This is a genomic window from Aeromonas sp. 600527 (assembly GCF_049175415.1).
Classification (GTDB): Bacteria; Pseudomonadota; Gammaproteobacteria; order Enterobacterales; family Aeromonadaceae; genus Aeromonas; species Aeromonas veronii_A.
Window position 1 is genome coordinate 1 of the sequence record NZ_JAAKVA010000024.1, and the last position, 42,371, is coordinate 42,371.

The following is a 42,371-nucleotide window of genomic DNA, read 5'->3' on the forward strand; positions in this document are numbered from 1 at the left end:
GGGAACACCAGCCCGAACGCCGGCGGCAATGCCCCCGCCACCACGTTCACTGTCAGGACGTTACCCACCAGGGTGCCACCAACTGCAGTGGTATTCGCAGGCAAATTGTTGAAGGTATACACCAGGCTGGTCCAGGTCTCTGACCCGTCGCCATCGCTGATACTCACCGTGTTGGTCAGCAGCACCTGTACCGTGCCATCCGTCTCGGTCGCACCCGCATTCAGCGCCTCGACGTTGAAGTCGATGTCACCTTGTGGTGCCACTGTCAGTGTCAAGGTAGAAGTAACAACATCGGAGCTATCGGTGACCAGATAACTCACCGTAGGAGCGGCGCCAGAATAGTCAGGGGCGGGGGTAAAGGTAAAAGTGCCATCACTATTGATGACTAGCGTACCAATCCCAGTCAGGATCGATGTCACACCAGCGGGAACATCAATATTACTGCCCCAGCTATAGCTAATGATGGATTGAGTCAGGGGGCCATCTGGGTTGGTACTGTTAACCAAAAGATCACCACTGACGGTAGTATCTTCATCCATCGAAAATACTTCGCTCTCATCCAGCAATATATTCGTTACTGGCTCTGGTTCCAACAGTGGTTCAGGCACTTGCTCTGTATTAATAAAGGGAGCAGCCTGATAATTAGTATCAAAACCGGCCTCGGCAATTGTCGCATCACCAGTTCTATCAATGGTGACAAAACCACCGTTGCCGCTTGCTCCCGCTACCCCACCAATACCGCCACCACCTGCTGCTGGTGCCCCACCGGCAGCAGAAGCCTCAAAGTTTTGAGTCGGGTCAACACCCTGCAGAATAGATTCTTGCAATGCGGCAATATCTGAAGGAGCACCTTCCTGGCTTGCCGCAACTTGCGGTTGAGCAGATTCAGCAGACTCGGAACCTGCTGGAACATCCGATGCAGGAGTATCGTCGTAAGGTGAAAGAGCTAGCTTTGCATCATCCGCTATGGCTAATTTGGCCCCGGGTTGGAGAATTTCCCCTCTTTGCAGAGGGCGGCTGCTTCCATCAGCCAGCACAATCTCCACATTACCTTCAATCGCAGAGACAACCACGGACTTGTCGATGATTTGGGTACGCATATCCATTGCTCCAATGGTGACAGATCTTGATGTCTACACCGTAGAGGGAGATACCGTGCTTTTCCGTTGCAATAATGTATAGATTTGACTGCTCTCAAACAGATATAGAGAATAAAATCGAAAGATTAGTTTTTCTTTTTTAAAATCATAACGATATGATGAGAACCAAATAGACCCCATGTTGATTTAATAATAAAAAAATCAAAAACATAATTTATTGATATAAAAACAGCCCCGTTTGGGGCTGAATTTGCAATGCACATATCAATCAAGATAGGGGGAAGGCAGGATGCACAAATCCCTGATAACCATCGATATGCAACTTGGAAAGCAGTTCCACTTGATGTTGATCTTCGACGCGGGTTGCAATGGTGGTCACACCAGCATTGTGTGCGGCGCGACACACTGCAGCCAGGAATGAGGTGTCAGCCCCCGGCTCCATGACCTGACTGGTATAACCGTGATCGACCTTGACATAAGCCGGCGACAACTCCTCCAGATAGCCCAGAGACTGGAAGTGACGACCATAGTGGTCAACCCCCCACTGGAAGCCATGAGCTTGCAAGGTGCCCACCAACGCAGCCACGTTGTCTTTATGTTTCATGATGGCAGCTTCAGGTATTTCAAATAACAACCGCTCTTTCAGCTCTGCATGCTCGGTCAGATAGCACGTCAGCCAAGTTAAAAATTCATCCGAGCAGAGCGAGCCAGCAGTGATGTTGATCGCCAGTACCAGATCAGACTGTTTTTGCAGTAATGGAACGCAAGCATCAAGCACCGCTTGGTCAAACTCGCCACCCAGTTTGAACTGTTCAATCGCAGGCAAGAACTGACCGGCAAAATAGTCTGTGCCATCCCGAGAGATAGACGCAAACAGTTCGGCATGTAATCTGGCACCATTATCAAACCGGCAAGCTGGTTGAGCTTTAAAGCGCCAAAGTTGTCGTGAAATGGCATCTTGTACCAGATCTCGCCAGGCCAAACGCCCCATCAAACCTTGCTCGGTGCCTCCTTCCATCACCACAGCACCACGGCGTTCATTACGCGCCTTGCCAAGCGCATTATCGGCTTTGGTCAACAAGGCGGAGAGATCATCATTGCCATCACGACCGGCAATACCAATGACGGAGAGCGCATCCCCTTCGCCCATTGGATTCACCACCAGATCGGCAATGCGGCTATTAATCACTTCAGCCAGCTCTTTTAGCTGAGTCAGATCGTCAGTTGGACAGAGCAGCGCATATTCCGTCGCGGAGATCCGTGCCAAGGCTGCGCCATCCCACCCTTTTAATTGCTCTTTCAAAGCCTGAGCTATCGACTTGACCATGTTGTCGCGGGCAGCAAAGCCTTCATCGCGATAGATATCATCCAGCATGTCGACCGCAACCAGCATGACGCCACCTTGGCCAGCCTCCGCTATCCATGCGTTTACCTGGCCTACAAAATAGGCTCTGTTGCCCAGTCCCGACACGGCATCGACATAAACCCGCTCACGCAATTTCTCGGCCTCATCGGCTTGCTCTTTAAACTGCAGCGCCAACTTGCTTGAGAGGGTGTTGATCGCCTGAACGACCTGCTTCAATTCATGGGTTTTAGGCTCCGGGATCGTATGGCCGAAATGGTGCAGCTCGATCTCGACGGCTTGATCACAGATCTGTTTCAGTGGCTTGAGTAAGTAGTTGAGTGCTCTCATCAACAAAATGGTGGTGATCAAAAATCCGACCAGAAACCAGCTCGCCAGCTCACTCATACCCCGCCACAACTCGTAATAAGCCTGGCCGGGGTGACCCACTACTTTTAATTTTCCAAGCTGCAACCAGCCAGATGTCAGAATTGACTCGTTGGATACCTCAGGAAACAGACCCAAATTCACAAACCACTGCGGCACCCCCTGAATATTGTTGGTATTTTCCTGCTCGATGACATCCTTTGATGCCAGCAGATCAAGGCGAACCAGTCGATAATAGCCGCCATCAAAGATGGCCTGGATCACCGACTCGGCACCGACCTTGTCACCGTTTTCCAGATAGGGGGTGAGCGCAAGCCCCAGCGAGGTTGCCGTATTGATGACCGTTGTTTCCTGTTGCTGCGCCAGATAGGTGCGGGTTGAATTGAATTGCACCCAGTATGTGGCCGCAAATAACAATCCAAACAGCAGCAGCATGGTGGCTAATAACTGTCGATAGAGCGTCATAGGTTAATCATCCAAATTCACCACTGGCCGAGCCAATCGCCCCGAGGTCATGCGATTGCGTAAATCATTCCATAATCCCAAGCGGGATGATTGACCAGCCAGTTCCCCTTGGCCTCGTGCCTTCATCAACCACAAGTGACTACCGTTAAAACTGTAAATAGGCACCAAATCACGCCGCTGTGTGGCAGGGCGAATCGAGCCGATCAAATTATCCAAAATAACCGGAACGGAAGAGGGTGTCTCATAATATGCCACCACCATGTGAAACTGGTTGTAATCAAGAGCCTTGACATACACCATCCGCATTTTATCATCCGGGATCCCAAGCTCGAGCAGCGTAGAGTATTTGGCGATACTGAAATCTTCACAGTCTCCCCCGGCTGCCCCCAAAAATTCCAGCGGGGTTGCCCAATAATCCTTTTTGCGCCACAACTTGATATCATCAATAAAGCGCATCCGATTGAAAAAATTATTTACCCGCTCAAGTTTTTTTTCTTCGCTCAGGGCCCTGCCCTTCGTCTCCATGACCAGCATACGCCAACTGGCCACACGCTTGCCGGCTCTGACTCCATAGGTCTGCTCCGCCCGCTTGATCAAGTTGAGATCTTCCTGTGGCAAAGGCTGACTGGCACAGAGCAGAAGTGAGAAGGGCAACAGCAGGATCCATAAGGAGCGGCTCAGAACACGTAGGGCTAGGTGTCTCCATTCATTGAGGAGATAACACCATCTGCCACCATTATTGCACTGGAGTGTCACATTATATTCCTGCTGCATTATTGCTGCTGCACTCCTCAAAACCCGAGCAACCACCTGCTTTAGCCAAATATGGTGACTGCCAGCAGCAGTCACCATATTAGCGTTCATCATCCCGGCTGGATCATGAACAAATGGTTATTGCCTGGCCTGCCATTCAGCGGGTTGTTTGACGCTAAATGCATTGAGCAGGCTACCTGTCGCATTGAGAATGCGATAGTCCGCCAGCAGTGCATCATACTCGGCGGTGATATAGCTGCGACGCGCCTCGAACAGTTCGTTCTCGGTGTTCAATACGTCCAGCAATGTCCGTTGACCCAACCCAAACTGCTTCTTGTATGCCTGTACGGTGTCATAGCTGGCATCAACATGCTCTTTCAGGAAGGTCTTTTGCTTGGCCAGCGACTCTTTCGCGTTCCAGGCCAGACGAGTGCCCTCCTCCACCTGACGGAACGCATTCAAATGAATGTCTTTCGCCTGAGAGTAGAGCGCCGATGTTGCATTGCTCTCTGCCACGTCAGAACCGCCACGGAACAAGTTGTAACGCATGCGCACCATTGCGGTCAGATCATCGTTGCGCCCTTTGACTGCATCGATATCCTCATTCCAGTTCTGATCGACCTCGAATGTTACATTCGGGTAGAAACCGGATTTGGCGCCTTCATGTTGATACTTGGCCGCTTCGATATCCTGCAGGGAAGAGAGCAGGGTCGGGTGGACTTCGGTCGCTGTTTTCAGCGCACTATCGAGGCTGGTCGGTATAAGCTCGGTATTGGGAACCGGCTGTACCAGATCTTTGGGCACCTCGTTCACGACACGAATAAATTCACTCTCTGCGTCGCGATAGTTGTTTTCAGCAGCGGCCTGATTTGAATAGGCCCGGGCAACACGACCTTCAATCTGGGTCTGATCCGCAGTAGAGCCAAGCCCTGAATCAGTCCGCTTGCTGATGTCGCTGCGGATCTGTTCGTGGGTTTCCAGGTTCTGTTTGGAGAGTTCCAGGATCTCCTGCTGGCGCAGCATATTGAGGTAGACCTCAGCTACTCGCAGCGCGGTATTTTCAGCTTCGGAGATCATCGCCAGACGCTGGGCATTGGCTTCAGCTTCGGTTCTGGAGACGTTGTTGCTGACATCAAAGCCATCAAACAACATTTGCCGCAAACTGAGTCCAGCCTCCTTGCGAGTCATGGAATCATCGATATTGCTGTTGGCGCTGGCAGCACGGGTAGAAGGGCTGTCAGTTTTTTCATAGCCTACGCCACCACGCAGATCGATCGTAGGATAATAGCCACCCTTGGCTCCATCATGCTGATAGAGTCGTGCCTGATACAGATCAAAGGCTTCCTTGATCTTGGGGTGCGTAGCAAGTGTCTGTGCCACCGACTCTTCCAGAGTCTGAGCCTGACCCAAACTCGGGATCAGGGTGCAGCCACTGACCAGCATGGCAACAATCGTTTTTTTCATGTTATCTCCAGTCATGTTTTGTTTTTAGATTGTTGGCTTATCGTTCTCTCAGTGCCGACTGCTTTGCCCGTAAGATCGGCTTAAGCAAATAGTCTAGGACACTTTTTTTACCAGTAATGATATCAGCACTGGCTAACATACCGGGGATGATGGGAAGTGCGTTAAGCTCATCGCCCAAGTAACTCTTCTCTGTCCGAACCCGAACCAGATAAAAGGAGTTCCCCTCCTCATCCTGGATCGAATCAGCACTTATCTGTTCAACCTTGCCATGCAATCCTCCATAGATTGTAAAGTCGTAGGCAGTAATTTTGACGATGGCATCCAGCCCCGGTCGCAGGAAGGCGATATCTTTCGGTGACACCTTGGCTTCTACCAGCAAGGTATCCTCCAGCGGCACAATCTCCATTAGATCCATGCCGGGCTGAACCACACCGCCCAACGTGTTGATCTTGAGCTTCTTGATGGTTCCTTTGAGCGGAGCAATTACGCTGGTTCGGTCAACCCTGTCTCGCAAGCCAACCTGCCCTTCTGACAACTGGCCAAGTCGCCCTTGCTTCTCATTCAGTTCAGTCTGGGAGTCTGCCCTGAACTTCAGCGCAATATCATTACGCTTGGAGATGGTCTCACGCAGCACCGAATTGAGTTTTGGGATCAGCAGACGGTTACTCTCCAGTTCCCCCTGCATTTCGTTAACCTGCCGTTCCAGCTTGATTAGCTCCACTTGCGGCACTATGCCCTCTTTCGCCAGTGGACGGCTAATATTCAGCTCTTGTCTGGCCAGATCCACACTGCGATTCACAGTGCGGATCTTGGCATTCAGTTCAATCAGCTCCTGCTCTTTCTGTTCGATTTGCTGACCAAGAATATAGAGCTGGTTCTTCAGGTTATTGAGGCGATCCCGCTGTACAGAGCGCTCACGGTGCGCATATTCGGCAAAGACGGTTTCATAACCATCGGGGAACTGGATTGGCGCTTCGCCTACCACGACCTGCTCACGCCACCCCAGTGCCGGGTCGTTTTTCACCTCGACGCTGGCCATCTCGGCCCGCAGACGAGCCACATCCCCCTTGAGAGTTACCACCTCCTGCTCCCGTTCTCTAAAATCGGAGCGGAAACGGGTGTCATCAATACGCAGCAGCGGCTGCCCCTTTTCGACGATATCCCCCTCTTTGACGAAGATCTCTTTGACGATCCCCCCTTCCAGGTTCTGGATCACCTGCAGCTGGCGTGACGGAATAACTTTGCCCTGACCCACGGTGACTTCATCCAGCTCAGCCCAGGCCGCCCAGACGATGGCACTCATGAAAAAGAGGAAACAACACCACAACAGGATGCGGGCACCGGTCGGCGTGGTGAGCAGCACAGCTGCCGCACCGTCATCGACAAACTCCAGATGCTCGGGCGCCGGCAATACATCGCCGGAAGGCGCCTTTTTGCTGCGCTTGAACCAGTCCATGAGCCCCTTAACCATGGGACACCTCCTGCACGCGCACTTTGCCTTCCTTCAACTGCTGTAACACCACCTCTTTGGGGCCATCAGCCACTATCTGTCCCTGCTCGATGACGATCACTCGCGATGCCACATCCAGCATCGAGGTTTTGTGAGTGATGAGGATCAATGTGGTTTCCGGGCCCAGTCTGGCAAGCTCCTGTTTGACCTGCATCTCGGACTGGTTGTCCATGTTGGAGGTCGGCTCATCCATCACCAGAATGGGGGGATCATTAAGCAGGGCGCGTGCCAGAAGGATCGACTGACGCTGGCCACCGGAAAGCTGACGGCCACCCTCGCCTATCTGCCGATCCAGCCCGTTGGGATCGCGGTTGGTAAAGTTGGTAACACCCGCCCGCTTGGCGGCGCGCAAGACTCTCACATCATCCACCAGCGGATTACCCAGCATGATATTGTCTCGCACGGAGCCAAAGAAGAGAATGACATCTTGCGGTACACAGCCGATATTGCGGCGGATCACTGACGGAGGCAGCTGGTCGATTTCAAAACCATCGAGGCGAACAGAACCATCGGTCGGTCGATACAGCCCCATCAACAGCTTCTCAAGGGTCGTTTTACCCGCCCCAATCCGACCGATAATCGCCACCTTTTCGCCCGGCTGAATGCGCAAATTGATATTGTGCAGAGTGCTAGTTTCCATTCCCGGATATTTGAACGAAACATTCTCGAATTCAATTCGACCGGCAAGCACCGGATGATGGATATATTGCTTGCCCTCCTCCTGCTCCCCCGGGGTTTGCATGATTTTTTCCAGAATATCCAGTGCAGACTTGGCCTGGTTATAACGGGTCGACAACACCGAGAGTTGTACCATGGGCGCAATGGCACGGCTGGAGAGCATCACGGCGGCAATCATGCCACCCATAGTGACCAAGCCTTCGGAGATCTGGTAAACACCGACGATCACCAGACCGACCGTCACCACCTGCTGGATATAACTAGCCAGTGAAGACATGGAGTTGGTAATACGGCGGGTCTGTACGCCCCAGGTGGAAATATGGGAAACGGCCTGTTCCCAGCGATGCTGGAACATGCTCTCGGCACCGAAAATTTTGACGGTTTCCAGCCCGGAAATACTTTCAATCAGGTTGGCGTTCTTCTGGGATGCAAGACGTGATCCCTCTTCGATGGACTGCTTGAGGGGCTCCTGAATATAAAAACTGTAAGCGATCAGGATCAGCATGGCGACGATAGGGACCACCACCATCACGCCGGCAAACATCCAGATAATAAAGAGGAAGAAGATGGCAAAGGGCAGATCGATAAGAGTAGAAACCGTCGCGGAGGTGAAAAACTCCCGCACCGATTCAAACTCCTGCAGATGTTTGGCGAACGCGCCGGTGGAAGCGGGGCGAGACTCCATCCGCATGCCCATCACCTTGGCGAAAATCTTGGCCGACAGCAGCACATCGGACTTTTTTCCGGCGATATCGATAAAGTAACTGCGTAGCTGCCGCATCACAAAATCGAAGGTAAAGACCACCATGGCCCCGACCGCCAGCACCCAGAGTGAATCAAATGCCAGATTGGGCACAATCTTGTCATAGACGTTCATGGTAAAAAGGGGGCTGGCAATGGCAAACAGGTTGATCAGAATGGAGGCAATAAGCACATCGCGATAGATGCCGCGGGATTCGAACAAGGTGCTCCAGAACCAGTGTCCATCACGGGTTTCCAACACCTTGGGAGAGCGCTCGTCAAACTTGAACTGCTTCTTCACGTAGAAGAGGCGCCCCAGATACTCATCACCCAACTGGGCTGCGGTTAGCCATTGGGCTGCATCACCTGCCTGCGGGAAAATCACTTTCCCTTGGCTGCGATCTTCGTTCCACTCCAGCAAAATGCAGGCGCCACCATTGCGCATCTGCAATACACAAGGCAGCAGCAAGGGAGAAATATCGGCCAGTGGCTGTATCACTTCACGGGCGGATAACCCGCCCCGCTCGGCAGCACGGCAAAAGAGTGCGGTAGTCAGGCGCCCGGAGACCAGTGGCAACCCGGTCGTCAGGGCATCTTGGCTGTTGGGCACACCATAAAAGCGGGTCAAGAAGACCAGACACTCCAATAACTCATCAATACGACTTGTTTCTGCTTGCATAGCATCCTGTCACTGCATAAATGAGGTAGATAAGAGCGTTCATCGCTCATATTTCCCTGCTATAGCCACGCTAAAACCGAGTGGCCTTCCCGCTGATGAGACTGATCAGGGGATAAACCTGTCCAGATAGATCGCGACACTCATCCCCAATTTCCCGGCACAGCAGCAATGGCGGCATGATTCGTTATTGGTAAAAATAATCGGCTCATCAACACCATGCTAACACTGCAATCAGGATGAATGCCGGAGTTAATTGATAATGACATTTATTATGGCGCACCACTATATCAACCGGCACGTACCAAAACTATAGTTTAGGGTATGAAGTTTTTTATATAACCCTATGTTTTACGTGAAAATAATAATCTGGCGCTCAATTATAGGTCAGGAAGTATGAAGGGTCTGCCCAACGCGTGACCTTGCGGGCCGCTCAATGAGAGTGCTTTGGCAATGTCCGCCATGGCCGTCCAGCGGTTTTCACACCAGGCTGGCGCCAAAAGAGTCGGACGACGAGCGGAGGCCGAAATCCGGTGATACACCACTTCGGGCGGCGTGTGCTGGATCATGGCAACGGCCGCCTCCACATACTGTTCCAGCGTCAATACCTCAAGGCGCCCCGCCTGCCACGCTTTGCCAAGAGTACTGCCCTCTACTACATGAAGCGGATGCAGCTTGATCCCCTCAACACCGGTCTCAACGATACGATGCAGGGTATCGAGGCTGTCCATTGGCACCTCGCCCGGCAGGCCGACGATCAGATGAGCACATACCTTGATGCCGCGCTGATGGGCACGTCTTACCGCATCCTCATAGGCGGCATAACCGTGGCCGCGGTTGATCCGTTGCAGGGTCTTGTCATTGGCACTTTGCAGCCCGAGCTCCAGCCACACCTCGTAACCCCGGGCCTGATAGCCCGCCAACAGATCCAGCACCGCATCCGGTACGCAATCGGGGCGAGTGCCCACGCAGAGCCCCACCATATCGCTCACCGACAGCGCCTCTTCATACATCCGCTGCAGATATTCGACCTCGGCATAGGTACTGGTATAGGCCTGAAAGTAGGCAAGATAGCGCTTGGCACGGGTGACTTCGTCCCGGCGAGCCAGCAGTTGTTGCACCACGGAGAGTTGCTGAGCCGACTCGTCAGCAAAAGAGGATACATTGCAGAAGGTACAGCCACCGCGGCCCAGGGTGCCGTCACGGTTCGGGCAGGTGAAGGCCCCATGGATGGAGAGTTTGTGGATCTTCTGACCATGACGCTGCTTGAGATCCTGACCGAATGTATTGACGAGTTCGTGTAACTGCATGACACCTCCGCTAAAGGAGCGCCATTGTACGAGCTTGCGCAAAACAGGGGCTGAGCTGGATCAAGCTAGCGGAGAGGGTAAAACATATAAATACCCGACCAATTTTGAATAAATATAGAGAAAAAGCGCAAAAAAAGGATTTTTACAGTTCTTTGACGATTCAAACAGTAAACATCCATATGAAAATGAGACCTGATAACCCACTGTTGAACAATGAGAAATTCAAAGAGACCCGACAGCACACAATTGCAAGCATGGGATATTGAAAATGTGATCCCTTCCGCTGTCGGCCACATCGGGTTGGTAAAATTACTACATTCGCCCATCGTCGCCGAGCACACCATTGAGCCTGTCAATGGCGATATATTTAACCAACAAAATCAAACAACACAGAATAAATGCTTCATAACTGCGAGCGAATCCCCCTAACCCGACATTTTGTTATGCGAATGTAACCATGAAGACAAACCTGACCTGCGATTGACCTCGCCAGAAAATCCCATTAGTTTGGAGATTCGCCACGTCAGGCAGACGGAACCACAAGAGCCAATCGCAATTTATGCAGTCAGGTGATGACTGTGCGATACAAGGCCGAGCAAGGGAGAAATGCAATGTCACTATATGATCCAAAGCTGGAGAGGGATAACTGTGGCTTCGGCCTGTTGGCCCACATGGAAGGGGAAGCCAGCCACAAGCTTGTCCGTCTCGCGATGTCAGCATTGGCTCGCATGCAGCACCGCGGCGGGATCTCCGCCGATGGCAAGACCGGCGATGGTTGCGGTCTGCTGCTGCAAAAACCGGACAGCTTCTTCAGAGCTGTCGCCGAGGAGAAGGGATGGCACCTTGGCCGCAACTATGCGGTCGGCATGCTGTTTCTCAACCCTGACCCCGTATTGGCCCAGCAGACCCGCGACATCATCGACGAAGAGCTGGAAAAAGAGACCCTGAGTCTGGTCGGCTGGCGCAAGGTGCCTGTCGATACCAACGTACTCGGTACCATCGCCAAAGCCTCCCTGCCCAGCATTGAACAGGTCTTTGTCAACGCCCCGCCCGGCTGGGTCGACAAGGATCTCGAGCGCCGGCTCTATATCGTGCGCCGCCGCATCGAAAAGCGCGTCAACGACGACTACTTCTATGTGGTCAGCCTCTCCAATCTGGTCACCGTCTATAAAGGACTGTGCATGCCGGTGGACTTGCCGCGCTTCTATCTGGATCTCGCCGACATCCGTATGCAGGCGGCCATCTGCGTCTTCCACCAGCGTTTCTCCACCAACACCAGCCCGCGCTGGCCGCTGGCGCAGCCGTTTCGCTATCTGGCCCACAACGGCGAGATCAACACCATCGCCGGCAACCGCCAGTGGGCCAAGGCGCGCAGCTACAAGTTTGCCACGCCGCTGATCCCCGATTTGCAGGAAGCGGCCCCCTTCGTCAACACCACCGGCTCTGACTCCTCCAGCCTCGACAACATGCTGGATCTCTTCCTCGCCGGTGGCATGGACCTGTTCCGCGCCATGCGCCTGTTGATCCCGCCTGCATGGCAAAAGCACCCGAACATGGATGACGACCTGCGCGCCTTCTACGACTTCAACTCCATGCACATGGAGCCGTGGGACGGCCCGGCCGGTATCGTCATGACCGACGGTCGCTACGCCACCTGCGCACTTGATCGCAACGGCCTGCGTCCGGCCCGCTACGTCATCACCAAGGACAAGTTCATCACCCTCGCCTCCGAGGTCGGCACCTGGGACTACACCCCGGACGAAGTGCTGGAGAAGGGCCGGGTCGGCCCGGGCGAGCTGTTCGTGGTCGATACCAGCAACGGCAAGGTGTGGACCAGCTTCGAGATCGATGACGACCTCAAGAACCGTCACACCTACAAGCAGTGGATGGATAAACATTGCCGCCGACTGGTCCCCTTCGAGCAGATGGACGACAGCCAGACCGGTAGCCGCGAGTTCTCCGATGAGCAGCTGAAAACCTATCAGAAGCTGTTTGGCTACTCCTTCGAGGAGCTGGATCAGATCATCCGGGTACTGGGTGAGAACGGTCAGGAAGCGGTCGGCTCCATGGGGGATGACACCCCGATGGCGGTGCTCTCCTCCGGTCCGCGCACCCTTTATGACTACTTCCGCCAGATGTTTGCACAGGTGACCAACCCTCCCATCGATCCACTGCGTGAGAACCACGTGATGTCGCTGGCCACCTGTATCGGTCGCGAGCAGAACGTCTTCAACGAGACCTTCGGCCACGCCCACCGGGTGCTGTTCCAGTCACCGATCCTGCTCTACTCCGACTTCCACCAGCTACTGGCACTGGAAGGTGAGTACTACCGTCATCAGGTGATCAGCCTCAACTTCAAGCCCGAAGAGGGGCTGGAAGCGGCCATCTTGCGCATCTGCGAGGAGGCCAAAACCGCTGCCAGGAGTGGCACCGTGCTGCTGGTGCTGTCGGATCGCGATATCAACGCCGACACCCTGCCGATCCCGGCCGCAATGGCGGTGGGCGCGGTACAGCGCACCCTGGTGGACAACAACCTGCGCTGCGACGCCAACATTCTGGTGGAGACCGCAAGCTGCCGCGATCCGCACCACTTCTCGGTGCTGCTGGGCTTTGGCGCGACCGCCATCTACCCCTATCTGGCCTACGAAACCCTGGCCAAACAGGTTGAAGAGGGCGTGCTCACCATGTCCCTGCGCCAGGCCATGGTCAACTACCGCAACGGCATCAACAAGGGGCTCTACAAGGTGATGTCCAAGATGGGCATCAGCACGGTCGCCAGCTACCGCTGCTCCCAGCTGTTTGAAGCAGTGGGTCTGGCCAAGTCGGTGGTCGATACCTGCTTCCGCGGCGTATCGAGCCGTATTCAGGGTGCCGATTTTGCCGACATCCAGCAGGATCAGCACAATCTGGCCCGTCAGGCATGGCTGGTGCGCAAGCCCCTCCCCCATGGCGGCCTGCTCAAGTTCGTCCACGGCGGCGAGTACCACACCTACAACCCGGATGTGGTGCAGACCCTGCAAACCGCGGTGCGCTCCGGCAACTATGCCGATTACAAGGAGTACGCCCGTCTGGTGAACGAGCGCCCGGTTGCCACCCTGCGCGATCTGCTTGCCCTGAAGAAAGTCGACAATCCGGTCGCGCTGGATCAGGTTGAGCCAGCCGACAAGCTGTTCCCCCGCTTCGACTCCGCCGCCATGTCCATCGGTGCCCTCGGCCCTGAGGCCCATGAGGCTCTGGCTGTCGCCATGAACCGCCTCGGCGGTCAGAGCAACTCCGGCGAAGGGGGCGAAGATCCCAAGCGTTTCGGTACCGAGAAGAACTCCCGCATCAAGCAGGTGGCTTCCGGCCGCTTCGGTGTCACCCCCCACTACCTGATGAACGCCGATGTAGTGCAGATCAAGGTGGCTCAAGGCGCCAAGCCCGGCGAAGGGGGCCAGCTGCCCGGTGACAAGGTCACCGCCCAGATCGCCCAGCTGCGTTATTCCGTGCCCGGCGTGACCCTGATCTCGCCGCCGCCGCACCACGACATCTACTCCATCGAGGATCTGGCCCAGCTCATCTTCGACATCAAGCAGATCAACCCGAGCTGTCTGGTGTCGGTGAAACTGGTCTCAGAGCCCGGTGTCGGCACCATCGCCTGCGGCGTGGCCAAGGCCTATGCCGACTTCATCACCATCTCCGGTTATGACGGCGGCACTGGCGCGAGCCCCCTCACCTCGGTCAAATATGCCGGCTCCCCGTGGGAACTGGGTCTGGCTGAAACCCAACAGGCGCTGGTCGCCAACGGTCTGCGCCACAAGGTGCGACTGCAGGTGGATGGCGGCCTCAAGACCGGCCTCGACATCATCAAGGCGGCCATCCTCGGCGCCGAGAGCTTCGGTTTTGGCACCGGCCCCATGGTGGCGCTCGGTTGCAAATACCTGCGGATCTGCCACCTGAACAACTGTGCCACCGGCGTTGCCACTCAGGATGAGAAGCTGCGTCGCGAGCACTTCACCGGCCTGCCGGAGATGGTGATGAACTACTTCAAGTTCATCGCCGAGGAGACCCGCGAACTGATGGCCCAGCTCGGCGTCACCCAGCTGACCGACCTGATTGGCCGCACCGATCTGCTGGAAGCCCTGCCCGGCCTCACCGCTCGTCAGGCCAAGCTGGATCTCTCCGGCATTCTGGCCCGTCCGGTTGCTCCGGCAGGCTCCAGCCTGTTCAGCCAGCAGCACAACCCCACCTTCGACAAGGGGCCGCTCAACCTCAAGATGGTGGAAGATCTGCTGGAAGCGGTGGAAACCTCAAGCGGTGGCGAGTTCCGCTACGACATTCGCAACACCGACCGCTCGGTGGGTGCGCGCCTCTCGGGCGAGATCGTCAAACGTCACGGCAATCAGGGGATGGCGGCGGATCCGGTCAAGGTGCACTTCAACGGCACCGCAGGCCAGAGCTTCGGCGTCTGGAACGCGGGTGGCCTTGAGATGATCCTCACCGGTGACGCCAACGACTACGTGGGCAAGGGGATGACCGGCGGCAAGCTGGTGATCAAGCCCCATGTCGGTGTGGCGTTCAAATCCCATGAAGCGGCCATCATCGGCAACACCTGCCTCTACGGCGCCACCGGCGGCAAACTCTACGCCGCAGGCACTGCCGGCGAGCGTTTCGCGGTGCGCAACTCCGGCGCCCTGGCGGTAGTCGAGGGGATTGGCGACAACGGTTGTGAATACATGACCGGCGGTATCGTCACCGTACTCGGTCAGACCGGCGTCAACTTCGCGGCGGGCATGACCGGCGGCTTTGCCTACGTGCTCGACGAGTGCGGCAACTTCGCCAAGCGCACCAATCCCGAGCTGGTGGAACTGCTGGACGTGGCGGATCTCGCCATCCATCAGGAGCACCTGCGCGGCATCATCACGGCGCACCTCAATGAGACCGGCAGCTCGCGCGCCGAGGAGATCCTGGCCAACTTCGACTCCTATGTGCCCAAGTTCAGGCTGATAAAACCCAAGTCCAGCGACGTGAAATCGCTGCTGGGTCACACCAGCCGTTCCAGTGCAGAACTCAGAATCCAGGCGCAATAAGGAGGGAACCCTATGAGCCAAAACGTATTTCAGTTTATCGATGTCCAGCGGGTCGACCCGCCCAAGAAGCCGCTCAAGATCCGCAAAATCCAGTTTGTGGAGATCTACGAGTCCTTCAATCAGCCGCAGGTACAGATGCAGGCGGATCGCTGCCTCGAGTGCGGCAACCCCTACTGCGAGTGGAAGTGTCCGGTCCACAACTACATCCCCAACTGGCTGAAGCTGGCCAAAGAGGGGCGCATTCTGGAGGCGGTGGAGCTCTCCCACCAGACCAACAGCCTGCCGGAAGTGTGTGGCCGGGTCTGCCCGCAGGATCGCCTCTGTGAGGGCTCCTGCACCCTCAACGATCGCTTCGGCGCGGTGACCATCGGCAACATCGAAAAGTACATCACCGACAAGGCGTTCGAGATGGGCTGGAAGCCCGATCTCTCGAACGTGGTCAAGACCGGCAAGCGGGTCGCCGTCATCGGCGCCGGCCCAGCGGGTCTCGCCTGTGCCGATGTGCTGGCACGCAATGGCGTCACCCCGGTGGTGTTTGACAAGTATCCGGAGATCGGTGGCCTGCTCACTTTCGGTATCCCCTCCTTCAAGCTGGAAAAAGAGGTGATGCAGCGTCGCCGCGAGATCTTCCAGGGAATGGGCGTGGAGTTTCGACTCGAGACCGAAGTGGGCAAGGACATCACCTTCGCCGACCTGCTCGGCGAGTTCGATGCGGTCTTCCTCGGGGTCGGCACCTACAAGTACATGAAGGGCGGCTTTGCCAACGAAGAGGCGCCGGGCGTCTATGACGCCCTGCCCTACCTCATCGCCAACGCCAACCGCTTGCTGGGGTTCGAGAAGGCGCAAGCCGACTACATCGACTTCGCCGGCAAGCAGGTGGTGGTGCTGGGCGGCGGCGATACCGCCATGGACTGTGTGCGGACCGCCATCCGTCAGGGGGCTGACAAGGTGATCTGCGCCTATCGCCGCGACGAGGAGAACATGCCGGGCTCCAAGCGGGAGGTGAAAAACGCCCGCGAAGAGGGGGTTGAATTCATGTTCAACCTGCAGCCGGTGGCGGTCGAGCTGGATGCCAACGGTCGCACCGTCGGCATCAAGGTGGTGAGCACCGAGCTGGGTGAACCCGATGCCAATGGTCGCCGCAATCCGGTGGTCATCGAGGGTTCAGAGCAGGTGCTGGCTGCCGATGCGGTAGTGATGGCGTTTGGCTTCCAACCCAACCCCCAGCCCTGGATGGCGGAGTTCGGCATCGAGCTCGACAACCGGGATCGCATCAAGGCCAGCGAGCAGGCGGAGTATGCCTTCCAGACCAGTAATCCCAAGGTGTTCGCCGGTGGCGATGCGGTACGCGGCTCCGATCTGGTGGTGACCGCCATCTACGAAGGACGCAAGGCGGCCGAAGGGATCATGGACTATCTGGCGGTCTGATCCGACCGGCTACAGCCGTGATGTTCCCTAACAATCAGCCCCGCCAATGCGGGGCTGATTTTCTATGCGCGCTCACCAGCCGCTCATACGCTCCCGGCAACGGTGAAGATAACTGCATGCGCTGGCTTGCGATGGCGGCGACACTGCTCAGCCGCCACGCGAAAAACTCCAACCATTTGAGGCAGAATTTGTGACGCCTATCTGTTACACTTCGCGCCCGCCATTTTCCGGCTCACTCTCTGACTTGATGTCAGGCGCAGCCGTCGGTGGTTACAACCTCCGTCTCGCTCATGCCGAGCTAACCAAGCCAAACACAGCCCAGCTGGAACACAGGAACCCATTATGAGATTTGAATCGTTCGATTTTGCCCCCGAGATTTTGCGTGCTGTCTCAGATTGCGGTTATCAGGAGATGACCCCTGTGCAGCAACAGGCGATCCCGGCCATTCGCCGTGGCCGCGATGTGCTGGCCAGCGCCCAGACAGGTACCGGCAAGACCGCCGCCTTCGCCCTGCCCATCTTGCAGCGTCTGGTAGACAATCCGGCTCCGGTCCAGCCTTCCAACGCCCGGGTGCTGATCCTGACCCCGACCCGCGAGCTGGCGGCTCAGGTGGCGAGCAACATCAATGACTTCGCCAAGTATCTCGATATCACCACCATCACCATCGTCGGCGGTGGCAAGCAGGACGTGCAGGCCAAGAAGCTCAAAGCGGGTGCTCACATCATTGTGGCCACCCCGGGCCGTCTGCTGGAGCACCTCACCGCCTGCAACCTCAGCCTCTCTGGCGTCGAGTGTCTGGTGATGGATGAAGCGGATCGCATCCTCGACATGGGCTTCAGTGCCGATGTGCAGAAGATCCTGCAAGCGGTCAACAAGACCCGTCAAAACCTGCTCTTCTCCGCCACCTTCTCCGAGGCGGTGAAGAAGCTGGCCAACCTGATGCTGGACAGACCGCAGATCGTCAGCGTCAACAAGCAGAACTCCACCGCCGACACCGTCAGCCACACCGTCTATCCGGTCGAGCAGAAGCGCAAGCGCGAGCTGCTCTCAGAGCTGATTGGCAAGCAGAACTGGCAGCAGGTGCTGGTGTTCGCCAGTACCCGCGAGAGCTGTGATGTGCTGGTCGAGGAGCTGAACCTCGACGGCATCAAGTCCGCCGTTGTCCATGGCGAGAAGGCCCAGGGCAACCGTCGCCGCGCCCTGCGCGAATTCATGGAAGGCAAGGTACGGGTACTGGTCGCCACCGAAGTGGCCGCCCGTGGTCTGGACATCCCGGACCTGGAATACGTGGTCAACTATGATCTGCCGTTCCTGGCGGAAGATTACGTGCACCGCATCGGTCGTACCGGTCGTGCCGGCAAGCGCGGCATGGCCATCTCCTTCGTCAGCCGTGAAGAGGAGCGCACCCTGCTGGAGATCGAGGCCCTGATCGGCCAGAAGATCCGTCGCATCATGGTGCCGGGCTATGAGGTGAGCAGCCGTGACGAGCTGATCAAACAGCTGCAGGAGCGTCGCCGCTTCGGCAAGCGTCCGCAGCGTGAAGATAACGCCGTGGCCCAGGTGATGGCCGAAGCCAAGCTGCAGGGTCAGCGCCTCAAGCGTCTGGCTGCAGCCAAGAAGCCCCGTCAGCCGAAATAAGGCGGGCAGTTGCTCTATTGAACCGCAAAGGCGCCACTGGCGCCTTTGCCATCTCTGTCATCGGTGTTGACCCCTGGTGGTCAACTCAAGGATTGCTTATGACCTCTCCGACCTACAATCAGGCCCTGCTCGAGATGGCCACTCAAAGCCTGGCCGAACTGGCCCGCACCGCCGAGCAAAAGGCGGGCAAGCGCACTCCGGCGCAAGAGAGCCACTTTCTCTGCACCTGGATGGCCGACTCCCTCAAGGAGAAGCGCTTCTCCCGTCTGGTGATGGAAGATTTGAAAGCTTGGGTGCAGCTTGGCCGCACTCTGGGTGCGGGCGCCGATCTCAAGGGATTGCTGGAGCGCATCGCCTTCCAATACCAGTGCGCCATGACCAATCCGCAGCAACTGGGGGCCAAGCTGGCTGCCCTGCTGGAGGAGCTCTCAGCGGCAGGCTGGCTGGTGCTAACCGAGAGCGAGGTGAACGCCAAGCTGCGCCTGCAATCGGGCGGTCAGGCGAGTCTGGTGGTAAGCCATAACGAATATGCAGGCCATATCGAGGACGGTGAGCTTGTCAAACCCCTCACCCTCTATGTGCGCGGTGACGAGAAGGTGCTGGCCGAGGCGGCCTTCAAGCACGGCCTGCTGCTGAGCCAGGGCAACAAGAAGACCACCCTGGTCAAGCACCACAAGGCCTACCGGCTGATGCCGGACAACGCCCAACCGGCGCTGGCACTGCTGAGCGAGGCTCGCCAAGGCGCCTGATCCCGCCTGTCTTCAGCAATAAAAACGGCAGACCCTTGAGCAGGATCTGCCGTTTTTTATTGTTCGATGTTTGATGATGAGGTTGGGTAGTCGTTTAGCGGATCTTGATACCAATCTGGCCCGCGTCACACCACTCGAACATCACCTCTTCGCTCTTGCCGCAGCAACTGCCACCACAGACCCGGCTTTCACGCTTGATGACCCGCCCCTTGCGCATCCAGACGCCGAGCATGGCCTCCACCGCATCTTCCGAGGTGTGGAAGTGGCGAGCCAGATCACGCCGGCTCACCTTCTGCTGCGCGGCGAGGTAATCCCCCAGCTCGCGCAGGATCATAAGGTCACCACCTTGCGGGCAACGATGTCACCGTGACGGCGACCGGCCCACCAGAGCAGTACCAGAGAGAGGCCATAGCTGACGATCCAGAACAGGCTCTGCTCCGGGTGAGCGGCGAAGGTCGCCACCTGATAGAAGAGGGTGGCGCACATAAAGGCCATATAGTTGCACCATACCGCCGTCATCAGCGCCCACTGGCGACCGGTTTCCCGCACCAGCGCGCCCATGGCTGCGGCGCAGGGCATGTAGAGCAGCACGAACAAGAGGTAGGCAAAGGCACCGGCCGCCCCGTCGAAGTGGGTCTGCATATTACCGTAGGTGGAAACATCGACCTCCTGCGCTTCGGCGGCAGCTTTCTGGTCGTCGAGGTTGCCAACATCAAGCCCCATGGGGTCGCTCGGGTTGATCTCCGCCAGATTGGCCGCCACGGCATCGATCGCCTCGTGGAAACTGGCCACCAGCGAGAACTCGCTCTCCTCCTCTGCATCGCCACCACCGGCGTAGAGGCTGTTGAGGGTACCGACCACCGCCTCTTTGGCGAAGATACCGGTGACGATACCGACCGTGGCCTGCCAGTTGTCATCGCGTACACCGATGGGGTGCAGCACCGGGGTCACCGCTTGGCTTATCTTGCTCAGGACCGAGCTCTCCTGCTCCTGATGGCCAAAGCTGCCATCGGTACCCAGGGAATTGAGCACGCTCAGCACGGCAACCACCAGTACGATGGTTTTACCGGCACCAAAGACGAAGGATTTGAGCTTCTGCCAGGTCTTGATGGCAACGTTGACCGGACGCGGCCACTCGTAGTCCGGCATCTCCATCAGCATGGAGTCGCTCTTGCCCGGCAGCAGGGTGCTGCGCAGCAACAGGCCGGTGAGCACCGCCACCAGAATGCCGATGAGGTAGAGACCGAACACCAGGTTCTGACCTGACTCTGGGAAGAATGCCACCGCAAACAGGGCGTAAACCGGCAGACGGGCACCGCACGACATGAAGGGGGCCATGGCGGAGGTCATCAGCCGCTCCCGCTCGGAGTTGAGGGTACGGGTCGCCATCACTGAGGGGACGGTACAGCCAAATCCCATCAGCATCGGCACGAACGCCTTGCCTGGCAGGCCGAGGCGGCGCATCAGGGCATCCACCACGAAGGCGGCGCGGGCCAGATAGCCTGAACTCTCCAGCACCGCGAGGAACAGATAGAGGCAGCCAATCACCGGAATAAAGGTGGCCACGGTCTGCAAACCAACGCCAAAGCCGTCTGCCAGAATGGCGCCCAGCCACTCGGGGGCATTGACCAGCCCCAGCAGGTGGTGCACCCCATCGACAAACAGGGCGCCCCCCATGATGTCAAAGAAGTCGATAAAGGCGCTGCCAACGTTGATGGCAAACAGGAACATCAGGTACATGACAAACAGGAAGAAGGGGATGCCAATCCAGCGATTGAGCAGCACCCGATCCAGCCACTCGCTCTGGGCCTCGGTGAGCTTGCCCTTCTGCTGACGAGCCTGTTGTACCCACTGGTGGATATGGCCGTAGCGAATATCCGCCAGTTGCAGGTCAATATCCTGTCCCTGATGGGCACGAGCCACTACATTGGCGGCCGCCGCCTGCTGACCGGGCAGCAGGGTCTCCTGCATCACCGCATCCTCTTCCAGCAGGCGCAGGGCGCGGCCACGGGTAGTGAGGTGATGCGGGGCGAGCAGGGTCTCCAGCTCCGCCAGATCGGTTTCAAGCGCGTGGCCGTAATCGAGCTGCAAGGCGGCTTGCGGCTGACCGATAAACTGGCGGATCTGCTGCTTGAAGGCGGCAACCTGCTTGCTGTTGTGGGCAGAGAGGGCCACCACCGGGCAACCGAGAGATTTGCTGAGCTTGCTCTCGTCGATGACGATGCGACGCTTTTGCAGGATATCCAGCTTGTTGAGCACCACCACCATGGGCAGGCCCAGTTCGCGCAGTTGCAGCGTGAGGTAGAGGGAGCGCTCCAGATTGGCGGCGTCGATGACGTTGAGCAGCAGGTCGGGTTGTTGGCCCTGGGCAAAGCGGCTGGCGATCTGCTCGTCCAGACTACCATCCTGACCCGCCAGGCTATAGATGCCGGGCAGATCCATCAGCTTGAAGTGATGCTCACCCGCGCTGAACTCACCCATCTTCTTGTCGACGGTGACGCCACTCCAGTTGCCTACCTGCTGGCGGGCGCCGGTCAGGGCGTTGAACAGGGAGGTCTTACCGCTATTGGGGTTACCTACCGTTACCAGGGAATAATTCATACCAGCTCTACCTCTATTTTCTTCTGAACCCGCCGCGTGCGAGTGGCAAGCTGCTTTGCAGGTTCGACTTCTTGTCTCTGAACCGCTCCCGGTGACGTTTCTTGACCGGAGCGGCAGCCGAACAGGGGGTTATACCGGCTCGACTTCTATTTGCTGGGCCAGACTCTTTTGCATGGAGAGACAGATCCCCTGGCACTGGATCTGGAGCGGGTCCCCCAGGGGGGCGGAGCGCAGATAAATGACTTCAGTCTGGGGCAACAGGCCCATCACCATCAGTTTGCGGCGCAGCGGCCGGGCGAGCTGATTCATATTCTTGATGCGAGCACTCTGTCCCGGTGACAACTGCGTGAGTACCATGACTGACTCCTGAAGTTAAACAATAATAATTCGCTTTTACTTGGGGCATTATAAGCTGTGTCTTCAACTTTTATTTGAGTAAAATCAAACTCCGCTTAGCTAACCCATAAAGTATTGCCATGAGTCACGACAACAACAGCCGCCTCGTTTACAGCACAGATGGCGGCATGATCAAGGAGCAGAGCGCTCCCCAATCCGCCTCCCCCTTCCCCACCGACGGCACCGTGCGCATTCGCCGCGAGACCAAGGGGCGCAAGGGCGCCGGGGTGATCACCATTCATGGCATACCCGCCGATCAGCAAAAATCCCTGGCTACCCTGCTCAAGAAAAAGTGCGGCACCGGAGGCGGTATCAAAGAGGGCGTTATCGAGATCCAGGGGGATAAACGGGACCTGATCAAAACCGAGCTGGAAAAAGCCGGTTTCAGCGTCAAGCTGGTGGGTGGCTGATCCCCTTGTCACTCATGCGGTTTTTCCCTAGAATGCCCGCTCCCATCGAGGGGGAGTAGTCTCGCACACCGGTGCCATCCATTGCATGAATACCGGTTTGCGACCCTGATCAACATACTTGGTGCCAAATCACCATGGTCAGGGTGATCCATGCCAGCCATGGATTTGACAAGACCTTTGACGGGCCAGTGCCAATACCGGGGACGGATGGCGCAGGCTTGTCTTTGGTTTATAACAATTCCGTCCCCCGGTCATTTTTATGGAAGCCTTGTTAACCTCAACCCTCAGCGTCGCTATTGCAGAAATCGGCGATAAAACCCAGCTGTTGGCGTTGCTGCTCATCTGCCGTTTTCGCAAGCCCTGGCCCATCATCGCCGGCATGCTGGCGGCTACTTTGCTCAACCATGCGGGCGCCGCCTGGATTGGTGAGTTCATCAGCCGCTGGCTCGATCCCAAGATAATGACCTGGCTGGTCGCCATCGCCTTTATTGCCATGGCTATCTGGATTTTGGTGCCGGACAAGATGGATGACGAGGAGAGCTCGCTGGATAAATACGGCCCCTTTATGGCCACCTTCGTGCTCTTCTTCATCGCCGAGATTGGCGACAAGACCCAGATTGCCACCGTGCTGCTGGCCGCCAAGTATGACTCGCTGGTGCAGGTCATTACCGGGACGACCCTCGGCATGATGCTGGCCAACGTGCCTGTGGTGCTGATCGGCAAGCTGGGGGCGGACAAGCTGCCACTCAAGGGGATCCGCATAGCCTGCGCCATCCTCTTCGTCGGCCTCGGAGTGAGCACCCTGATCTTCGCCTGATGGCCCGAATCCGATGACCAAGCCCTCCCCTATGGAGGGCTTTTTTGTTTGTTACGTAACCCGCTGTCGCAACCCCCAGCCGCAGAGCCAAGGAGCAGTGCACGGTTGCGGGGGCCTCATGTCATAATGGGGCAAACCTCGTGGAGCCACCCATGCACAACGTATCAAGAGAGACGCTACTCGAATGGGTCAAACAGGGACGACTGGCACCAGCGCAACTGGCCGCCGCCCGAGCCCTCGCCGATCTTCCCCCCAATCCGGCACGCTGGCAGTGGCTGTTTGACCGGCTGCTGCTCTGGCTCGGCGCCCTCTGCATCGGGGCTGGACTGGTCTTCTTCGTCGCCTTCAACTGGCATGAGTTGGGTCGGGTCTCCCGCCTCGCCCTGCTGGAGGCGCCGCTGCTCGCCATGCTGCTTCTGCTGTGGCGCAAGCCCCTTGGGGATACCCCCCGTCAGGCGCTACTGCTCGCTATCGCCCTCAATATCGGCGCTCTGCTGGCGCTGGTGGGTCAAACCTACCAAACCGGTGCTGATCCCTGGCAGCTGTTCGCCACCTGGGCGCTGATGTTGGTACCGCTGGCGGCATTTGGCCAAAGCCCTCTGCTCTGGACCTTAAGCTGGCTGCTCGGCCAGCTGGCGCTGGTGCTCTACTGGCGGCTCGGCCTGTTTACGTTTTTCTTTACCTTCGATGAAGAGGGATTGGGCTGGTGCCTTACCCTGCTCAATGCCGCCCTCTGGGGTCTGCTTCTGCTGGCGCCAACCCGCTGGCGCCTGATGCCAAGCTGGCTGGCGGGTCTGGCCGCGGGTCTGGGAGCCACTCTGCTCACACTGCTGGCGCTGTTTGATGCCGCTTCCCCGCTGGTGTGGCCGCTCTGGCTTGGCTGGCTCGCCGCGGCCTATGCCCTCTGGCATCACAGATTTATCGCCGGACTCGCCATGGGGTGCCTCAGCCTGATTGCCATCATCCTCGCCGCCCTTGGCAAATGGATGGAGCCCGATATCAACGGCTTCTTGCTGCTTAGCCTGATCGCCATCGGCCTTTCCGTCACTGCTGCCCGCTGGTTGCAACAACAACGGAGGTTACATGAGTAATCTGACCCTTTGGCACGCGCTACAACAGGCCAATATGGTGGACGGGGAGATGCCCCGCGACACCCAACCTCACTGGTCGAGCCGTTTTATGCTGGGGCTGGTGGGGTGGATTGCCGCCCTGTTCTTGCTCTTTTTTCTCTTTGTGACCTTCGAGCAGCTGACCCGCGAGGCCAACAGCGCCCTGCTGCTGGGGTCCGTATTGCTGGTGGTGGCCTACGCCCTCAATCGCAGCCAACGCGGCGATCTCTGGGATCAGTTCGTGCTGGCCCTCACCCTGGCGGCCGATGCCTGGCTGCTCTATGGCCTGATCGATCAGATTGACTATCATCACACCCTGCTCTGGTTCGGGCTTGCCCTGCTCTCGCTCGCCATTGCCGTGCTGTTCGATCACTGGCTGGTGCGGCTGTTTCACAGCGTGGCGGCGGCCCTGCTGCTTACCCTTGGTCTCGCCTGCCTCGGGCTGCAACTGCTGGCGCTGCCGCTGGTGATGACCGCCATCACTTTCTGCTGGCTGCGGGCAGATAGGGATCCAGAGCGCCACCAGCTCTATCACTCCATCACGCTGGGGCTCGCCCTCTCCCTGCTGGTGCTGGGCCGCCTGCACCACCCGCTGTGGGATGGAGGCAGCAGCGTGCTGGACGAACTGGGGCTATCGCGCCTGCCGCTCTGGCTCAATCCCCTGCTCTGCGCCGCCCTGCTGCTGGCGGTGATGGTGAAGCTGAGGCTCCCTCTGCTGTTTGGCCTGCCACTAGTGCTGATCAGCGCCATCATCCCCGGCATGGGAGCGGGCGCACTGGTGCTGATCCTCGGGTTTTATGCCGGCAGTCTGGGGCTGATGACACTCTCGGCCCTGCTGCTGCTCGGCTATGGCTCGCTCTATTACTACGATCTTGGGCTCACCCTGATGACCAAATCCTGGCTGCTGCTGGGCTCCGGCATCCTGCTGCTGGGGGCCCGCCAGCTGCTCACCACCTTCGCGGCAAGGAGCGACTCATGAAACCCGTCACCCGACAGCTCGCCCTGTTGCTGAGCGGCCTCGCCATCCTGGCGGGCATCAATGCCACCGTCTGGCGCTATGAGCACGCCATGAGCAGCGGCGAAGTGGTGCTGCTGCGGCTCGCCCCGGTCGATCCTCGCTCACTGATGCAGGGGGATTACATGCGGCTCAACTATGAAATTGCCCGCGAGCTGACCAGCCGCGACGCCAGAGCTACTCAAAACAAGGGCAGCGATACCCTGGTGATCCGCCTCGATGCCCATCAGGTGGCCAGTCTGGTGGCCGATGGCAAACCGGATCGGCTCGCCAGCGATGAGCGGCTATTGCAGGTGCACCAGAGCGAGCGGCAGTGGCAGATCGGCCCCGATGCCTACTTCTTTGAAGAGGGGTCGGGAGAGCAGTACGAAGCGGCCCGCTACGGCGAGTTCCGGCTGCAAGCGGATGGCAAGACCCTGCTGGTGGGGCTGCGGGATGAGGCCTACCAGCCCATCGGGCAGATCCGCGCCCGCTGGTAACGGCCGTGAGTGGCTATTTACTCTGTTGATGGTCACACTCAAGAGAAGGTTGATCGCTAAGGATGTTCCCAATGAGGATATGGCTGATCTGTCATCTATTGCTGCTCTGCTTAGCCTCGACGGCACGAGCTGATCTGGGCAAGCTCGAGTATCTCACCGAAGAGTACCCCCCCTACAACTTCAGCGATCAGCAAGGCCAGCCCACCGGCCTTGCGGTCGATTTGCTGCAGATGATCTGGCAACACAGCGGCGTGACACCCCAGCCGGTGCGCATCCTGCCCTGGGCTCGAGGTTATTACTTGCTAACCCAGAAGCCCAATGTGGTGCTCTTCTCCACCGCCCGTACCCAGTCGCGGGAAAATCTCTTTAAGTGGGTGTGCCCCATCGGCTACTCGGAGTACATACTGCTGGGCCGCAAAGCACAGAACATCACCCTGACCACCTTTGATCAGATGAGTCAGTACAAGATCAGCGCGGTGCGTTCGGATGCCGCCGAACAGCTGCTGCTCAACAACGGCATGGATGACAACAACATCATCCCGGCCAACCGCCTCTCCCAGGGGTTGAAGATGCTGCTCTCCGGCCGCGCCGACCTGCTAGCCACCAGCAAGCTGGCGGGATATGACGCCATCCGCGAATTGAAGCTCAACAGCGGCGACTTCAACGTGGCTATGGTGCTGAGTGCCGAACAGCTCTGCTATGCCTTCAGCCGTCAGGTGCCCGACAGCGAGATCTCCCTCTTTCAGCAGGCCCTGACCCGCGCCCTCGCCTCGGAGGAGTTTCGGAAATTGCAGACCAAATATCTGCCGATACACTGATCTTTCATCCGATGGCGAGGATTGAGCATTTTTACCGTACGATCGCTACCTGTCAGGGGGCTGGCTATTGTGCACTCGAGTCGTCACACTGTTTGGCATCGTCGATATATAGTGAAGGGTCTCACCCATGAGAACATGGCATCTCTCCCACATCTTGCTGCTCCTGTGGACCAGTTTTGCATGGGCAGGCCTGGATTCTCTCGAATACAAGACAGAAATATCCCCGCCTTTTAACTTCAGTGACGCACAAGGTCAGCCCACCGGCCTTGCCGTCGAACTGCTGCGGATGACCTGGCAATACAGCAATACGCCTCCCCAACCAATACGAATCCTGCCGTGGGCCAGAGGCTATCAAGAGTTGAACAGCAAGCACAATGTCGTGCTGTTTGCCACCGCCCGGACACCGGAGCGGGAGGTGCTTTTCAAGTGGGCTTGTCCCATCGACAACTCGGACTTTGTACTGCTTGGCCGCGCCGCTGACAAATTGAACCTTTCCTCCATCGAGCAAATAAAAAATTTCAAGATTGCGGTGGTACGCTCGACCGTGTCGAATCAGCTGTTGCGGGAAAGGGGTCTGGATGAGAGCAACCTTGTCGAGGCCAACCGTCTCAGCCAGGCAGCCAAAATGCTCGCATCGGGCCGCACCCATCTCTTTGCCACCAACAAGCTGGTCGGCTACCAAACCCTCAAGAACCTCAATCTGGATCTTAAGGACTTCAATGTGGCCTTCATCCTCGATAGCAAGCCACTCTGCTACGCCTTTAGCCGTCAGGTGCCAGACCGGGATATCGACAGATTTCAACAAGCTCTGGATAGAGCACGGGCATCACCTCAATTTTTGCAACTGCAAGCCAAATACCTGGCGCTGCAGCCAACACATGGGCCGGGATAGCCACGACCGCCCGCGTTTTTTGCCAAACATGCTCTGTTGCCTTGGCGAAATCGGCCAGCTTGGTCACACTTGAGCATGATATTCCCTTGATCAGGACGGCAAAAATGAAACCATGGATTGGATTAGCCGGGGCGCTGCTGGCCACTCTCGCACAGGCGAGTCCTGAACTCGGCAAACTGCACTACATCACCGAAGAGTACAAACCCTACAACTACGTCGATGCCAGCGGCTCCCCCACCGGCCTCGCGGTCGAGCTGCTGCAACTGGTATGGAAAAAGACCAATACGCCGCCGCAGCCCATCACCATCATGCCATGGGCGCGCGGTTACTACCTGCTGACCCAAAAACCCAATGCAGTACTCTTCTCCACCGCTCGCACCCAGGCGCGGGATCCCCTGTTCAAATGGGCCTGTCCCATCGGTTACGCCGAAATCGTGCTCGTAGGGTTGGCCGAGCGCAATATCACCATCTCCAAACTCGATGATGCCAAAGCGTTCAATATCGGAGCTGTGCGGGCTGATGTGGGAGAACAGTTGCTACTCAACAACGGCTTTGATGAGACCAAGCTGATGGCCGCCAATCGGCTGGCACAAGCGCTGAAGATGCTCACCTCAGGTCGGATCGATCTGGTCTCCACGAACAAAACCACCATGGAACAGCTGATCGCGGAGCAAAAGCTTGATCCTGCACGATTCAAAGAACAATGGGTACTGAGCTCAGAGCAGTTCTGCTTCGCTTTCAGCCATCCGGTGAGCGACGAGCTGGTCAAAGAGTTCCAGACCGGTTTGACCCAGGTACTGGCGAGCAGTGAGTACCCGCTGCTGCACAGCAAATATTTCCCGGCGCCCGCCCCTGCGGCAGCCAAAAGTGAAGCAGCCAACACGACATCGGCTAACAGCGCCCCCACCAGCACAGCCAACTAGCAGCCCTCACCTTTTAACACCGCCAATACAGAGGGGCCCGATATGGGCCCCTCTGGCTTTGTGGCTCACTGTACTCAAGCGCGCACGACTTGTACGTTCTTGTCGAGCACTCTCCTTTGGCTATTCACCTTGGGTTGCCCACATTGAGTTACTCGTACAGACCTTTGCGTTCAACCACGCACCAGCGCCGCGGCGGCCACCTTGTGACGAGCGATGAGACCCTCGACATCCAGTCCCTCGATGGCGCCATCCACAACCCGCCACTTGCCACCCACCATCACCCGATCGGCACGCTCGGCGCCGCACAAAATGATTGCTGCAATGGGATCGTGACAGCCACTAAAGCGCAGATCGTCGAGCTTGAACAGCGCCAGATCCGCCTGCTTGCCGGGCAGCAGCTCGCCGAGATCGTCGCGCCCGAGCAGCCGTGCCGAGCCTACGGTCGCCCACTCCAGCACTTTGCGTGGGGTGATGCGCTCGGCGCCGTAACGCAGTCGCTGCAGATAGAGCGCCTGACGAGCTTCTTGCATCAGGTTCGAGGCATCGTTGGAGGCCGAGCCATCCACTCCGAGCCCCACCGGCGCACCGGCCGCTTCGAGATCCAGGGTCGGGCAGATACCGGAGGCGAGCCGCATATTGGAGACGGGACAATGACACACCCCGGTGCCTGCCGCCCCCAGCCGCGCAATCTCGTCCGGATTGAAGTGGATGCCGTGGGCCAGCCAGGTGCGATCGCCAAGCCAACCCACCTTTTCGAGATAATCGACGGTGCGCAGGCCAAAGCGTTCAAGGCAAAACGCCTCCTCATCCAGCGTCTCCGCCAGATGGGTGTGCAGCCGCACATCGAACTCGGCCGCGAGCCTGGCGCTCTCCACCATGATCTCTTCGGTGACCGAGAAGGGGGAGCATGGAGCCAGCGCAATCTGGATCTGCGCCCCGGCGCCGCGCTCGTGGTACTGGCGCACCAGCCGCAGGCTGTCATCGAGGATCTGCTGCTGCCCCTGCACCGTGTGGCGTGGTGGCAACCCCCCCTCATCTTCGCCAAGGCTCATGGAGCCGCGAGTCAGCGTGGCGCGCATGCCCAGCTCACGCACCGCCGCCACCTGAATATCGATGGACTCCTCCATCCCGCGCGGGAAGAGGTAGTGGTGATCCGCGGCCGTGGTGCAGCCCGAGAGCAGCAGCTCCGCCATCGCCACCTTGCTCGCCAGCTCCAGCCCATCCGGCGTCAATCTTGCCCACACCGGATAGAGGGTCTTGAGCCAGGGGAAAAGCGGCTGATTGACCACCGGCCCCCAGGCACGGGTCAGGGTCTGGTAGAAGTGGTGGTGGGTATTGATAAGGCCCGGCAGCACTACATGGTCACGGGCATCGAACAGCTGCTCGCAAGGCCGGGCAGGCTGCTGGCCTGCCGCCAGCACCTCGCTAATCAGACCGTTTTCAATCACCAGTCCGCCGCGGCCATCGACCGTTTCGCGGGTAAAGGTGGCAAGGGGGTTTTTGATCCAGATACGGGTAGCGGACATGGCCGACTCCTCCATCAGTGACACATAGGGGTGAGCCAGCTCAGTTATACCCTGTCTGCTGATCCAGAGGCGGCGCAGTACCGCAGTGGCTCCAGTCTATCCAGCGGCAGCAAAAAATCTGTGATCACCTTATAAAATCAAGGGGATAGCTACTCTGCTTACGGCATAGATGCATCAATTGCAATCAGCGACCAGGCATGAGCCGCAGACATAAAAAAGGGGAGCCTGGCTCCCCTTACAAGATGGGCTGCATTAGAACTTGTAAAGCCAGGAGATAGCGGTGAAGTAACCGTTATAGTTCTGGTTAACATGACCCATGCTGTACTCCTCACCGGTGTAGAGGTAGTCCACATCGTGGTAGAACTCGTAGCGCATATCCCAGCGCAGTGACTGCTTCTCGTCGAGCTGATAGAGGGCATAGCCTTCTAGACGGTGTTGCTTGCTGGTCAGGTCGGGGTAGTCATAACCCTTGCTGGCATCTGTCTGGCCACGGCCATAGGAGAAGCTGTAATCCACCCCCAGTTCCAGCGCCAAATCAAACGCCTTCTTCTGGCTTAGACCCACTCCCAGAGTAGTGATTTGGTCACGAACCCGGGTCGAATAGGGATCCCAGTCCGGGGCACCGGTGTAAGCATGGTTCTGGCTTGAGGTGATCCACTGTACATTGCTGAAGAGATGGCCACTGAGATTCTCATCAAACTGCTGGTTAAGGGTCAGATCGATACCATAGTCCTCCCCTTCACTGAGTCCGATGTCAGGCTCCGGATAGTTTGCCCGTGCCCACCACCCTTCCAGCGAGGAGCTTAACTGCTCGCTGAAGGCATACTGCAGATCGCCACGCAGCTCGAACCTGTCACGATTGGCCAGATAGAACTGACGCAAGGTCGGGCTGACATTGGTATTGTTATTCTTCCACTCAGAGCCATCCCGGGTGCTCCAGGAGAGTTTCCCCCCCAGTTGCAGATCACCCACCGGGCGATAGCGACTCTTGAGGAACAATGTCTGCTCATCCGTCTTGCGACGATCCGCGTACTCCCGTTCATCGGCACGATACTGGTAACCCCCGGTTACCTTGACCGATCGACTCAGGCGGTAATCCGCTTCCAGATTGGCTTTACTGTGAGAACGATCCCCCGGCTGCCGTTGTTTGCCAATAACAACCTGCTTGTCCGAGTTGTCCTGCCGATCCCGGTATTCGCCCCCGGCCCGCAGAGTCAAATCCCGGCCAAAACGCCCCACCCATTTGGCATTGGTCTGGATGGTATCGATCTCACCGTGGAAATCGCTCTGGGTGATCGGCACCTGCCGGAAGGCGGCTAGATTGCCATCCGACGTTGTTCGGCTGCTGAGAATGCGACCGCTCAGACTCTGCCTGTCCCAGTTGTACTGGCCGGACAAACTGACCTGATGGAAGCTGTTGTCGGGTTCGTAAGCCCGCTCATTGGCATAGGGGTCGCTGGCCGAACCGAAATAGAATGCGGTCTCCTCGTTGCGATAGAGTGAGCCGTTGTAGGCCAGATCAACCAGCCAGCCTTCACCCAGGTAGCTGATGCCACTCTTGACCAGGGTGGTACTGCTGCCATCGACCAGCTTGGGTACAAAGCCCGGCATGCTGCCTATCCCCGGGATGCTGGACTGATAAGTGGCCAGCGTTGCCTCTTTTTTCTCATAAGAGAAATCGGCATAAGGGCGCCATGGGCTCTTGGGGGTATAGGCAAGCCCCATGGTCAGCTTCTTGCGGACCACCTCCTTGTCAAATTCGGCCAGAGCGCCAGCCGTCATCGGTGTATCGTCAGGGCGATAGACGCTCTTGCCATGGCTGTTCCAGTAGAAGGGGGTTTCGGAGTAGCCAATTTTGGCGCGCGCGCCATCATAGTACCCTTGCTCCAGTGCCATGCTGAAACGGCGCATTCCGAGATCCCTGGCCTCGAGTGCCCCATAACGGGATCCCTCCCCCCGATACTGCAGGTCAGCGTTGAAGATCCCCAGCATGCCGGTATCGTTGACGGCGGGCACCCAGTTGCGATAACGGGTCGCGCCATCATCGTTGATGTAGCCTGTGCCCAGCCCCACCTCACCAAACCAGCCACTCTCGCTTTCACAGGATGCACAGCGCCAGCGTGCGGTTTTGGCCTCCCTGGCCGATTGCAGAGAGTAATCCTCGACAGCCAGCGACTCCTCGGCGGCATGGGCCGAGAAGATGGTCAACAAGGAGAGCCAAAGTGTTGATTGTTTCATGACATCTCTCCTCAACGTCGCAGGGACTGCCCATTCGGATGGTTGGTCCCGTGGATCTGGTTATGACAATTCAGGCAACTGCCGCCACGTACCTTGAGATCCCCCTCTGGGATGGACACGTTGGCATGGGGGGCGCTGTGACACTCCTGACACAGCTGGGGAACGCGCTTGTTGAGCAGCGCCTGATTGATGGAGCCGTGGGGGCTGTGGCACAGGGAGCAATCCTCGGTCACCGGCTCGTGCTCCCACAGGAAGGGGCCCCGCTTCTCGGCATGGCACTCGTAGCAGCTCTCGTTGACGGTCGGCTGTTTCAGACTGGCCTCATTTTGTGACTGGTGCGGGTTGTGGCAACTGGAGCAGGGCATTTCGCCATTCAGGATGGGATGACTGGTGCGCTTGTGCAGATCCGATTTCTCTGCGGCATGGCAGCTGGTGCAGGTCTCGACCTGTTTCTTGCTGTCCATCACCGGATCCTTGGCCTGGTGCAATGTGTGGCAGCTGGTACAGGAGAGATCCTCGACCGCATGAACACTGGCATGCCAGCCCATCCGGTTGGTATCGGTATGACAGGAGAGACAGACACTGTTCTGCTTCTCGACCGGCACAGGTGAATCGGGACCAAAGGTGATCATCGGCTCCCGTTTCTCTCCTTTGCGAGGATTGCGCGTGTGGTTGCCTGCCGGACCATGACAAGCTTCACACTGCCGGTCGGCCATGGGGCCATTCTGGTTGCCCAGATTGCCGTGCACACTGTGGAATATGCCGGTCGCGGGTTTGCGTGAATCTGAATCGTGGCACTTGAGGCAGGTATCAGCTCCCTTCGGGGAGTATTTTCCCTGGTCAAATTTCTTGTCCAGAGCCGATTCAATCTGGAGTCGCGGATCTGCATCGCCAGCGGGTTGCGCGGCATCGATCTTGGCCCAGGCTGACAGGCAGCTCAGGGCCAGCATGCCAGCCAATAACCACTGCGTGATGGTCTTTTTCATCTTGTTTCCTTCAACGGCGAAGGGCCAGGGGTTACCCCCTGACCGCAGGATTTCATCAACGGAAGTCGTAGACCTTGTGAACCTTGTCGACACCCTGCTCCTGCCCGACGGCATGGCAAGAGGCACACTGTTCAACACCGGTTGCGGCTTCGATCGTCTCTGCACCAAAGACGGCGCCGTTATTCTTCATGTGGGTAGCCCACTCATCCCCTGCCACCGGGCTATCCGGCTTGACCAACCCCAGCGGTGATTTGAGGTGGCAGCTGGAGCAGACCACCAGCACCGGGCTGAAGTATTTGGGCTGTTTGTTGTCAGCCGTGGTGGCGACCAGAGAGGGGCGCGCGTTCTGCTGGTTGGGCAGGTTGTATTGCCCCTGGGTATGACAGGACTCGCAGTTGCTGATATCGCCCGGGAAGGTAGCACTTCCCCCATGTTTGGCGCCCAGCGCGTGGAAGGAGTGGACGTGATATTTCAGGTCCCCCGGCACCCCCGCATAGAACGAGGTACGGGTCGCGTTGTGGCAACTGGTGCACTGGCTCATATCCTTGGCCGCATGATTGCTCATGTGGACTGCCAGATCCTTGTGACAACTGTTGCAGGAAGCGAGATCCGCACCGGCCTTGAGCAGATAGCTGCTGTCGATGCCCCCTTCGGCACGGAAGTAGGCGCTGACCGGATTGATGGCGATCAGGGAGAGTGCGCTGGCAGTACTGCTGCAAGGCAGCAGATCCCCTGCGGCAAACGCCCCGTTGCGATCGGCTTTACGCGCCACACAGACTCTCAAGTCAGCGATGGTCGCAGCCAGGGTGCCGTTGACCTCGTTGCCCGTCTCTTTGCTGCACAGGAAGCGGCCTGTGCCCTGGCTGACACACTTGCTGAACTCGATCTTGTTGCCAGAGACGAAGGTCTGCGGATTGGTGGTGGCCAGCTCGAATCCCTGGCCCTGATCCCAATTGACCAGAATGGCCGGATTGCCATCTTTGACATATTTCAGCACGTCATTAACGCTCTCGGCCGGCGTACCGTCGACGGTGACGGTCAGTTCGATCTCGATATTGGGAGCGGCATAGCGAACGTCATCGAACGTGAACTGCAGCTTGTCGCGTCCAATCGCCTCGTTGGCCATGTAACCCAGGTGGACCATGTAGGGGGACTTGCTGCTGGCCGGATCAGCGCCATGGCACTGGGTGCAGACTGCGCCACTGTTTATCTTGCCAGTGATGTGAGCATCAAAACCTGTGGAGCTGGTTGAATCGGCATGACAGGCACCACACGCTTTTTCCTGGGCATGTTGCCAGTTACCGGCATTGAGGGTGGCTGGCGTGGCGTCCTTGTGACAGGTATCGCAGTTGCGCGAGTCTTGCGGGAAGTGGCTGACCGTCTTGGTATCCGTACTATCCAGATTGCCATGGTACTTGTGCACTATGGTCGTCAGAGAGCGGCGGGTAGCAATGGCCGGATTGCTCTCGTTGTGACAGGTGACACAGAGTTTGGGGTCAGCGCGATCCGCGTGTTTGATCGCTTGCTTCATGTGACAACTGTTACAACTGCTCTGATCCACGATATCCCGGGTCAAAGCGGCGCGCGTCCCAGCCGGCACCCAGTCCAGCACATAGTTGGTGACGGGGACATTGTTACTGCCACCAAAAAAGATACCCACACGATGAGTCGCCGTTTCATCCCAACTAATCACGCCATTGTTGCTCTGTGAATCAGCAGGATAGGGATCCGGCACTGTGGTGGGGTTAATAGCAAAGGTGTAGCGATATTGCCCATTGCCCAGTGACTCCAGCTTGCCGCTGTTTTCACTGGTGGCTTTGCCGGAACGGTAGATAAAACTCTTCCAGATGGCCGGGTCTTCACGTGTGGCATCGCGGCCGGGGATCATCTTGTTGAGGGTGAATGAGGGGATCGTAGCGCCCAGGTCGTAACCCGAACCCTGTTTGTCCGCCACGTTGAACTGCACCGAGAGCTGACCATCCGGGGTGAGAACCGGTGTCGAGGCCGAGATAGTCAGAGAGTCAGGGGTTCCAGGAGGAGGGGGGGGCGGCTCACTCTTGTCACTGCCATCCCCCCCGCCACCGCAGGCCGAGAGGGTGAGCACCATTGCAGCGGCCACCAGCGCTTTCCAGTATTTCATCTTGTTTATCCTTTTTTATCGGATTTTTATTTCATGTATGAGCTGTGTCAGAAAAGCCCCAAAAACATGCAACATTAGGCCCCTTTGGACCCTCTTTTGGTCAAAAACCATTTCCATCCGAATTATAAGGTTTATATAGTGCTCGACGTTGATAGAAGTCTCAAAAGCGGGATTAAGCCCACTTTTTCGAATAAAAAAACTGTATAGACTGGCTTTTACGATTTTTATGTCACTAGGAGTGCAAAATGAAGCGAAGCATGAAATTGGAAGTGGTGGGGTTATCTCTGTTGATTGGTTCAATTGGGCCAGCCTTTGCCGGGGTCGACGAGATGGCCAAAACATGTAACGCATGTCACGGTAATCAGGGGATCAGCTCACATACGGATATTCCGACAATCGCCGGAATAGCAGAATCTAATCTTGCGGAGCAGATGCGAAGCTACCTGGATGGCCGCCCTGCTAAGACCGTTAATCATGTCACCGGTGACACCAGCAAACAGGGAAACATGACCGACATTGTTAAGGGTCTTAGCGACGATCAGATCGACGAATTGGCAGCTTACTATGCCGAACTGCCCTACCAACCGATGAAACAACCGTTCGATGCCGCACTGGCCAAAGCAGGACAAAAACTGCATGAAGAGTCTGGTTGCAAGAAGTGTCACTCCGAAGGTGGCTCCGTTGCCGACGATGAAGCATCCATCCTCTCCGGTCAGCCAAAAGGTTACATACTGATGGCCCTGCAAGAGTTCAAGGCTGGCAAGCGCAGCAATGACGAGAAGATGAATAACGCCATCATTGCCATGAGTGATGCCGACCTCAAGGCGCTGGCCGAGTACTACGCCAGCCAGCAATAACCAAAGCGGTCAGGTTTATCCATTGATCAAGCCCCCACTCTGTCGTGGGTGGGGGACTCTTGCCCGTTTCTGGCATTTTGGGAGGTATTTGTCGCTCTTTTTCTTGTCAGGGGGTGGATAACGCCGCTGAACCTCTTTGATCCGGAGTCCAGTATGAAAAAAATAATGCAATGGGCCTTGCTTGCCACGATCTGTCTGGGTGCAAGCGAGTTTGCCCTCGCCGCGACCGCCGTCGAACCAGCGTCTGCCGCCATCAGCACTGTGGCCGATAGCAGTGCCGCCGATGCACTGGCCGCACGCCAGGCCAAAGCCGCGAAGAAAGCCGCAGCCGAGAAAAAAGCGGCCGCCCGTTTCGCCAAGTGTGACAAGTGCCACGACGGAAACGAGGGGATGCATGGCAAGCATGCCAGCGTCACCAACCCCAATACCAATGAAGCTGTGACCTGTACCAACTGTCACGGCAACCCGTCAGCCCAGCACCGCAAACAGCGTGGCGGCATTGTCGACGTGATGCGCTTTGGCGACGATGCCTTCCCGCTCAGCCAGCAAAACGGCGTCTGCATGAGCTGCCATGAGCCCGATGATCTGCGCAAGGCGCTGTGGGCTCACGACGTGCATGCGACTCGCGTGACCTGCACCAGCTGCCACCAGTTGCACCCGGCCAAAGAGCCCATGGTCGGCATCCCCGAGAAGGCCCGCATCAAGCTGTGCGTCGACTGCCACAGCAAGCAGCATGAGGTCAGGCAGCAAGCCGCGGCCAAGGAGGGCGCATGAGCACGACCCGTCGCGAGTTTATGGTGGGGATGAGTGCCAGCGCCTTGATCCTGATGACGGGGTCGCCCCGCGCCCTGGCCAACAGCATGACCATCGGGGGGATACGCTACGGCATGATCCACGATGAGACCGCCTGCATCGGTTGTACCGCCTGCATGGATGCCTGCCGGGAAGTCAATCAGGTGCCACAAGGGGTAGCTCGCCTGCAGATCCTGCGTACCGGGCCTGTGGGTGAATATCCGGAACAGGAGTACCGGTTTTTCCGCAAGTCCTGCCAGCACTGTGATAACGCCCCCTGTGTGCATGTCTGCCCGACGGGCGCATCCCATATCCGGGCCGAGGATGGCATCGTCGACATCAACCCCGATCTCTGTGTCGGTTGCCGTTACTGTCTGGCAGCCTGTCCTTATCAGGTCCGCTTTATCAACCCGGTCACCCGCACTGCCGACAAGTGCGATTTTTGCCGCAAGACCAATCTGGCCAACGGCAAGCAACCCGCCTGTGTCGAAGCCTGCCCTACCAAGGCGCTGGTGTTCGGCAATCTGGATGATCCTCACAGCCCGATCGCCAAGCGGCTGGTGCACGAGACCACCTATCGCTACAAACAGTTCCTCGGCACCTCGCCCAAGATGTATCGGGTACCAAAAGGGGAGATAAAATCATGAGTCCACATAACCCGCATCATGGCGGTATCCCTCTGCAGATGGTGAGTAGCGAAACGGGAGGTGTGTACCATGTGGCATAACGCATTTCACTTCGACTCACTGGTCTGGGATGGTCCCATCGCCATCTACCTCTTTCTGCTGGGGATCTCCGCCGGTTCAGTCACCCTCTCGGTGCTGTTGCGCCAGCGCGGGGCCGGCAGCGAGAACGGCATCATCAGGGCGACCGCCATTCTGGCCCCGCTCAGCGTGATACTGGGGCTGCTGATCCTCATCTTCCACCTGGCTCGTCCCTGGACCTTCTGGAAGCTGATGTTCCACTATCAGTTCGATTCCGTGATGTCGATGGGGGTCATGCTGTTTCAGGTCTATATGACTGTGTTGTTTGCCTGGCTGGCGGTGGTCTTCAGAGCCGAGATCGAGGGGCTGCGGCGGCACCTGCTGGCGGACAGGTTCGCCTTCATCGATACCCTGATAGGCAAGGTGGCAAAGCTTGAGCGACTGCTTACTCCCCTGTTGTTGTTGCTGGCCGTACTGCTGGGGGCCTATACCGGCTTCCTGCTCTCGGCGCTCAAGACCTACCCCATGCTTAACAACCCGATCCTGCCGGCGCTGTTTCTGGTATCCGGTATCAGCTCGGGGGTAGCCTCCACCATCTTGCTGGCGGTGACTCTGTTCAAGGAGAGCAGCCATAGCAAGGGGGTGAGCTTTGTACACCGCTTCGAGCGCCCCATCGTGGCCATCGAGGTCTTCTTGCTGGTCTGCTTCTTCACCGGCCTCTACTTCGGTGGCGGCCAGCGGGAGGCAGCGATGTGGGCGGCCATAGGCGGCGGCTTCTGGTCGCAGGTCTTCTGGTTTGGCGTGATTGGCATCGGCATCCTGCTTCCCCAACTGTTGGGGCTGCTCAGCTCGCCAGCTCGCCAGCACCAGCGCTCCCATCTGGTGCTGGTCTGCAGCCTGAGCCTGGTGGGGATCTTGCTGCTGCGCTACTTCATCCTCTATGCCGGTCAGATGACGGTGCTGTAACATGGTCGCGCGAATGGGCTACTTATGAGTCTCACCCTTACATAGGCTGACACACTTTCGGCTCGTTCTTCTCCCCCCCCACCTCCTCGGCATCCACCATGGGGCCAAAGGCGGGATAAATAACAAGCGCCCTGCCGGGCGCTTGTCGTAGTTATCGTGATGACCGGATTCAGGGAACCGGACAGATGCTCGGCGAGCCACTGTTGCGGGGCCAGAGGGTGGATCCGTCGCTTTCAGAGAGCGGCAGGAATGTGACGCCTTCGCTCATGTTGGCTGGGGGCAGGTCATCCTCCAGCACATACATCCCCATCGGCAGGCTGCCATAACGCTGGTTGGCCTGCACCTGAGCGACTGCGAGGCTTGAGTAACGCAGGCCGAGCAGATCGAAGTGATTGCGCCAGTCCCAACCGGTGAGCCGACTGAGTGCAACCAGCATAAAGTCATTGCCCGGTATGTCGCGCACCCGTTTGCCGCCATAGACCGCATGCCCCGAGTAGGGGAACAGGCTAAAGCCGAGCCTATCCTTGTTGGCATTCCACTGCGCTTCACTGTCGGCCGCCGCGCCGAAGATCCGTGAGTGCTGATAAAGCAGAGTGAAGAGAGTGAAGCCATCGTTCAGCCGGGTGCCATCAGTCAGGAGCATACGGTGGGCGCGCAATGCCATCTGGATATAAAACGCCATGCGATAGCCGTTATGAACGGCGTAGGCATTGCTCTTCCAGGGGGCTTCGTAGCGACTCTCGCCGATATCGAGCACCTTGCAGTTGGCCCCGAGCACGACGCGGTTGCCACTCCTGTCCCGTACCTGCGCCGCATCAGACATGAACACATAGAAGAGATCCTTGTGATTCATGTGTCCATCCTTGATGGGCGCCGTGTTGCCATCTCTCAGATAATGGGCGCGCCACTTCACCACATAAGGGAAGATATTGTTGGAGTTTTCCCCCGCCCGGCTGCCGTAGCCACTCCAGTTGTCGGCATCGCCTGCCGCCGCGTACTGCACGTTCAACCGGTTGGTCTGCAGGTTGTGGCCCAGCTCGTGATTGTCGAGCCAGCCGGTCGGGCTGATGCTGCCGGAAGAGTCCCACGGGTTGCCACTGCAACCACTGCCGCAATGGGCATTCTGGTCATAGTTGGCATGCTGGATGATGGTGCGGGTGTGGAGCGATTCATCGAGACACCCCTCCCCCAGCAGTGCCACACAGGCGTTTTTAACATCTGCCGGCAGCGACTCATCGAGCCCCTTGCCCTGAATTTTCAGGCCCGCCAGGATGTAGACGCCATTGATGTGATCCCGGGCGATGCTGTCGAGCAGGGCATTGGTGTCGGGGATAACGCCACCCACTGCATTGGTGAAGCGATCCCGGCGCAGATGCTGTTCGGCGCCATCGGCTCGCAGATCGATATGAGGCAGCTCGGTTTGCGCCAGCCGCTCGTTGAACTCGCGGATCTGCTGCTCATCACTGAAATCCAGGATGGCCGGATGACGGGTGACGCCTGTGGCGCTCACCTGGACGGCCAGCGATGCTGCCCCCCCTTCCAGATAGAGATAGATAGGGCCGCCATAGGGCGAGGTGAAGGTGACACGGCCCCCCTTGGCCAAGAGCAGTCGTCCGGTGGTCAGCTCCAGCGGTGCTCGATAGATCTTCTGCTCATAGGCGCGATTGGTGTTGGGCCTGTGGTAGTTGAGTCGGACGGTAGCAGACACATCGGCGTTATCGGTGCGTCTCAGGGTGATGGTTTGTCCCGGCAGGGCATACCAGCCGGTGGTTGTCCACTGCCCGCTGTAGGGAACCGCAATGCGCCGACTGTCGGTGAGCGTCGCGGGATAGGCGTAGTGAGCTGCTTGTCCTTTCACCACCTTGTTGCGATCGGTGACGTACTCCCCCAGATCGGGCTGGGCCGGGGTACGGGTGCGGGCATAGCTCACCAGCCAGTCGGCAAACATCGCCTGCTGCCAGAATTGATGTTCATCCCAGGCAATGGGGTAGTCGATAGCGGTCCTGTATTTGTCGGCCAGCAGCAGGGTGGCGGGCAACAGTGTCACGCCGTCACGAGCAAAGGGACTGATCCCAGCCTTGTCGAGGGTGATGGCCGCATTTCTCAACCAGTCGGCACCCAGCTTGAACTGCTGGTTGAAGCTCTCCGAGCCACCGCAATTGATAAAGTTGCCGCCGCAGCTATCGAGCCACTGGGTAGTAAAGTTGCGATCCTGAAGGTTGCCAAGCAGGGTATCGACCGCCATCAGCTGGGTGTCGGGTGCCATGATGGTGTTCACTGCCAGATCGCTGGCTCTGAGTTTTGACCAGTAGTTGCCCCAGGTGACCAGCCCCATATCGAGATAGAGGGGGCTTAGTAGCGAGCTGGCATCGCGCCGATAGTTGGAGAGCAGCAGCGGGATCCCGGCCGCTTTGGCCTTGGCGATCCCCTGTGCGATCCCCTGATACCCCAGCCCCTGGCGGTCGATATCGCTGATCACGATAAGCTCCGGCGCCATGGTATCGATGCAGTCACTCAACGCCTGATAATCGCAGGTATTGGCCGGGTTGATGCTGTGCTTGTCGGGATAGATCGCCTTGAGCCAGTCACGCACGCCTTCGTTGTGGGGAAAATAGACGCTATCGGCGCGACTTGGCATCTGGGCGGTGAGGATGCGCAGGCCATCGCTATCCTTGCCCCGGGTCAGCCAGCCAATCAGCCCCTTGAGCAGCGCCTCGCTCTGTGCTGTGCGGTCAACGGAAAACAGGTTCGCCCCCATGGCTGCCTGACGGTAATCGGCTTGCTCGGAGACCATCACCAGACCCCGGATCTCGCTCTCCCCCTTGCCATTGATGTTGGAGGGGAGCAGGGTCACCGTGCTCTCCGGCTGGAAGCTGGAGAAGGTGATGGAGTCGTGGCTCGGGTTCCAGCTGATCTGTGCCATCCCCTGATAGAGGCTGCGAACCAGCTCGGTGCGGTGCGCCTCACTGTCGGCAATCGCCGCGCGGGCATGGGCGATCAGGGATTGTTCGCTGGCAAGGGTATGATCTTCTCGGGCAATGGCATTGGCGGCATCGCTGATAAAGCGGGCCGAGATCTGACAATCGGCGCGCATGGGTGCTGTGGTGTAGGTGTTGCCCGTCAGGGTGCCCTCACACCCAGTGATCTGCGTCAGCACGAAGCCACTCTCGGGCTGCACAGTGAAACGCCCCTGTTCACCCGCATTCAGGCGCAGGGAGTCGGGGCTGAGCGCGCCCCCCAGAGAAGCTTGGGTGGTGGCGTTGAAATAGACGGCGGCACTCTCCTGAGTGAAGCTGGCCGAGATTTGGCAATCAGCACGCATGGGGCCGGTGGTGTAGGTGTTACCCGTCAGGGTGCCTTCACACCCTGTGATGTGTGCCAGCACGAAGCCA

At 57.9% G+C, this 42,371-nt stretch carries 31 protein-coding genes; 16 read left to right on the forward strand and 15 right to left on the reverse strand.

Annotated elements, in window-relative coordinates; all coding sequences use genetic code 11:
* The 7 genes from G5154_RS19930 to G5154_RS19960 all read right to left on the reverse strand — a co-directional run.
* A partial coding sequence (locus G5154_RS19930; RefSeq protein WP_421251563.1) for a retention module-containing protein occupies positions 1–1,100 on the reverse strand: 1,100 nt, incomplete at its 3' end.
* Between the two features lie 268 nt (positions 1,101–1,368).
* Positions 1,369–3,294, reverse strand: a complete 1,926-nt coding sequence (locus G5154_RS19935) for an EAL domain-containing protein (RefSeq protein WP_421243794.1) — start codon at positions 3,292–3,294, stop codon at positions 1,369–1,371.
* A gap of 3 nt (positions 3,295–3,297) precedes the next feature.
* Positions 3,298–4,050 (reverse strand): transglutaminase-like cysteine peptidase, encoded by a 753-nt coding sequence (locus G5154_RS19940; protein ID WP_421243924.1) that lies wholly within the window; start codon positions 4,048–4,050, stop codon positions 3,298–3,300.
* 135 nt (positions 4,051–4,185) lie between these two features.
* Positions 4,186–5,511, reverse strand: coding sequence for a TolC family outer membrane protein (locus G5154_RS19945; RefSeq protein ID WP_005346740.1), 1,326 nt, complete (start codon positions 5,509–5,511; stop codon positions 4,186–4,188).
* 37 nt (positions 5,512–5,548) lie between these two features.
* On the reverse strand, positions 5,549–6,982 hold the full coding sequence (locus G5154_RS19950) for an HlyD family type I secretion periplasmic adaptor subunit (protein ID WP_203117815.1): 1,434 nt from the start codon (positions 6,980–6,982) through the stop codon (positions 5,549–5,551).
* Positions 6,975–9,119 (reverse strand): type I secretion system permease/ATPase, encoded by a 2,145-nt coding sequence (locus tag G5154_RS19955; RefSeq protein ID WP_335844055.1) that lies wholly within the window; start codon positions 9,117–9,119, stop codon positions 6,975–6,977. The genes G5154_RS19950 and G5154_RS19955 overlap by 8 nt, the downstream gene beginning before the upstream one ends.
* A 377-nt stretch (positions 9,120–9,496) precedes the next feature.
* The gene (locus tag G5154_RS19960) at positions 9,497–10,426 is read right to left on the reverse strand and encodes a TIGR01212 family radical SAM protein (RefSeq protein ID WP_005337371.1); all 930 of its coding nucleotides are present in this window, start codon (positions 10,424–10,426) and stop codon (positions 9,497–9,499) included.
* A 611-nt stretch (positions 10,427–11,037) separates the two neighbouring features.
* On the opposite strand from G5154_RS19960, the gene gltB reads away from it, so the two are divergent.
* From gltB to G5154_RS19980, 4 genes are all read left to right on the forward strand, one after another.
* Entirely contained in the window at positions 11,038–15,495 is a 4,458-nt protein-coding gene (gene gltB, locus G5154_RS19965) for a glutamate synthase large subunit (protein ID WP_421223885.1), read from the forward strand.
* 12 nt (positions 15,496–15,507) lie between these two features.
* A complete protein-coding gene (locus tag G5154_RS19970; RefSeq protein ID WP_005350977.1) occupies positions 15,508–16,923 on the forward strand; it encodes an FAD-dependent oxidoreductase in 1,416 nt (471 codons plus the stop codon).
* 342 nt (positions 16,924–17,265) lie between these two features.
* Positions 17,266–18,561 carry a DEAD/DEAH box helicase gene (locus G5154_RS19975; protein ID WP_245130713.1) on the forward strand — a complete coding sequence of 432 codons (1,296 nt, stop codon included), beginning with the start codon at positions 17,266–17,268 and terminating at the stop codon, positions 18,559–18,561.
* Between the two features lie 98 nt (positions 18,562–18,659).
* On the forward strand, positions 18,660–19,310 hold the full coding sequence (locus tag G5154_RS19980) for a DUF2913 family protein (protein ID WP_257700383.1): 651 nt from the start codon (positions 18,660–18,662) through the stop codon (positions 19,308–19,310).
* Positions 19,311–19,404: 94 nt separating this feature from the next.
* Here G5154_RS19980 and G5154_RS19985 read toward each other — a convergent pair whose 3' ends face one another.
* From G5154_RS19985 to G5154_RS19995, 3 genes are all read right to left on the reverse strand, one after another.
* Positions 19,405–19,644, reverse strand: coding sequence for a FeoC-like transcriptional regulator (locus G5154_RS19985; RefSeq protein WP_005350974.1), 240 nt, complete (start codon positions 19,642–19,644; stop codon positions 19,405–19,407).
* Positions 19,641–21,911, reverse strand: a complete 2,271-nt coding sequence (gene feoB / locus G5154_RS19990) for a Fe(2+) transporter permease subunit FeoB (RefSeq protein ID WP_421251564.1) — start codon at positions 21,909–21,911, stop codon at positions 19,641–19,643. The genes G5154_RS19985 and feoB overlap by 4 nt, the downstream gene beginning before the upstream one ends.
* Before the next feature lie 129 nt (positions 21,912–22,040).
* On the reverse strand, positions 22,041–22,268 hold the full coding sequence (locus G5154_RS19995; RefSeq protein ID WP_005337384.1) for a FeoA family protein: 228 nt from the start codon (positions 22,266–22,268) through the stop codon (positions 22,041–22,043).
* Positions 22,269–22,387: 119 nt separating this feature from the next.
* Between G5154_RS19995 and G5154_RS20000 the strand changes: the two genes are divergently transcribed.
* The 8 genes from G5154_RS20000 to G5154_RS20035 all read left to right on the forward strand — a co-directional run bounded on the left by G5154_RS20000 (position 22,388) and on the right by G5154_RS20035 (position 28,770).
* Positions 22,388–22,717: a translation initiation factor gene (locus G5154_RS20000; RefSeq protein WP_108612541.1), complete on the forward strand. Its 330-nt coding sequence runs from the start codon at positions 22,388–22,390 to the stop codon at positions 22,715–22,717.
* 259 nt (positions 22,718–22,976) lie between these two features.
* Complete coding sequence (locus G5154_RS20005; protein WP_005337386.1) at positions 22,977–23,534, forward strand: TMEM165/GDT1 family protein; 558 nt, start codon at positions 22,977–22,979, stop codon at positions 23,532–23,534.
* Between the two features lie 152 nt (positions 23,535–23,686).
* A complete protein-coding gene (locus G5154_RS20010) occupies positions 23,687–24,625 on the forward strand; it encodes a DUF2157 domain-containing protein (protein ID WP_421251565.1) in 939 nt (312 codons plus the stop codon).
* The gene (locus tag G5154_RS20015) at positions 24,618–25,622 is read left to right on the forward strand and encodes a DUF4401 domain-containing protein (protein WP_421251566.1); all 1,005 of its coding nucleotides are present in this window, start codon (positions 24,618–24,620) and stop codon (positions 25,620–25,622) included. The genes G5154_RS20010 and G5154_RS20015 overlap by 8 nt, the downstream gene beginning before the upstream one ends.
* Positions 25,619–26,137 carry a GDYXXLXY domain-containing protein gene (locus tag G5154_RS20020; protein ID WP_337072728.1) on the forward strand — a complete coding sequence of 173 codons (519 nt, stop codon included), beginning with the start codon at positions 25,619–25,621 and terminating at the stop codon, positions 26,135–26,137. The genes G5154_RS20015 and G5154_RS20020 overlap by 4 nt, the downstream gene beginning before the upstream one ends.
* A 71-nt stretch (positions 26,138–26,208) precedes the next feature.
* A complete protein-coding gene (locus G5154_RS20025) occupies positions 26,209–26,955 on the forward strand; it encodes a substrate-binding periplasmic protein (protein WP_337072729.1) in 747 nt (248 codons plus the stop codon).
* A gap of 127 nt (positions 26,956–27,082) precedes the next feature.
* Positions 27,083–27,847 (forward strand): substrate-binding periplasmic protein, encoded by a 765-nt coding sequence (locus G5154_RS20030; RefSeq protein ID WP_216978497.1) that lies wholly within the window; start codon positions 27,083–27,085, stop codon positions 27,845–27,847.
* Between the two features lie 104 nt (positions 27,848–27,951).
* On the forward strand, positions 27,952–28,770 hold the full coding sequence (locus G5154_RS20035) for a substrate-binding periplasmic protein (protein WP_421251567.1): 819 nt from the start codon (positions 27,952–27,954) through the stop codon (positions 28,768–28,770).
* Positions 28,771–28,940: 170 nt separating this feature from the next.
* Here the strand turns inward: G5154_RS20035 and G5154_RS20040 are convergent, their stop codons facing one another.
* From G5154_RS20040 to G5154_RS20055, 4 genes are all read right to left on the reverse strand, one after another.
* Complete coding sequence (locus G5154_RS20040) at positions 28,941–30,296, reverse strand: 8-oxoguanine deaminase (RefSeq protein WP_421251568.1); 1,356 nt, start codon at positions 30,294–30,296, stop codon at positions 28,941–28,943.
* A gap of 252 nt (positions 30,297–30,548) precedes the next feature.
* Positions 30,549–32,534, reverse strand: a complete 1,986-nt coding sequence (locus tag G5154_RS20045) for an MtrB/PioB family decaheme-associated outer membrane protein (protein ID WP_421251569.1) — start codon at positions 32,532–32,534, stop codon at positions 30,549–30,551.
* Between the two features lie 11 nt (positions 32,535–32,545).
* The gene (locus G5154_RS20050; RefSeq protein ID WP_421251570.1) at positions 32,546–33,520 is read right to left on the reverse strand and encodes a DmsE family decaheme c-type cytochrome; all 975 of its coding nucleotides are present in this window, start codon (positions 33,518–33,520) and stop codon (positions 32,546–32,548) included.
* 55 nt (positions 33,521–33,575) lie between these two features.
* Positions 33,576–35,660, reverse strand: coding sequence for an OmcA/MtrC family decaheme c-type cytochrome (locus G5154_RS20055; protein WP_421251571.1), 2,085 nt, complete (start codon positions 35,658–35,660; stop codon positions 33,576–33,578).
* 245 nt (positions 35,661–35,905) lie between these two features.
* On the opposite strand from G5154_RS20055, the gene pdsA reads away from it, so the two are divergent.
* The 4 genes from pdsA to nrfD all read left to right on the forward strand — a co-directional run bounded on the left by pdsA (position 35,906) and on the right by nrfD (position 38,979).
* Complete coding sequence (gene pdsA, locus G5154_RS20060) at positions 35,906–36,517, forward strand: periplasmic diheme shuttle PdsA (RefSeq protein WP_337072735.1); 612 nt, start codon at positions 35,906–35,908, stop codon at positions 36,515–36,517.
* 153 nt (positions 36,518–36,670) lie between these two features.
* A complete protein-coding gene (gene nrfB, locus G5154_RS20065; protein WP_337072736.1) occupies positions 36,671–37,291 on the forward strand; it encodes a cytochrome c nitrite reductase pentaheme subunit in 621 nt (206 codons plus the stop codon).
* Positions 37,288–37,956, forward strand: a complete 669-nt coding sequence (locus tag G5154_RS20070) for a 4Fe-4S dicluster domain-containing protein (protein WP_216978490.1) — start codon at positions 37,288–37,290, stop codon at positions 37,954–37,956. Before nrfB ends, G5154_RS20070 begins: the two co-directional genes overlap by 4 nt.
* Positions 37,957–38,025: 69 nt before the next feature.
* The gene (nrfD, locus tag G5154_RS20075) at positions 38,026–38,979 is read left to right on the forward strand and encodes a cytochrome c nitrite reductase subunit NrfD (RefSeq protein WP_421251572.1); all 954 of its coding nucleotides are present in this window, start codon (positions 38,026–38,028) and stop codon (positions 38,977–38,979) included.
* A gap of 169 nt (positions 38,980–39,148) precedes the next feature.
* Here the strand turns inward: nrfD and G5154_RS20080 are convergent.
* Positions 39,149–42,371: ImpA family metalloprotease (locus G5154_RS20080; protein ID WP_421263984.1), on the reverse strand; the 3,223-nt coding region annotated here is incomplete at its 5' end.

What these genes read in the sequence shown, in the direction of transcription:
- G5154_RS19935 (WP_421243794.1), bottom strand. Translation starts at nt 3,294, where the DNA reads ATGACGCTCTATCGACAGTTATTAGCCACCATGCTGCTGCTGTTTGGA.
- G5154_RS19945 (WP_005346740.1), bottom strand. Translation starts at nt 5,511, where the DNA reads ATGAAAAAAACGATTGTTGCCATGCTGGTCAGTGGCTGCACCCTGATC.
- G5154_RS19950 (WP_203117815.1), bottom strand. Translation starts at nt 6,982, where the DNA reads ATGGTTAAGGGGCTCATGGACTGGTTCAAGCGCAGCAAAAAGGCGCCT.
- G5154_RS19955 (WP_335844055.1), bottom strand. Translation starts at nt 9,119, where the DNA reads ATGCAAGCAGAAACAAGTCGTATTGATGAGTTATTGGAGTGTCTGGTC.
- G5154_RS19960 (WP_005337371.1), bottom strand. Translation starts at nt 10,426, where the DNA reads ATGCAGTTACACGAACTCGTCAATACATTCGGTCAGGATCTCAAGCAG.
- gltB (WP_421223885.1), top strand. Translation starts at nt 11,038, where the DNA reads ATGTCACTATATGATCCAAAGCTGGAGAGGGATAACTGTGGCTTCGGC.
- G5154_RS19970 (WP_005350977.1), top strand. Translation starts at nt 15,508, where the DNA reads ATGAGCCAAAACGTATTTCAGTTTATCGATGTCCAGCGGGTCGACCCG.
- G5154_RS19975 (WP_245130713.1), top strand. Translation starts at nt 17,266, where the DNA reads ATGAGATTTGAATCGTTCGATTTTGCCCCCGAGATTTTGCGTGCTGTC.
- G5154_RS19980 (WP_257700383.1), top strand. Translation starts at nt 18,660, where the DNA reads ATGACCTCTCCGACCTACAATCAGGCCCTGCTCGAGATGGCCACTCAA.
- G5154_RS19985 (WP_005350974.1), bottom strand. Translation starts at nt 19,644, where the DNA reads ATGATCCTGCGCGAGCTGGGGGATTACCTCGCCGCGCAGCAGAAGGTG.
- feoB (WP_421251564.1), bottom strand. Translation starts at nt 21,911, where the DNA reads ATGAATTATTCCCTGGTAACGGTAGGTAACCCCAATAGCGGTAAGACC.
- G5154_RS19995 (WP_005337384.1), bottom strand. Translation starts at nt 22,268, where the DNA reads ATGGTACTCACGCAGTTGTCACCGGGACAGAGTGCTCGCATCAAGAAT.
- G5154_RS20000 (WP_108612541.1), top strand. Translation starts at nt 22,388, where the DNA reads ATGAGTCACGACAACAACAGCCGCCTCGTTTACAGCACAGATGGCGGC.
- G5154_RS20005 (WP_005337386.1), top strand. Translation starts at nt 22,977, where the DNA reads ATGGAAGCCTTGTTAACCTCAACCCTCAGCGTCGCTATTGCAGAAATC.
- G5154_RS20010 (WP_421251565.1), top strand. Translation starts at nt 23,687, where the DNA reads ATGCACAACGTATCAAGAGAGACGCTACTCGAATGGGTCAAACAGGGA.
- G5154_RS20015 (WP_421251566.1), top strand. Translation starts at nt 24,618, where the DNA reads ATGAGTAATCTGACCCTTTGGCACGCGCTACAACAGGCCAATATGGTG.
- G5154_RS20020 (WP_337072728.1), top strand. Translation starts at nt 25,619, where the DNA reads ATGAAACCCGTCACCCGACAGCTCGCCCTGTTGCTGAGCGGCCTCGCC.
- G5154_RS20025 (WP_337072729.1), top strand. Translation starts at nt 26,209, where the DNA reads ATGAGGATATGGCTGATCTGTCATCTATTGCTGCTCTGCTTAGCCTCG.
- G5154_RS20030 (WP_216978497.1), top strand. Translation starts at nt 27,083, where the DNA reads ATGAGAACATGGCATCTCTCCCACATCTTGCTGCTCCTGTGGACCAGT.
- G5154_RS20035 (WP_421251567.1), top strand. Translation starts at nt 27,952, where the DNA reads ATGAAACCATGGATTGGATTAGCCGGGGCGCTGCTGGCCACTCTCGCA.
- G5154_RS20040 (WP_421251568.1), bottom strand. Translation starts at nt 30,296, where the DNA reads ATGTCCGCTACCCGTATCTGGATCAAAAACCCCCTTGCCACCTTTACC.
- G5154_RS20045 (WP_421251569.1), bottom strand. Translation starts at nt 32,534, where the DNA reads ATGAAACAATCAACACTTTGGCTCTCCTTGTTGACCATCTTCTCGGCC.
- G5154_RS20050 (WP_421251570.1), bottom strand. Translation starts at nt 33,520, where the DNA reads ATGAAAAAGACCATCACGCAGTGGTTATTGGCTGGCATGCTGGCCCTG.
- G5154_RS20055 (WP_421251571.1), bottom strand. Translation starts at nt 35,660, where the DNA reads ATGAAATACTGGAAAGCGCTGGTGGCCGCTGCAATGGTGCTCACCCTC.
- pdsA (WP_337072735.1), top strand. Translation starts at nt 35,906, where the DNA reads ATGAAGCGAAGCATGAAATTGGAAGTGGTGGGGTTATCTCTGTTGATT.
- nrfB (WP_337072736.1), top strand. Translation starts at nt 36,671, where the DNA reads ATGAAAAAAATAATGCAATGGGCCTTGCTTGCCACGATCTGTCTGGGT.
- G5154_RS20070 (WP_216978490.1), top strand. Translation starts at nt 37,288, where the DNA reads ATGAGCACGACCCGTCGCGAGTTTATGGTGGGGATGAGTGCCAGCGCC.
- nrfD (WP_421251572.1), top strand. Translation starts at nt 38,026, where the DNA reads ATGTGGCATAACGCATTTCACTTCGACTCACTGGTCTGGGATGGTCCC.